This is a genomic window from Acidithiobacillus ferrivorans, from assembly GCF_016250455.1.
GTDB lineage: Bacteria > Pseudomonadota > Gammaproteobacteria > Acidithiobacillales > Acidithiobacillaceae > Acidithiobacillus > Acidithiobacillus ferrivorans.
Genome location: NZ_CP059488.1, coordinates 3,089,703 through 3,145,395, shown reverse-complemented (window position 1 = coordinate 3,145,395; position 55,693 = coordinate 3,089,703). Strand labels below are relative to the sequence as shown.

Annotated in this window: 59 protein-coding genes and 4 pseudogenes (2 of these 63 only partly in view); 44 read left to right on the top strand and 19 right to left on the bottom strand. The window is 59.5% G+C overall.

What is annotated here, in order from left to right; genetic code table 11:
* The 10 genes from H2515_RS15805 to H2515_RS15760 all read left to right on the top strand — a co-directional run.
* Nucleotides 1-317 carry the 3' portion of a PH domain-containing protein gene (locus tag H2515_RS15805; RefSeq protein WP_198660601.1) on the top strand. It extends 139 nt beyond the left edge of the window, so 317 of the gene's 456 nt are visible here — the last part of the coding sequence; its start codon lies off the left edge, out of view; its stop codon occupies nucleotides 315-317.
* 9 nt (nucleotides 318-326) lie between these two features.
* Nucleotides 327-1,169: a bifunctional hydroxymethylpyrimidine kinase/phosphomethylpyrimidine kinase gene (gene thiD / locus H2515_RS15800; RefSeq protein ID WP_232821462.1), complete on the top strand. Its 843-nt coding sequence runs from the start codon at nucleotides 327-329 to the stop codon at nucleotides 1,167-1,169.
* Entirely contained in the window at nucleotides 1,170-1,823 is a 654-nt protein-coding gene (gene thiE, locus H2515_RS15795) for a thiamine phosphate synthase (protein ID WP_035192030.1), read from the top strand. It abuts the gene before it with no gap.
* 2 nt (nucleotides 1,824-1,825) lie between these two features.
* Nucleotides 1,826-3,118, top strand: a complete 1,293-nt coding sequence (gene hemL / locus H2515_RS15790) for a glutamate-1-semialdehyde 2,1-aminomutase (RefSeq protein ID WP_198661502.1) — start codon at nucleotides 1,826-1,828, stop codon at nucleotides 3,116-3,118.
* A complete protein-coding gene (locus H2515_RS15785; protein ID WP_065413276.1) occupies nucleotides 3,115-3,510 on the top strand; it encodes an HIT family protein in 396 nt (131 codons plus the stop codon). Before hemL ends, H2515_RS15785 begins: the two co-directional genes overlap by 4 nt.
* Before the next feature lie 79 nt (nucleotides 3,511-3,589).
* Nucleotides 3,590-3,841: a ComEA family DNA-binding protein gene (locus H2515_RS15780; RefSeq protein WP_232821461.1), complete on the top strand. Its 252-nt coding sequence runs from the start codon at nucleotides 3,590-3,592 to the stop codon at nucleotides 3,839-3,841.
* 73 nt (nucleotides 3,842-3,914) lie between these two features.
* On the top strand, nucleotides 3,915-4,835 hold the full coding sequence (hemC, locus tag H2515_RS15775; RefSeq protein WP_198660600.1) for a hydroxymethylbilane synthase: 921 nt from the start codon (nucleotides 3,915-3,917) through the stop codon (nucleotides 4,833-4,835).
* Nucleotides 4,832-5,620 (top strand): uroporphyrinogen-III synthase, encoded by a 789-nt coding sequence (locus H2515_RS15770; protein WP_035192026.1) that lies wholly within the window; start codon nucleotides 4,832-4,834, stop codon nucleotides 5,618-5,620. Before hemC ends, H2515_RS15770 begins: the two co-directional genes overlap by 4 nt.
* Nucleotides 5,617-6,609 (top strand): porphobilinogen synthase, encoded by a 993-nt coding sequence (gene hemB, locus H2515_RS15765; protein ID WP_198660599.1) that lies wholly within the window; start codon nucleotides 5,617-5,619, stop codon nucleotides 6,607-6,609. Before H2515_RS15770 ends, hemB begins: the two co-directional genes overlap by 4 nt.
* Nucleotides 6,606-7,307: a TonB family protein gene (locus H2515_RS15760; protein WP_198660598.1), complete on the top strand. Its 702-nt coding sequence runs from the start codon at nucleotides 6,606-6,608 to the stop codon at nucleotides 7,305-7,307. The genes hemB and H2515_RS15760 overlap by 4 nt, the downstream gene beginning before the upstream one ends.
* 13 nt (nucleotides 7,308-7,320) lie before the next feature.
* On the opposite strand, the gene H2515_RS15755 is transcribed toward H2515_RS15760, so the two are convergent.
* Nucleotides 7,321-8,697 (bottom strand): MFS transporter, encoded by a 1,377-nt coding sequence (locus tag H2515_RS15755; protein ID WP_198660597.1) that lies wholly within the window; start codon nucleotides 8,695-8,697, stop codon nucleotides 7,321-7,323.
* A 210-nt stretch (nucleotides 8,698-8,907) separates the two neighbouring features.
* Here H2515_RS15755 and rfbA point away from each other — a divergent pair, with 210 nt between their 5' ends.
* The 6 genes from rfbA (at nucleotide 8,908) to H2515_RS15725 (ending at nucleotide 13,356) form a co-directional block, all read left to right on the top strand.
* Nucleotides 8,908-9,792, top strand: coding sequence for a glucose-1-phosphate thymidylyltransferase RfbA (rfbA, locus tag H2515_RS15750; RefSeq protein ID WP_198660596.1), 885 nt, complete (start codon nucleotides 8,908-8,910; stop codon nucleotides 9,790-9,792).
* Nucleotides 9,789-10,337 (top strand): dTDP-4-dehydrorhamnose 3,5-epimerase, encoded by a 549-nt coding sequence (rfbC, locus tag H2515_RS15745; RefSeq protein ID WP_035192021.1) that lies wholly within the window; start codon nucleotides 9,789-9,791, stop codon nucleotides 10,335-10,337. The genes rfbA and rfbC overlap by 4 nt, the downstream gene beginning before the upstream one ends.
* A 5-nt stretch (nucleotides 10,338-10,342) precedes the next feature.
* Nucleotides 10,343-11,230, top strand: coding sequence for a dTDP-4-dehydrorhamnose reductase (gene rfbD / locus H2515_RS15740; protein WP_232821460.1), 888 nt, complete (start codon nucleotides 10,343-10,345; stop codon nucleotides 11,228-11,230).
* Nucleotides 11,231-11,240: 10 nt separating this feature from the next.
* Nucleotides 11,241-12,389 (top strand): dTDP-glucose 4,6-dehydratase, encoded by a 1,149-nt coding sequence (rfbB, locus tag H2515_RS15735; protein WP_198660594.1) that lies wholly within the window; start codon nucleotides 11,241-11,243, stop codon nucleotides 12,387-12,389.
* Between the two features lie 155 nt (nucleotides 12,390-12,544).
* Complete coding sequence (locus H2515_RS15730) at nucleotides 12,545-12,829, top strand: type II toxin-antitoxin system TacA family antitoxin (RefSeq protein WP_198660593.1); 285 nt, start codon at nucleotides 12,545-12,547, stop codon at nucleotides 12,827-12,829.
* A complete protein-coding gene (locus tag H2515_RS15725) occupies nucleotides 12,826-13,356 on the top strand; it encodes a GNAT family N-acetyltransferase (protein WP_232821459.1) in 531 nt (176 codons plus the stop codon). Before H2515_RS15730 ends, H2515_RS15725 begins: the two co-directional genes overlap by 4 nt.
* A gap of 75 nt (nucleotides 13,357-13,431) precedes the next feature.
* Here the strand turns inward: H2515_RS15725 and H2515_RS15720 are convergent, their stop codons facing one another.
* The gene (locus tag H2515_RS15720; protein WP_065413260.1) at nucleotides 13,432-13,683 is read right to left on the bottom strand and encodes a type II toxin-antitoxin system Phd/YefM family antitoxin; all 252 of its coding nucleotides are present in this window, start codon (nucleotides 13,681-13,683) and stop codon (nucleotides 13,432-13,434) included.
* A gap of 177 nt (nucleotides 13,684-13,860) precedes the next feature.
* Between H2515_RS15720 and H2515_RS15715 the strand changes: the two genes are divergently transcribed.
* Nucleotides 13,861-14,670, top strand: coding sequence for an ABC transporter permease (locus H2515_RS15715; protein WP_198660591.1), 810 nt, complete (start codon nucleotides 13,861-13,863; stop codon nucleotides 14,668-14,670).
* Entirely contained in the window at nucleotides 14,670-15,422 is a 753-nt protein-coding gene (locus tag H2515_RS15710) for an ABC transporter ATP-binding protein (protein WP_198660590.1), read from the top strand. Before H2515_RS15715 ends, H2515_RS15710 begins: the two co-directional genes overlap by 1 nt.
* On the opposite strand, the gene H2515_RS16605 is transcribed toward H2515_RS15710, so the two are convergent.
* Nucleotides 15,341-15,814 (bottom strand): O-linked N-acetylglucosamine transferase family protein, encoded by a 474-nt coding sequence (locus H2515_RS16605; protein WP_408626826.1) that lies wholly within the window; start codon nucleotides 15,812-15,814, stop codon nucleotides 15,341-15,343. The genes H2515_RS15710 and H2515_RS16605 overlap by 82 nt on opposite strands.
* A gap of 315 nt (nucleotides 15,815-16,129) precedes the next feature.
* Here H2515_RS16605 and H2515_RS15700 point away from each other — a divergent pair, with 315 nt between their 5' ends.
* Together H2515_RS15700 and H2515_RS15695 are read left to right on the top strand one after the other, a co-directional pair.
* Nucleotides 16,130-16,429 carry a helix-turn-helix domain-containing protein gene (locus H2515_RS15700; protein ID WP_198660588.1) on the top strand — a complete coding sequence of 100 codons (300 nt, stop codon included), beginning with the start codon at nucleotides 16,130-16,132 and terminating at the stop codon, nucleotides 16,427-16,429.
* Between the two features lie 251 nt (nucleotides 16,430-16,680).
* Complete coding sequence (locus H2515_RS15695) at nucleotides 16,681-19,812, top strand: glycosyltransferase (RefSeq protein ID WP_198660587.1); 3,132 nt, start codon at nucleotides 16,681-16,683, stop codon at nucleotides 19,810-19,812.
* On the opposite strand, the pseudogene H2515_RS16260 reads toward H2515_RS15695, so the two are convergent.
* The 8 genes and pseudogenes from H2515_RS16260 to H2515_RS15670 all read right to left on the bottom strand — a co-directional run.
* Nucleotides 19,809-20,038: pseudogene (locus H2515_RS16260) on the bottom strand (transposase domain-containing protein); the annotation flags it as partial. The gene H2515_RS15695 and the pseudogene H2515_RS16260 overlap by 4 nt on opposite strands.
* A gap of 499 nt (nucleotides 20,039-20,537) precedes the next feature.
* Nucleotides 20,538-20,765: pseudogene (locus H2515_RS15690) on the bottom strand (IS1634 family transposase); the annotation flags it as partial.
* Nucleotides 20,766-20,830: 65 nt separating this feature from the next.
* Entirely contained in the window at nucleotides 20,831-21,316 is a 486-nt protein-coding gene (locus tag H2515_RS16255) for an IS1634 family transposase (RefSeq protein WP_456298309.1), read from the bottom strand.
* Nucleotides 21,220-22,535: pseudogene (locus H2515_RS16250) on the bottom strand (IS1634 family transposase). The gene H2515_RS16255 and the pseudogene H2515_RS16250 overlap by 97 nt, the downstream one beginning before the upstream one ends.
* A 117-nt stretch (nucleotides 22,536-22,652) precedes the next feature.
* Entirely contained in the window at nucleotides 22,653-22,958 is a 306-nt protein-coding gene (locus H2515_RS16245) for a transposase (RefSeq protein WP_456298310.1), read from the bottom strand.
* Nucleotides 22,862-24,174, bottom strand: a pseudogene (locus tag H2515_RS16240) (IS1634 family transposase). Before H2515_RS16240 ends, H2515_RS16245 begins: the two are co-directional and overlap by 97 nt.
* A gap of 178 nt (nucleotides 24,175-24,352) precedes the next feature.
* Nucleotides 24,353-24,586 (bottom strand): tyrosine-type recombinase/integrase, encoded by a 234-nt coding sequence (locus H2515_RS16600; RefSeq protein ID WP_198660586.1) that lies wholly within the window; start codon nucleotides 24,584-24,586, stop codon nucleotides 24,353-24,355.
* Nucleotides 24,587-25,121: 535 nt separating this feature from the next.
* Nucleotides 25,122-26,810 carry a hypothetical protein gene (locus tag H2515_RS15670; RefSeq protein ID WP_198660585.1) on the bottom strand — a complete coding sequence of 563 codons (1,689 nt, stop codon included), beginning with the start codon at nucleotides 26,808-26,810 and terminating at the stop codon, nucleotides 25,122-25,124.
* Nucleotides 26,811-27,299: 489 nt separating this feature from the next.
* Here H2515_RS15670 and H2515_RS15665 point away from each other — a divergent pair, with 489 nt between their 5' ends.
* Genes H2515_RS15665 through H2515_RS15655 form a run of 3 tightly spaced genes read left to right on the top strand, consistent with a single transcriptional unit; the run spans nucleotide 27,300 to nucleotide 30,117 of the window.
* Entirely contained in the window at nucleotides 27,300-27,569 is a 270-nt protein-coding gene (locus H2515_RS15665; protein WP_014030510.1) for a type II toxin-antitoxin system TacA family antitoxin, read from the top strand.
* Complete coding sequence (locus H2515_RS15660; RefSeq protein WP_198660584.1) at nucleotides 27,562-28,050, top strand: GNAT family N-acetyltransferase; 489 nt, start codon at nucleotides 27,562-27,564, stop codon at nucleotides 28,048-28,050. Before H2515_RS15665 ends, H2515_RS15660 begins: the two co-directional genes overlap by 8 nt.
* 3 nt (nucleotides 28,051-28,053) lie before the next feature.
* Nucleotides 28,054-30,117, top strand: coding sequence for a glycosyltransferase (locus H2515_RS15655; protein WP_232821458.1), 2,064 nt, complete (start codon nucleotides 28,054-28,056; stop codon nucleotides 30,115-30,117).
* Nucleotides 30,118-30,335: 218 nt separating this feature from the next.
* On the opposite strand, the gene H2515_RS15650 is transcribed toward H2515_RS15655, so the two are convergent.
* From H2515_RS15650 to H2515_RS15640, 3 genes are all read right to left on the bottom strand, one after another.
* On the bottom strand, nucleotides 30,336-30,590 hold the full coding sequence (locus H2515_RS15650) for a DUF2442 domain-containing protein (protein WP_232821457.1): 255 nt from the start codon (nucleotides 30,588-30,590) through the stop codon (nucleotides 30,336-30,338).
* A gap of 32 nt (nucleotides 30,591-30,622) precedes the next feature.
* Nucleotides 30,623-30,883 (bottom strand): DUF4160 domain-containing protein, encoded by a 261-nt coding sequence (locus H2515_RS15645; RefSeq protein ID WP_014030506.1) that lies wholly within the window; start codon nucleotides 30,881-30,883, stop codon nucleotides 30,623-30,625.
* A 138-nt stretch (nucleotides 30,884-31,021) separates the two neighbouring features.
* Nucleotides 31,022-31,813 carry an IclR family transcriptional regulator gene (locus tag H2515_RS15640; protein ID WP_198660583.1) on the bottom strand — a complete coding sequence of 264 codons (792 nt, stop codon included), beginning with the start codon at nucleotides 31,811-31,813 and terminating at the stop codon, nucleotides 31,022-31,024.
* Nucleotides 31,814-31,910: 97 nt separating this feature from the next.
* On the opposite strand from H2515_RS15640, the gene H2515_RS15635 reads away from it, so the two are divergent.
* The 5 genes from H2515_RS15635 to glcF are packed head-to-tail and all read left to right on the top strand — an operon-like array spanning nucleotide 31,911 to nucleotide 39,256.
* The gene (locus H2515_RS15635; protein ID WP_198660582.1) at nucleotides 31,911-34,130 is read left to right on the top strand and encodes a phosphoketolase family protein; all 2,220 of its coding nucleotides are present in this window, start codon (nucleotides 31,911-31,913) and stop codon (nucleotides 34,128-34,130) included.
* 11 nt (nucleotides 34,131-34,141) lie between these two features.
* On the top strand, nucleotides 34,142-35,473 hold the full coding sequence (locus H2515_RS15630) for a four-carbon acid sugar kinase family protein (protein ID WP_198660581.1): 1,332 nt from the start codon (nucleotides 34,142-34,144) through the stop codon (nucleotides 35,471-35,473).
* A gap of 8 nt (nucleotides 35,474-35,481) precedes the next feature.
* Nucleotides 35,482-36,948, top strand: coding sequence for an FAD-linked oxidase C-terminal domain-containing protein (locus H2515_RS15625; protein ID WP_198660580.1), 1,467 nt, complete (start codon nucleotides 35,482-35,484; stop codon nucleotides 36,946-36,948).
* A gap of 1 nt (nucleotide 36,949) precedes the next feature.
* Nucleotides 36,950-38,014: a glycolate oxidase subunit GlcE gene (gene glcE, locus H2515_RS15620; RefSeq protein ID WP_232821456.1), complete on the top strand. Its 1,065-nt coding sequence runs from the start codon at nucleotides 36,950-36,952 to the stop codon at nucleotides 38,012-38,014.
* A 9-nt stretch (nucleotides 38,015-38,023) separates the two neighbouring features.
* Nucleotides 38,024-39,256, top strand: coding sequence for a glycolate oxidase subunit GlcF (gene glcF, locus H2515_RS15615; protein WP_065414021.1), 1,233 nt, complete (start codon nucleotides 38,024-38,026; stop codon nucleotides 39,254-39,256).
* Nucleotides 39,257-39,261: 5 nt separating this feature from the next.
* Here the strand turns inward: glcF and H2515_RS16235 are convergent, their stop codons facing one another.
* Entirely contained in the window at nucleotides 39,262-39,558 is a 297-nt protein-coding gene (locus H2515_RS16235) for a methyltransferase family protein (RefSeq protein ID WP_232821638.1), read from the bottom strand.
* Here H2515_RS16235 and H2515_RS16230 point away from each other — a divergent pair.
* Nucleotides 39,536-39,847 (top strand): hypothetical protein, encoded by a 312-nt coding sequence (locus H2515_RS16230; RefSeq protein WP_232821646.1) that lies wholly within the window; start codon nucleotides 39,536-39,538, stop codon nucleotides 39,845-39,847. The two genes, H2515_RS16235 and H2515_RS16230, sit on opposite strands and share 23 nt — an antisense overlap.
* 145 nt (nucleotides 39,848-39,992) lie before the next feature.
* Here H2515_RS16230 and H2515_RS15605 read toward each other — a convergent pair whose 3' ends face one another.
* From H2515_RS15605 to H2515_RS15590, 4 genes are read right to left on the bottom strand one after another with little or no spacing between them, the layout of a single operon-like run.
* Nucleotides 39,993-40,907, bottom strand: a complete 915-nt coding sequence (locus tag H2515_RS15605; protein ID WP_198660578.1) for a CorA family divalent cation transporter — start codon at nucleotides 40,905-40,907, stop codon at nucleotides 39,993-39,995.
* 10 nt (nucleotides 40,908-40,917) lie between these two features.
* Complete coding sequence (locus H2515_RS15600; RefSeq protein WP_065414027.1) at nucleotides 40,918-41,817, bottom strand: CorA family divalent cation transporter; 900 nt, start codon at nucleotides 41,815-41,817, stop codon at nucleotides 40,918-40,920.
* A 9-nt stretch (nucleotides 41,818-41,826) separates the two neighbouring features.
* Entirely contained in the window at nucleotides 41,827-42,768 is a 942-nt protein-coding gene (locus H2515_RS15595; protein ID WP_198660577.1) for a magnesium transporter CorA family protein, read from the bottom strand.
* A gap of 30 nt (nucleotides 42,769-42,798) precedes the next feature.
* The gene (locus H2515_RS15590; RefSeq protein WP_198660576.1) at nucleotides 42,799-43,728 is read right to left on the bottom strand and encodes a magnesium transporter CorA family protein; all 930 of its coding nucleotides are present in this window, start codon (nucleotides 43,726-43,728) and stop codon (nucleotides 42,799-42,801) included.
* A gap of 83 nt (nucleotides 43,729-43,811) precedes the next feature.
* On the opposite strand from H2515_RS15590, the gene moaB reads away from it, so the two are divergent.
* The 15 genes from moaB to atpD form a co-directional block, all read left to right on the top strand.
* Entirely contained in the window at nucleotides 43,812-44,417 is a 606-nt protein-coding gene (gene moaB / locus H2515_RS15585) for a molybdenum cofactor biosynthesis protein B (RefSeq protein ID WP_232821455.1), read from the top strand.
* A gap of 10 nt (nucleotides 44,418-44,427) precedes the next feature.
* Nucleotides 44,428-44,967, top strand: coding sequence for a class I SAM-dependent methyltransferase (locus H2515_RS15580; RefSeq protein ID WP_198660575.1), 540 nt, complete (start codon nucleotides 44,428-44,430; stop codon nucleotides 44,965-44,967).
* Nucleotides 44,961-45,416, top strand: coding sequence for a copper resistance protein NlpE (locus tag H2515_RS15575; protein WP_232821454.1), 456 nt, complete (start codon nucleotides 44,961-44,963; stop codon nucleotides 45,414-45,416). The genes H2515_RS15580 and H2515_RS15575 overlap by 7 nt, the downstream gene beginning before the upstream one ends.
* Nucleotides 45,417-45,423: 7 nt before the next feature.
* Complete coding sequence (gene mnmG / locus H2515_RS15570; protein ID WP_198660574.1) at nucleotides 45,424-47,298, top strand: tRNA uridine-5-carboxymethylaminomethyl(34) synthesis enzyme MnmG; 1,875 nt, start codon at nucleotides 45,424-45,426, stop codon at nucleotides 47,296-47,298.
* Between the two features lie 20 nt (nucleotides 47,299-47,318).
* Nucleotides 47,319-47,966: a 16S rRNA (guanine(527)-N(7))-methyltransferase RsmG gene (gene rsmG / locus H2515_RS15565; protein ID WP_232821453.1), complete on the top strand. Its 648-nt coding sequence runs from the start codon at nucleotides 47,319-47,321 to the stop codon at nucleotides 47,964-47,966.
* Between the two features lie 47 nt (nucleotides 47,967-48,013).
* A complete protein-coding gene (locus H2515_RS15560; RefSeq protein ID WP_081919308.1) occupies nucleotides 48,014-48,796 on the top strand; it encodes a ParA family protein in 783 nt (260 codons plus the stop codon).
* Nucleotides 48,793-49,641 (top strand): ParB/RepB/Spo0J family partition protein, encoded by an 849-nt coding sequence (locus tag H2515_RS15555; protein WP_198661500.1) that lies wholly within the window; start codon nucleotides 48,793-48,795, stop codon nucleotides 49,639-49,641. The genes H2515_RS15560 and H2515_RS15555 overlap by 4 nt, the downstream gene beginning before the upstream one ends.
* Before the next feature lie 120 nt (nucleotides 49,642-49,761).
* Nucleotides 49,762-50,103, top strand: coding sequence for an ATP synthase subunit I (locus H2515_RS15550; protein WP_232821452.1), 342 nt, complete (start codon nucleotides 49,762-49,764; stop codon nucleotides 50,101-50,103).
* 2 nt (nucleotides 50,104-50,105) lie between these two features.
* Nucleotides 50,106-50,855 (top strand): F0F1 ATP synthase subunit A, encoded by a 750-nt coding sequence (atpB, locus tag H2515_RS15545; RefSeq protein ID WP_035191986.1) that lies wholly within the window; start codon nucleotides 50,106-50,108, stop codon nucleotides 50,853-50,855.
* Between the two features lie 42 nt (nucleotides 50,856-50,897).
* Nucleotides 50,898-51,152: a F0F1 ATP synthase subunit C gene (gene atpE / locus H2515_RS15540; protein WP_009561114.1), complete on the top strand. Its 255-nt coding sequence runs from the start codon at nucleotides 50,898-50,900 to the stop codon at nucleotides 51,150-51,152.
* Nucleotides 51,153-51,194: 42 nt separating this feature from the next.
* On the top strand, nucleotides 51,195-51,674 hold the full coding sequence (atpF, locus tag H2515_RS15535; protein WP_035191984.1) for a F0F1 ATP synthase subunit B: 480 nt from the start codon (nucleotides 51,195-51,197) through the stop codon (nucleotides 51,672-51,674).
* Nucleotides 51,675-51,684: 10 nt separating this feature from the next.
* On the top strand, nucleotides 51,685-52,224 hold the full coding sequence (locus tag H2515_RS15530) for a F0F1 ATP synthase subunit delta (RefSeq protein WP_198660572.1): 540 nt from the start codon (nucleotides 51,685-51,687) through the stop codon (nucleotides 52,222-52,224).
* A 16-nt stretch (nucleotides 52,225-52,240) separates the two neighbouring features.
* On the top strand, nucleotides 52,241-53,785 hold the full coding sequence (gene atpA, locus H2515_RS15525; RefSeq protein ID WP_014030483.1) for a F0F1 ATP synthase subunit alpha: 1,545 nt from the start codon (nucleotides 52,241-52,243) through the stop codon (nucleotides 53,783-53,785).
* A 9-nt stretch (nucleotides 53,786-53,794) separates the two neighbouring features.
* A complete protein-coding gene (gene atpG / locus H2515_RS15520) occupies nucleotides 53,795-54,661 on the top strand; it encodes a F0F1 ATP synthase subunit gamma (protein WP_014030482.1) in 867 nt (288 codons plus the stop codon).
* Between the two features lie 41 nt (nucleotides 54,662-54,702).
* Nucleotides 54,703-55,693, top strand: partial view of a F0F1 ATP synthase subunit beta gene (gene atpD / locus H2515_RS15515; RefSeq protein ID WP_014030481.1) — the 5' portion only. Its footprint extends 419 nt past the window's final position; only the first 991 of its 1,410 coding nucleotides appear in the window; it begins with the start codon at nucleotides 54,703-54,705; the stop codon falls past the right edge of the window.

Here is a 55,693-nt window from a genome sequence, read left to right as displayed (position 1 = left end):
TGGTGATGGTTGGGGCGGTAATGATTGTCTTGTCATTCATTGATGCGGCAAATATTGCGACATTGATGTTAACCACAAAGTGTCTCGTTAATAATGGTAATCTGGTAATAAAATACGGTTTGTCACGGCGACTGAATATTTCCATACCGCCGCCGGCCATTCGAGACATAAAAATTAAGCAGACGTGGTTTGGCTCGATATTTAAGTACGGCTCAATAATTATTGTTGGTGATGACCTGGGGGTTATGCTGCAGTATATAAAAAACCCGTTGGCGGCAATGGAAGCGATTAGAAAATCCATCGGTATATGGCCATGAAAGGCTAAAATGAGCGAGGATTCATTCCGGATGGAATCCCGTTACCCGGAGGCAGGGGGGTCGCCGCCCGTCGTCCTCAGTATTGCCGGCTCTGATCCCAGTGCGGGGGCAGGCGTGCAAGCCGACCTGCTGACCCTGGCCAGCCTGGGCGTGCATGGCTGCACGGCAGTGACGGCGCTGACCGTTCAGGATTCGGTGAATGTGCGTGCCTATACGTCGGTGAATCCGGAGAATACCGTAGCGCAGGCCCGTGCGGTGCTCGACGACATGTCTGTACAGGTCATCAAGATCGGGATGCTGGGAAGCGCGGCCATGGTGGCCGCGGTGAGTGCGCTGCTGGCGAGTTATCCGCAGATTCCCGTGGTGCTTGATCCGGTACTGGTGGCCGGAGGCGGTGCGGCCCTGGCCGGGGCGGGATTACGCGAAGCCTTGGCCACCCAATTATTGCCACAGGTGACGGTGATGACGCCGAATGGGCCTGAGGCGCTGGCCTTGTCCGGCGCTAACGATTTGCCCACGGCAGGTGCCTGGCTCAATCGCCATGGGGCAGAGTGGGTACTGATCAGCGGGGGGCACGGCGAGGGGCCGGAGCTCGAGAATATGCTGTTTCACGGTGCGGTATTGCAGCGGACCTTCCGGCAGTCCCGGCTGCCCCACCGGTATCACGGTTCGGGGTGTACCTTGGCCGCCGCGCTGGCGGCGGGTCTGGCGCACGGTCTGAGCGTGGAAGCCGCGGTGGCGGCGGCGCTGGATTTCACGCATGCTTGCTTGGTGCATGCGTACCCGTTGGGTAAGGGACAGTATTTTCCGGATCGATTCTTTGGCGCGCGCGGGCATCGGGCGGGGCTTTAGATGGCCCGGCAGAACCCCATTATTTCGGGGCTGTATGCGATCACCGAAGCGCGCCTGATGCCGGAGCCCGTTTTTCTGGCGCAGGCCGAAGCGGCGCTACGCGGGGGCGCGCGTATTCTGCAATATCGGGACAAGGGCGACGTTGTGGCCGAGGCACCGAGACGACGGCGGCAGGCGGGGGCTTTGCGGGAACTTTGCGCGCAGTACAATGCCCTTTTCGTCGTCAATGATGATCCTCTCCTGGCGCAGGCCGTCGGGGCGCCAGCCCTCCATGTGGGGGCGGAAGATGCGCCGCTGGCAGCGTTGCGCGTGCAGTTGGGACGCGCCATACTCATCGGGGTTTCCTGTTATGGATCGGTGCGGCAGGCGCAAGAGGCGGCGGCGCAGGGGGCGGACTATGTGGCCTTCGGGTCCTTTTTTGCCTCTCCCAGCAAACCGCAAGCGCCGGTGATCAGCATGGCTGTGCTGACGGCGGCGCGTGCGGTTATGGATCTGCCCATAGTGGCCATCGGCGGCATCACGGAGGCCAGTGGGGGTGCCCTGCTCGCGGCGGGTGCGGATGCCCTGGCGGTGATTTCCGGTATTTTTGGTGCGAACGACGTGGAAGGGGCGGCAAGGCGTTTTACCGCTCTGTTTGGTGACCGTAAGGAGTGATGATGACGCAGACTTCACACGCACTGTTCAGTGCGGCGCAGCAATGCATTCCGGGAGGGGTTAATTCGCCGGTCCGGGCCTTTCGCGGCGTGGGTGGCGACCCGATTTTCATCGACCATGCCGAAGGCCCTTTCTTCTGGGATGTGGAAGGCAAGCGCTACATCGATTACGTGGGTTCCTGGGGGCCGATGATCCACGGCCACAGCCACCCGGAAGTGCTGGCGGCGGTACATGCGCAGGTGAACAAGGGGCTTGGCTTCGGTGCACCTACCGCCATCGAGGTGGAAATGGCGGAGCTGGTTTGCTCCCTTGTGCCGAGCATCGAGTCGGTGCGCATGACTTCCAGTGGCACCGAGGCGGTGATGACCGCCATTCGTTTGGCGCGTGGTTACACCGGGCGCGATAAGATCATCAAATTCGAGGGCAATTATCACGGTCACAGCGACAGCCTGCTGGTAAAGGCCGGTTCGGGGGCGCTGACCCTCGGCCAGCCCTCGAGCGCGGGGATTCCGCGCGAGGTAAGTCAGGATACCCTGGTGCTGCCATATAACGATCTCTCCGCGGTGGAAGAAATGATGTCGCAGTTCGGCTTTGATGTCGCGACCATTATCGTCGAACCGATTGCCGGCAACATGGGTTGCGTGCCGCCGGAGCCCGGCTTTCTGGAAGGCTTGCGCGCCGTATGTGATCAATATGAGTGCGTGTTGATTTTTGACGAAGTGATGACCGGATTCCGGGTGGCCGTGGGCGGCGCGCAGGCACTCTACGGGGTGCGGCCCGATCTGACCACGCTGGGCAAGATCATCGGCGGTGGTCTGCCGGTGGGTGCCGTCGGCGGTCCGCGGGAAATGATGGAATATCTGGCACCCACCGGGCCGGTGTATCAGGCGGGGACGCTGTCCGGTAATCCGGTAGCCATGGCCGCCGGTCTGACGACCTTGCGGTTGCTGACGGTGCCGGGTTTCCATGCGCGCCTGGCGGCGCAGACGGCCATGCTCTGCAAGGGCCTGGCGGAACGCGCCAAGGACGCGGGTATTCCCATGCAGATCAATCAGGTGCCCGCCATGTTCGGCTGGTTCTTTGCGGAGCAGCCGGTGCGCGGTTTTGATGCGGTGATGGCCGCCGACAGTAAACGCTACGCGCGCTTTTTCCATGGCCTCTTGGCGCGCGGGGTGTATCTCGCCCCCAGTGCCTATGAGGCCGGTTTCCTTTCGGCGGCCCACGGTGATGCCGAGATCGCCACCACCCTGGATGCCGCAGAAGCCGTTTTAGCGACGCTGAAGGAGGACGCATGAGCACCCTGTTCACCCGCATCATCAACGGTGAAATTCCGGCGCAGAAAGTGCTGGAAGATGACCGTTATCTGGCTTTTCTCGATATTCGCCCGGTGCGGCCTGGGCACACCCTGGTCATTCCCAAGATCGAACATGATTATATTTTCACGCTGGATGACGAAACCCTGGCCGGTCTTCTGCCTTTTGCCCGGCGCGTCGTACCGGCGCTGGAGCAGGTGACCGGTTGCAAGCGGGTCGGGGTCATGGTGGCGGGGCTGGAAGTACCGCATGCCCATGTGCACCTGATTCCCATGAATGCCATCCACGACCTGAATTTCGCCCATGCCAAAGAGACGCCGACGGAGGCCTTGGTGGCGATGGGGGATCAGGTGCGCGCGGCGTTGCGGGGTTAAGTCGTTGCGGTGGAAAGCCCCCCGGAAAATGCGGTGGTGGCTTTTGCTAGGAGTCGCTTGCGCGCTTTCGGGGCCAAATTTGGCGTTCGCAACGGCTAAAGATGGTCCGGCGCTCGTCGACATCAATCACGCCGATAGTGCCCAGTTGCGCGGTCTGCGCGGCATCGGCGAGAAACGGGCCGCAGCGATTGTCGCTTTCCGGGCGGCGCACGGCCCTTTCCCCGGCCCGGCCTCCCTGGCTGCGGTGGTGGGTCCCAAGCTGGCGCAGTCGCTGCGCGAAAGGGTGGTGGTGAGCGCCATTTCACAAAGCGTGTTGCCGCCGCACCCTTGACAGAAAAAACCGCGCTGTTAAGGTGAATATCCTAACTCCTTCTCCTGATCATCATTAGAGCCGCCGACCAGATATGCCGCATCACCTTCGCATTGGTACCCGCGCCAGCCCGCTGGCCGTCTGGCAGGCAGAGCATGTCCGTGCCGCCCTGTTGCGGCAGCACCCGGAAATAACCGTCGAGATCATCGCCATGACCACCAGTGGGGATACGCTTCTGGATGCACCCCTGCATGCGCTGGGCGGTAAAGGCCTCTTCGTCAAGGAAATCGAGGATGCCCTGCAGCAGCAGCGGGTGGATATTGCCGTACACTCCATGAAGGATGTGCCTGCGCAACAGCCTGATGGTCTGGAGATCGTCGCCATCATGGCCCGGGAAGACGTCCGGGATGCCTTCGTCAGCAATGCCTTTCTCCACCCCGATGCCCTGCCGAAGGACGCACGGGTGGGCAGTTCCAGCCTGCGGCGGCGGGCGCAATTGCTGGAGCGTTACCCCCATCTGCGGGTCGATGATTTGCGCGGCAATGTCGCCACGCGCCTGCGCAAGCTGGATGAGGGGCATTATGCGGCGATCATCCTCGCCGCTGCGGGCCTTAAACGCCTGGGTTTGTCGGATCGCATTACCCACCTGCTGGATATCGACTGCTCTCTGCCGGCAGTGGGACAAGGGGCCATAGGCATTGAGGCGCGCAGCGACGACCGGCGGACCCGGGAACTGCTGGCACCCCTGGCCGATGCCGACACCCACAACTGCGTGCTGGCAGAGCGCAGCATGAATCGGGTGCTGGGGGGGGACTGTCGGCTGCCGGTGGCGGCACTGGCGCAATGGCAGGGGCCGCAGATGGTTTTGCGCGGGCTGGTCGCCACCCCGGACGGCCGCCGGGTACTCCACGCCGAAGCGCGGGGCAGTGACCCTGTTGCGCTCGGCATGACCGTCGCCGCGGCGCTGGTCGCGCAAGGGGCGGCACAGATTATCGCGGATGTCCGAAACACATGAACGGCATTTCACTGCAAGGCAAAGGCATCGTGGTCACCCGGCCGCGCGCGCAGGCTGGCGAGATGCTGACCCTGTTGCAAGCGCAAGGCGCACGCCCCATTTTGTTCCCCGCCGTACAGATCGAGGCGCCGGAGAACTGGCAGTCTCTGGATGATGCTTTGCATCAGTTGGTGGCGTATGACTGGGTGATTTTTTCCAGCCGCAACGCCGTCGCTTTTGCCCTCAGCCGCTTGCAGAGTCGTAACCTGTCCTGGCCGACAGGGCCGCGTATCGCGGCGGTGGGCCGGGAAACCGCCAAGGCGCTGCGTGAGTTTGGTCTGCAGGTCGACCTGGTCCCCCGGCGGTTCAGCTCCGAGGGTTTGCTGGAAAGCCCGGAGCTGGTGGCCGTGCAGGGACAGCGCATAGCGCTGTTTGCCGGTGATCAGGGCCGTGAGTTACTGGAGAAGACGCTGGGCGAGCGCGGCGCGGTCATCGACAAGGTATTATGCTACCGGCGCGGTATTCCCGGCGCCAATCCGACGCCGTTATTGCATGCCTGGGCGCGCGGCGAACTGGATGCCGTCACCGTGACCAGCCCGGAGATCTTCAATAATTTCTACCAGATGGTGGGGGGGCTGGGACAACGCTGGCTGAAGAACACACCCATTATCGCCATTAGCCCCCTCACCGCCGCCGCCGTCACCACGGTTGGTCTGGCGGCGCCCTGGATTGCCCCGGAAGCCAGCGCGGCTGGCATGTTGGCCGCGCTGATGGCATGGGCGCAAGGTCTGGAGCCCGTTGCATGAACCTGCTCAATCTGTCATCCCGCCACGAACCCCGCCGCCTGCGACGTCATCCGGCCATGCGCCGGATGTTGCGTGAGCATCATCTGCGTGCGGCGGATTTCATCCTGCCGGTCTTTCTGGTGGAAGGCGATGGCGTTCGTACGGAAATCTCCTCCATGCCCGGCGTTTTCCGCCACAGCATCGACTCGGCGCTGCAACTCTGTGCGGAAGCGGTGGCGCGAGGCGTTTCCGGAGTGCTGCTCTTCGGTGTCCTTGAAGAGCACTGCAAGGATGCCGTCGGCACCCTCTCCTGGGACGCGGCGGGGCTGGTGCAACGGGCGATCCGCGCCATTCGCGACAACTATCCGCAACTGCTGATCATTGCCGACGCCTGCTTTTGCGAATATACCGCCCACGGCCATTGCGGTGTCCTGGATGCGGGCGGTGATCGGGACGATTATGCCACCCTGGAAAACCTGCAACGGCAGGCCATCTCTTATGCCGAGGCGGGCGTGGATATCGTCGCCCCTTCCGGCATGGTGGACGGCATGGTGATGGCTATTCGCGAAGCGCTGGATGCTGCGCAGCACCCGCAGGTCAGCATTCTTTCCTACGCGGTCAAATACGCCAGCGCTTTTTATGGTCCTTTCCGCGATGCGGCGGACAGCGCGCCGCAGTTCGGGGACCGCAAAGGCTATCAGATGGACCCAGCCAATCGGCGTGAGGCGTTTCGCGAGATGACGCTGGATATTCAGGAGGGCTGCGATATGGTGATGGTGAAGCCCGCCATGGCGTATCTGGATATCATCCGTGACCTCCGCGAGCGCTGCGACCTGCCGGTGCTGGCTTATCAGGTGTCCGGCGAATACAGCATGCTGCAGGCCGCTGCCCGGGCCGGTTGGCTGGATCTGCAGAGCAGTGTCCTGGAATCGTTGCTGGGCATCAAAAGAGCCGGGGGCGACGCTATCATTACCTATTACGCCCTCGCTGCCGCTGACTGGTTGGAATGAAGCCGTCGCGCCGCGCATTTGCCGCGCTGCCGTCGCCCTCCATGGGATTATTCGCGCCGGTATTGGACGTTCTCTTCCGGGTACGCTGGTTTGGGTCCGCCGCACTGGTCGGTATCATGCGCGTCCTGCGTTTGCGGTCGGAAGACCTCGATACCCTGTTCCCTTGGGTCTTGTTCTCCATGGTCATCAATGTGCTGGTCTGGCTCGTGTTGCTGGGCGGGTTGGCGGGAACCCTGCCGGAAAAGCCCCCGGTCAGCTCGCTGGTGGAAATTTCGTTAACGCCGAATCCGCTCCGTCCCCAGATTACCTCGCCCGCGGTACCCGCGCCACGCAGCCCGGACGGCATTCTTCCGCTCCGTCGGGAGAGCGCGCCGTCAACGGCGTCACCGGCGGCGCGGGCGATCGCCTTGAATGCCTATCTGAAGGACTGGGAAGGCCGAATCATGGCACTGGCCCAGAAACATCTTTTTGCGGGAGGGCATCCCGTCCTGCCTCGGGGGCGCGTCGTGGTCGCCGTCACTATCGCCCCCGACGGGCAACTGATGCAGATTGAGATGCGGCAGGGATCAAAGAACGTCGCGCTGGTAAGCGCCGTCGATACGATCATTCGGGAGGCGGCGCCCTTTCCGGCTTTACCCGCCATCTGGCAATCCCCGCCTACTTCGTTGCGCATAGTGCGGACCTGGAGCTTTGAGTAGAAAATACATACAATCAGGGTGTTGCCACCGGATCATGCACGCGTTCCAGGTCTTCCAGGCTTTTCTGTCGCGATTCCACCCCATAGATCAGGGTGGCGAGCATCCCCAGCAGGGCCACCCCGGCCATGACCACCAGGACTAAGGGTATTCCCCAGCTTTTTTCAAGAACAGGAAACAATACCGCCGAAATGAAGGCACCCAGGCGGGAAATACCCGTCGCCAACCCGGCCGCGCTGGCGCGCAATTCCGTCGGAAAAATTTCTACGGCGAGCGCAAAAACCGTTACCGACGGACCGATGCCTACGCCCAGAGAATAGACTGCGGCACCCGCGTAAATCCCGGCAATCCAGCCATTCCAGGAGCACAGCGCAAACAATCCCAGCCCGAGGGACATCAGGCCAAAGCCAGCGCTTTGCAAGGGAATCCGGCCCCAGCGGTCGAGGCGGGAGAGAATATAAACAATACCCAGAGCGGAGATCACCAGAAAGCCGGCATTGATGGCGGCGGCGGCCCCGTCACTGCTGGCCAACCCGTTGCTGCGCAAGACCAGGGGAAAATACAGACCAATGCCCAGACCCACCACATCCAGACAGAACCAGGGGAAAATGCTGAGCACCAGCCGGCGCAGCCAGACCTTATGCAGCAGCACCCGCCACGACTGGCGATGCCCCTGAAAAGCCGTCAACTGCGTGCTGAGTTCGGCGGACGTGTACTCCGGGTAGAGCCGGGTCAGGGCCGCACGGGCCGCGCTGGGATGCCCGTTACGCGCCAACCAGCGCGGCGATTCCGGGAGGCCGCGCCGCAACCACAGGAGAGCGAGCGCGGGGACGGCCGCGCTACCCAGCATCCAGCGCCAGGATGCGGCGCCGGTAAACAGCAGGGCCCAGCCGACACCGGTAGAAAGCAGAGCGCCAACATACCAGGCCAGATTTACCCGGGCGAAACGATTTCCCCGGTTGGCGGGCTGGCTGTATTCCGCAACGATGGTGGCCACCAGCGGATAGTCGAGGCCGATCGCCAGGCCGGTCAGAAAGCGACCCAGGAAAAGTATCGAGATATCGGGGCTGAAAGCGCTGACCAAAGCGCCGATGACATAGAGGAATATGTTGGGGAAAAGCAGTTTGCGGCGACCGAAGCGGTCGGTGAAGACGCCGCCCGCCAAGCCCCCCAGCAAAGACCCGAGTAACGCCATGGCCATGAGCAGACCGGTTTCGGTCGCGTGCAAATGCCAGGCGCTGTGCAACGGGAGCAGAACCACGGCCATAATGCTGAGATCGTAACCGTCCAGCAGCATCCCCAGCATGGCGGCACCCAGCGCGTGGCCGCGCTGCCTGTCCGTTCCGGGCCGGTTGCGGACGTTTGCAGTGGACAGGCCACCCTGTTTGTTCATGATGATCCCTTGCTATGTTGACCGGACAGAGGGGCTAGCTTATGACGTTGAGGTGCCATCGCTCAAGCCGGGACAACCCCCATTCTGCCGGGCTGGCATCACCAAGGTTGCCCAGACGCCCCCGGCCACATACAATTGCTGCGACAGCAACAAGGTGATAGGCAACGTATCCCCGCCCATTGATAATTTCTCTCAACTTGAGGCCGCGCAATGCATCGTAAAGGGATCATCCTCGCCGGCGGATCTGGCACCCGGCTCTATCCGCTGACCCAGACCGTCAGCAAGCAGCTCATGCCAGTCTATGACAAGCCCCTTATTTACTACCCTCTGGCGACCCTTATGCTGGCAGGTATCCGGGAGATGCTGGTCATCTCCACCCCCGACGATTTACCGCGTTTTCGCCAGTTGCTCGGAGATGGGAGTCAATGGGGCCTGTCTTTCCAGTATGCGGAGCAGGCACGCCCGGAAGGGCTGGCGCAAGCCCTGCTGATCGCCGAGGAGTTCCTGGCGGGGTGCCCCTCGGCGCTGGTGCTCGGTGACAATATTTTCTACGGCCACGAGATCAGTACAACGCTGCAGGCTGCCAACACGCGCGATACCGGTGCCACCGTCTTTGCCTACCATGTCGCCAACCCGCGTGCCTATGGTGTCGTCGAGTTCGGTGCCGACGGCCAAGCCATCGGCCTTGAAGAAAAACCGGAAACGCCGCGCTCCTCCTATGCGGTGACCGGCTTGTACTTCTACGACGGCGACGGCAGCAGGATGGCTCGGGAAATCCGCCCCTCGGCACGGGGCGAGCTGGAGATTACCGACCTCAACCGCCTCTACCTGCAGGAAAGGCGCCTGCAAGTAGAGGTGCTTGGTCGCGGCACGGCCTGGCTCGACACCGGCACGCACGCGGATCTGCTCAACGCCGGCCAGTTCATCCGCACCCTGGAAGAACGCCAGGGGCTCAAAGTCGCCTGCCCCGAAGAAATCGCTTACCGCATGGGCTACATCGATGGCGAAGCCCTCAGTCGTCTCGCCGTCCCTTTGCAAAAGAGCGGCTACGGTGATTATCTGTTGCGCGTTCTCAGCGAAGGACGCCAGCCATGAAGATGGAAGCCCTCGCCATTCCGGAGGTTTTCCTCATCACCCCCAGGGTTTTCGGTGACGCCCGGGGGTTTTTCATGGAAAGCTGGAACCGGCGCGCCTTCGCTGATGCCGGACTGGATCTCGACTTCGTGCAGGACAACCACAGTCGCTCCCAGCAGGGAGTGCTGCGCGGGCTGCATTACCAGATTCGTCAGCCCCAGGGCAAGCTGGTGCGTGTCGTGAGCGGCGCGGTTTTTGACGTGGCCGTAGATCTGCGCCGATCTTCCCCATACTTCGGACAATGGGTTGGCGCCACGCTCTCTGCCGAAAATCAGCAGATGCTCTGGGTGCCCCCCGGTTTTGCCCACGGTTTTTATGTGCTCAGCGAGTCGGCCGACTTTCTCTACAAAACCACGGAGTTTTACGTTCCAGAAGCAGAACGTTGCGTGCTCTGGAATGATCCGGATATCGCCGTTGACTGGCCGTTGCTGGCCGGTAATCCACCCCTGCTGGCCGGTAAAGATGCCGCAGGACTCGCTTTATCCGCGTGCGAGACCTTTCCATGACGCCCATGGCCGGAGAAGCTGACCGATATCGCGTGCTGCTGCTGGGCGCGCAAGGCCAGGTAGGCTGGGAGTTGCAACGCAGTCAGCCACCCTCAGTCATGCTGCATGCCCTGGGACGCCAGGATCTGGATATTTGCGATGCCCGCAAGGTGCGGGCGGCGGTGGAAAGTTTCCGGCCCGACTGCCTCATCAATGCCGCCGCTTACACCGCCGTGGACCGTGCCGAATCTGAAGCCGATATGGCCTATGCCATCAATCGTGATGGTGCCGCCCACTGTGCCCTGGCCGCCCAAGCCTGCGGAGCCCGCCTGATGCATCTCTCCACCGACTTTATCTTTGATGGCGCGCAATCCACCCCCTACCAACCCGGCGCAGCGGCATCTCCGCTCGGCGTTTATGGCGCCAGCAAGGCCGCCGGTGAGCAGCAAGTACGGGAAATCCTCGGTGATGCCGCCCTCATCCTGCGCACCGCCTGGGTCTATAGCGCCCACGGTAGCAACTTCGTCAAAACCGTGCTGCGTCTCCTGGCCGAGCGCGACGTGCTACGCGTCGTGGGCGACCAGATCGGTACCCCGACCTGGGCCGCGGGTATCGCCGCTGCGCTCTGGCGCGCGCTGGATCATCCGGATTTTACGGGCATTCAGCACTGGACCGACGCGGGCGTAGCCTCCTGGTATGATTTCTCCGTGGCGATTCAGGAAGAAGCCGTGGCTGCGGGACACCTGCAGCGCAGCATCCCCATAGAAATGATCCCAACGAGCGGGTATCCCACCCCCGCCCGTCGTCCGGCCTATACCGTGCTCGACAAGTCCACCAGCTATGCCACGCTGGGCCCCGCGCCCCACTGGCGGGCGGCACTGCGACAGATGCTGGCCGAACCCCAATTCCAATAAGGAGCACCCGATGTCCGTCACCGTTGATCCTATTATAGACAAGCGCCTGCTGGTCACCGGTGCTGCCGGCTTCATCGGTGCCAACTTCTGCCATCACTGGTTGCGCAAGCATCCGCACACTACCCTGGTCGCGCTGGATGCCCTCACCTATGCGGGCAATCGCCATAACCTGGCCGGACTGGAGCAGCACAGCGGCTTCCGCTTTGTCTCGGGGGACATCAATGACGCCCCGCTGGTCGAGCGGCTGATGACCGACCATCACCTCAACGTCATTGTCCACTTCGCCGCCGAAAGCCATGTGGATCGCTCCATCCACGACCCTGACGCCTTCATCCAGACCAACATCATCGGCACCCATAACCTGCTGCGGGTGGCCAAAAACCTCTGGCTGGATGGTCCGCAAGGCCGTATTCCCCATCGTTTTCATCATATCTCCACGGATGAAGTCTACGGCACCCTCGGTCCTCAGGATCCGCCTTTCCGCGAAGCGACGCCCTATGCACCCAACTCCCCCTACGCCGCCAGCAAGGCGGGAGCGGACCATCTGGTGCGCGCCTATCAACATACCTATGGACTCAGTACCAGCACCAGCAACTGCTCCAACAACTACGGACCGTATCACTTTCCCGAAAAGCTGATTCCCCTCTTCATCGTCAACATCCTGCATAACAAGCCCCTGCCACTCTACGGCGATGGTCGCCAGATTCGCGACTGGCTTTATGTGGAAGACCATTGCCGGGGCATCGCCGCGATTCTGGAGCAGGGTCGGGAAGGAGAGAGCTACAACATCGGCGGCTGCAACGAATGGGCCAATATCGACATCGTCCTGCTTATCGGTCAGATCATGGACGAACTCTTCGCGAGCGATCCCCGGTGGTTGCAGGCCTACCCGCATTCAGCGGCGGCGCAGGGCCGCAAAAGTGCCGACCTGATCCAGCATGTGCGCGACCGGCCCGGTCATGACCGCCGCTACGCCATCGACGCCACTAAAATCACCCGCGAATTGGGGTTTCAACCGGCCGTGGATTTCCCCACCGGCATCCGCCAGACCATCCGCTGGTACCTGGAGCACCCGGAATGGTGGCGCGCCGTCATGGACGGAAGTTACTGCCAATGGCTGGAACGACAGTACGAGGGTGACGGGCATTATCGCGCATAGCTATTTTTTAAAGGAGTGATGAGCCAGGCGCCGAGAACGGATTGGCCATCCTGCATATCCAGTGCCTGCGTAGCCAGGATGCAGTCGCTTTCCACGGCTTGTTGACAATCCGTACGCGCGCCGTACAATTAAACGAGACACGGAGGGTTGCCGCTATGACTTTGTCTGCACCGGAAAAAGATGAGCGAATCGACATTCGCTTGCCAGCCAGTCTCAAACAGCAGTTGGGGCGCGCCGCGTCGTATGCCGGTATGCCACTCTCGGCTTTTCTGCTCTCGGCCGCTTCGGAGCGTGCCAGTCAGGTTATTCACCAGCGAGAGGAAATCACGCTGACCCAAGAAGACTGGGTGGCGTTTCTCCAAGGGCTGGACGAAGAAGACAAGGAGCGCCCACGTCTGAAGGAAGCCGCTCAACGTTATGCAAAACGTTTGAGCGAGTGATACCCTTTGTGCCCGGCATGGGTGATGCCTGGCGTATCGAACCGCTGCACCGAAGTCATGATAAAAGCCACTTCGATTGCGGGAATCCGGTACTCAACGCGTGGCTGATGAAGTATGCCGGACAAAGCCAGAAGGCGGGGATAGCCCGAACCTTCGTGGCCCTCTCGGGAAAAGTCGGCGACCATTCCGTGCAGGGTTTCCATTCGTTATCCGCTGGTGGAATCGACAAATCCCATTTGCCCGCACACGCCGGCAAGCGCTTCCCTAAATTCCCCATCCCCATCATTCGACTGGCTCGGCTTGCCGTAGCCAAGGAATCACAGGGGCACGGCCTAGGGGAGCTCATTCTGATGGATGCCCTTCATCGATCACTGCAGGTTTCCAGGCAAGTGGGTTTTGTCGCCGTGCTGGTGGATGCCAAGGATGAGGCAGCCCGCAACTTTTATCTGCATTATGAGTTTGAAAAATTACCCGACCAGCCGATGACGCTTTGGCTGCCGATCACGGGGGTGGAAAAACTATTTTGAGGGCGCGCGCATGGCCATTATCCCCCATAGCCATTTTTTAAAGGATTAAGGATGTTTGTGTCGAGGGAGATGCGCTTAACGCGCATGCGCGGCTTCCCGGTCGAATGACCCGCCTCCCAGCGAATATCCCTGCCGCATTCTGGCTCGGGACCGTTCCAGCGCGAATTTTTCGGCATCCGACATCAGGCCGCCGACCTCAATGGGTGCGATGCGCGCCACGGGTCGCCCCCTTTTGGTCACAATGATCTCAGAACCATGGGACGCCATTTCGATGTATTTAGAGAGATGCTGGTTGGCTTCTCGAAGCGAAACATGCTGTATGGCCATGGGTATTACCTCATATGAACGGGTGCTTAGGCTGAAATGTAGGACATCTGTCGTTCATGGTCAATGGCCGCGCATCAGGATATCGTGTCCTTGAGAACGATCTTCGCGAGAGAGAATGGTCTTGCTGCCGGTAATAGGCATTGACCCATCCCGCCGCAGCACGCAGAATCTCCGCTCATGCAGACCAACATCATCGCCCCGCCCTGTGCCCCCGTCACCGGCTTTGCCCGTTACTGGCAATACCGCGATTTGGTGCGCAATCTGGTCGCCAAAGACCTCAAGGTGCGCTATCAGGGTGCCGCGCTGGGCTTTTTGTGGTCGTTGGGTAACCCCCTGGCGCTTATCCTGCTCTATGATTTTGTGTTCACGCACATTTTTCGCAGCGATCTGCCCCACTACATCCTTTACCTCGTCATCGGCGTCCTGCATTACAACCTCTTCTCGCAGGCTGTGAGCCAGAGTTGCGAGAGCCTCACCAGCGCTTCAGGTCTGATTCAGAAGATTTACTTCCCGCGCATTTTGGTGCCGACCGCCAGCCTGTTGTTTACGCTGGCGCTGTGGCTCATCGCCATCCTGATCCTGGTGGTGCTCTATCCATTTCTGGGTGGCGTCTATCACTGGGGGCTGCTGTTCTACCCGCTGGCGCTCGGGCTATATATCGCCTTCATCTGGGGCATCGTGCTGACCTTCTCTGTGCTGCAGGTCGAACTCCGCGACCTCAAGCACATGGTCGAGATCGCCCTGATGTTCGGCTTCTGGCTCACCCCCATCGGCTATGACATCCACGTTCTCAAGCCCACCACCCGCGAAATCATTGCCCTCAACCCCCTCACCCAGTTTATGGACCTCTTCCACGCCCTGCTCTACGCCGGCACCCTGCCCGCGCTGAGTCACGTCCTTATCGCCACCGCCTGGACCATCGGCACGCTCACCGTCGGCACGATCCTTTTCCGCCGCAAGGCCCGTCATCTGGTCGAAGACCTCTGATGCCCCCCGCCGTCCTCGTCGAGCACGTTCGCAAGGAATTTATCCTCCGCCACAACCGCGCCATGGGCATGAAGACGCGCTTCCTCGCCCTTTTTCACCAGAGCAAGCGCGAGCGCCGCGAGCATTTCCTCGCCCTGGACGATATCAGCCTGCGCGTCGAGCCGGGCGAAGCCCTGGGCCTGCTCGGGCACAACGGCTCCGGCAAAAGTACCCTGCTGCAGATCATCGCCGGCATCCTGGAGCCCAGTCAGGGCCGGGTCATCACCCGTGGCCGGGTCGCACCGCTTATTCAGCTTGGCGTCGGCTTCCATCCCGAACTCAGCGGCTATGAAAACATCTTTCTCAACGCCAGCCTCTACGGTTTTCGCAACTGCGACACCCAGAAGCGCGTCAAGGACATCATCGAATTCTCGGAGCTGGCCCACTTCATCGACACCCCCCTCAAGAATTACTCCTCCGGCATGCAGATGCGTCTGGGCTTCGCCGTGGCGGTGCACTTGCAGCCCGACATCCTCCTTGCCGACGAAATCCTCGCCGTGGGCGACCAGCCCTTCCAGGAAAAATGCCACGCCAGGATCGCCGAACTCCGCGCCCAGGGCATGACCCTCATCCTCGTCTCCCACAGCTCGGAGCAGGTCAGCAAATTTTGCGACCAGTATGTGCGTCTGGATCAGGGACGGATGGTGGAGGAGGGGCGGATTGATAAAAATACACCTACCCCATCGATCACGGCTATACCCGCGACGGCGTGAAGGGGCCGCTGTTTCCTGAGCAAAAAAGGTCGTCGATCAGAGCGGCCTGCCGTCATGGCCGGAGTGACTCGCGCGGCCTTAATCCACCCCTTCCGGATGGGAGGGCTCTCACCCTGCTTCAAAACGACCCCAAGTCTGCTTAAATGCCTCCCTTCAAGCTTCCTTACACCGAGGTGGCCAGGGGGGGACCCCCAGCCGCGCCTGGGTGCGCGCTTCAGGATACACATCCATATGTCATAGATCTCCGGCGCGATCTTATAGTTCTTGTTGAAGCAGTAATAAACGATGGTGTCCTCCGCAATGCGGAAATCCGCCCGCTGGTAGCTCTGCCCCTCGGGCAGACAACGGTGGCCGTTGAGCTGATAAATAGACAGGGTTTCCCGCCAGACCATATATCGCAAAATGTTCAACTGTGGTTATATCTTGGGATGCTGTCACTGACCAGCAAGGCAAGCAGCGAATAGAAATATCTGAACCCATGCGCGTTTTTGGTCCATTAAATTCTCACGGGAAAGATTTGGTAGGTGTACCACTTAACTTATATGCGCTGATAGCGTATATTCAGCCGAATGGGCATCGGCGAGTCCTCAGCCTTCACTAAAATCGTCGCCTATCCATGCTGTTTGCCTACTCCAAAAGCGTTTAGATGGACCTGATGCGCGAACAGATGCGGCAACTTGGGAAAGCGATGGAGCAGGAGTTACAGAATGGATGAACAGAGCTTTAACGAATTATTGGATAGTGTCACTGGGATGTGCCGTCACATGCGTGGCAAGGAAACGTCTGGGCGCGCAACGATTATTGAAGACCCAGATGTGAAAGCCATTCGAGAGACAACGAGGCTTTCACAGTCGCGTTTTGCGCTGATGATCGGGGTAAAGGTAAAAACGCTTCAAAACTGGGAACAGAAGCGGGTACGTCCCACAGGTCCAGCCAGGGCGCTTATGCAGATTGTTGCTGCTGACCCTCAAGTGGCTATCCGTGCGCTGCAAGGACATGTTGCCTAATTTGAAAATGATGAGTAATGTCTTGAATCGGCACCCAGTGGGCAGAGATGGAACCCAGAAAATCAGGCTATTTTGCCAAACCCGGTCAGCGGCCACCAGACATAATGATGCACAAGGTCTCAAATAGAGCAATAACTAAATTTAAGATAACAAAAAATGGCCGTAAAAACATAAAGCACTATACATTCTATACACGGCATACAAGCATCTGCTCACTGCCACAAAATCATATATAGTTTAACGGGTAAAAGATGAAACTAGTCAGCGTTATCGTTAGAAGCACAAACCGCATTTACTTAAAAGATGCAATAGAAAGCATATCAAACCAGACTTACAAAAACATAGAAATAATAATTGTTGACGCTTCTGGCACTGGAGAAATAGGCAATAGAGAACTTGAATCAAACAGAAAGATAGAGGTTGTCTGCACTGGAGAATCTCTTATTCGCCCAAAAGCCGCTAATGCAGGTCTTCTTGCAGCAAAAGGGGATGAGTTAGTATTTCTTGATGATGATGATATATTTTATGAATCGCACATCGAAAAGCTGATCGGTGCACGGTCTGAATACCCAGAAAAATTGGCAGCATACTCTGACGTTGAGGTTATAGGAAAGGATCTTAAAAAAATAATTGTTTATGGTTGCGAATGGTCTAAAAATAGGCTTTTATTGGCTAATTATATACCAATAAATTCTGTATTATTTTCAAGGAAAATATTAGATTTTGGCTGTGCTTTTGATGAAAATCTTTATATACTTGAAGACTGGGATTGGTGGCTGCAAGTAGCAAATTATACGTCGTTTAACCATATTCCAGGTGTTAGCGCATGTTATAGATATGAGCTTGGAGAATCTAACCATTCACGACTATATAAAGAATGGAGGTTTATTTTATATAAAAAATGGATTGGTATCCTTGGTGTAGACAGATTTATTGAAGAATCTTTCGAGTGGGCTCAACAAGCAGATTCAATGCGGCAGGAAAAATCTTTGCTTCTAGATGAAGCTAAGCAGCGTGATATTTATATAGATACATTGCGTCACTGTATCGGCTCTCTGGAAACGGAACGTGATTCCAACCGGCAGGAAAAATCTTTGCTTCTAGATGAAGCTAAGCAGCGTGATATTTATATAGATACATTACATCATCGGATCGGCTCTCTGGCAACAGAACGTGATTCAATGCTGCAATCTTGGTCATGGCGCGTAACGCAGCCACTACGAAACGCCAGCCGTGCTGCCCGCTTGGCTCGGAAGTTATCTCGCCGGATAAATCGCCAGTCTTTGTGGCGTGCTCTACAGCTGGCACGTCAAGGAAATTGGCGAGGGCTCCATCATCGGATGAGGCGACTACTGGTTACTGAAACGGTAGAACAAATAGCTGTGGTGTCATCGGACCAAAATATAACATCTGATTGGTCTACCTTATCTACTTGTATTATTGACAATACTCCGTCGTTTGAATGCCATCTGCCCGTAACAATAATTGTCCCTGTTTATAACGGCTGGGAGCATTTACCTGCATTCTTTAATTCGCTTCTTCAGAACACCACTGAACCATACGTATTGCTAGTTATTAATGACGCTAGCCCAGATGAACGGGTTGTTCCGTTCCTACTAAAACAGCAAGAGCGTTTCCCTCAGATGTCATTGTTGACCAACACCAGTAATCTGGGTTTTGTCCGAAGTGTGAATCGTGGTATGCAGGAAGCCAATGATGATGTAGTGCTGTTAAATACCGATACCATTGTTCCTTCATACTGGCTGGAAAGATTGTTAGAGCCACTTTATGATGAGAAAGTCGCCAGTGTTACCCCATTTACCAATGCAGGAACCATCTGTAGTTTCCCTCGTACATTGGAAGACAACGCGCCGATTTACGGATTGTCTGTCGATTCCATCGACATGGCCTTCAAACGTCTCGTTTATCAATCAATCGATATTCCAACAGCAGTAGGCTTTTGCATGGCTATCTCTCGCAGAGCACTCAACCACGTGGGTTATTTCGATGCGGAAGCCTTTGGGCGGGGTTATGGAGAAGAGAACGATTGGTGCATGCGCGCTGCGAACTCAGGCTACCGCCATGTGCTCTGTCCTAACTTGTATGTGTACCATGCGCATGGAGGATCATTTTTACCCGCAGAAAAACAAGATCTCTTAGCATCAAATCTGCGAATCCTAGATCAACGTTACCCAGATTACGGGAATTTTGTCCAAGCGCATATTCAGAAAAATCCAGCACAATTTTACCGTGAGGCAGCACGCCTTTTATTGATGCTTAGACCAGAAAACAGGCCAGCCTTGGTGATTGACCACAATCGTGGCGGAGGGGCTAATCACTTTCGTTCGCGCTTTGTTCAAAAATGCCTGGATGATAGCCGCGCCGTATGTGTCTATGCGGAAGATTACCTATTAGGAATACGGCAAATAACTTGCCATGCCGACGGGGACAGTCTATCTCTGAATGTCCCAGATCTTGATGCCTTTTCAGAGTTTATGAGAAAATTTTCCTTTGACGAGGTGTATTACAACAGTTTAGTCTTTGCGTCTGACCCACTGGCGACCGTAGATCGCTTGCGACACTTGCCAGAACAGACACGGTTTATAGTCAATATGCATGACTTTTATCCTCTTTGCCCCTCTTACACTCTGTTAGATGACCAGGACAATTTCTGCGGAGTTCCTGACGAGGATCGTTGTAAAGTCTGCATACGGCGGCATTCTGCCATTTTCCCAAATGCCCCTAGAGATATTGTTGTATGGCGTAACCATTGGCGAGAATTACTCGAACGTGCGAACTCTATCAGATGTTTTTCTGTGGATTCTGCACAGCACATGAAACGTGCCTATCCAGAATGTAGCGAAAAGATTTTTGTATTTCAGCATGATACCAGCTATTTCAAACCAGTGCCGCTATCCCCTGCATTTGATGGCCCTCTACACATTGGTATAATCGGTGGTATCAACAAGCAGAAAGGAGCAAAAATTCTACAGAATTTTGCCTCTTATGTGGAAAAGCACCAATTGCCATGCCAGATCACCTTGGTTGGCGAGATCGATCCTGATTATAAATTACCAGACCTAGTGACAGTTACTGGACGCTATACATCGGATGATCTGCCGCAGATCATCATAGAAACAGGGATACAAATAGTGTGGTTCCCCTCCATTTGGCCAGAAACATTTTCTTATGTGACAGCTGAGTGTATGGCTATGGATTTGCCAATTACAGCGTTTGATATAGGCGCACCTGCTGAACGCCTAAAAACCTACCATAAGTCTTTTATCCATAACAGCAAACTCCCAGAAGACTTGTATCTTGATTTCACGACGTTCAGAGAGCGCTTACTGGATTATCCAATTATCTCAAAAACGAACGTCTAAGCAATCAACCCTTGCGGGTTAGTGCCAATCAGGCTAATGCGGTTTTTGCAGTTCCACGGCAAGACTTCGTAGAGCCGTTTATTAGGCCGTGTGGGTAATTTTCGGGAATGTCACAGAGATACATACGCGAAAGGCTTGATGCCGTTGAGCCTGCAGGTTTTGATGATACTGTGAATGGTGCAGCAAGCTCGCCACCGGCATCATTTCACGCAAACAGATAATTTTTCTCCCAATTGTAAGCGTCTAAGCAACCGGCCCAAATCTCCTAAGCTGTCACTGATCCTGATCCGCATTATTGAGTGAGGACGTCGCGTTGCGAGTCGATATGCTGATGATCGATGGAGACATGACCGATTTTGGCGGGGGTACTGCTTTATTTGTTGGTCATAGTTCATACCATGCTTATCGGGTTGTCACACCCACCCACTACCGGTAGTCTGTTGAGCAACTCGTTTCATGCTGCGTGAAATCAGCGACAAGACTTGGCTACGGTCGATTAGTACCCGTTACATGCACGATTTTGTCGATTCGGCGGACTTGTCGCACTATGACTAATCCGGCTTCTAACCGATGTCTTTCGAGTTTGAGCCGAAGTAGGCGGCGCTGACCATGCACCTGTCGGCACCGCTGCTAGTGGCCTTGAAGTGTAAGGCCCATGCCCCCCGAGTTCGACAGTTAATCTCGCAACTCATTGATATTGCTTATAACGATTTCAAAACGCTCCACTACAACAGCGTCAATTGCTGAGACGCGGCTGGTTTTTTTACCCGGAGGGCATGCAGAACCTCGCTTTGACATTCCTGGATGGAAGACACCCCGGATACGGGTGGGGCGCCATTGAGACGAACTCGGTGATGCTGAATGCGGTGGAGTTGCTCCAAGGCTCGTTCCGGCGTCAGCCCGGTGTGACTCGCACGTAAACGACTGCGCATGACCCGATGCAGAATCAGCGCCCCCGAGTTCGACAGTTAATCTCGCAACTCCTTGATATTGAAAATAGCGATTTCAAAACGCTCCACTACAACAGCGTCAATTGCTGAGACGCGGCTGGTTTTTTTACCCGGAGGGCATGCAGAACCTCGCTTTGACATTCCTGGATGGAAGACACCCCGGATACGGGTGGGGCGCCATTGAGACGAACTCGGTGATGCTGAATGCGGTGGAGTTGCTCCAAGGCTCGTTCCGGCGTCAGCCCGGTGTGACTCGCACGTAAACGACTGCGCATGACCCGATGCAGAATCAGCGCCATGAAGCAGATCGCTGCGTGCGCCCGTATCCTGTCGGGCAGGCGGTGGTAGACCGGGCCGATTTCCAGCTCGGATTTGAGCACTTTGAAGCCCCGCTCGATATCGGCGAGAGACTTATAGCGGGCCACGACCTCCGCCGGTGACAGGTCCTGCACATTGCTCACGAGCAGGAGCTTGCCATCCATCTTTTCCGCCAGGGTGCGTGCGCTTTTGTCGATGTCGTAGCTAAACTGCTGTGCGGCCATATCGACTTGGATGATGCGCGATAAATGCGCCTCGCAGACGGCATGGTAGAAGCGTGCCTTGGCACCGCTGTCGGAGAGTTTGCGTCCCCGATGCTTTTGCCGTCGTCCTGATCATCCAGTTTGCCGGCCCACTGGTCGCCCTGAGTAATCAGCGCTTCGATCCGCGCATTCCGCTTGGCGGTCTGGTCCGCCGCCGTCATGGGATCATGGGCGATAACCAGCCGCAGGTCGTTCCAGGTGCGCTCACCGATGACTTCTTCAGTGGCAGTGTTGCACGACTCCCGCTGGAAACTATCCAGCAGATCGGTAAATTCATGGTACCGCCGCCCCGGTACGGCCAGGATAAACTCCAGCGACTGCCCGTTGGCCAGCCGGATCGCCTGCAACGCCTCCAGATTGTCCAGACTCAACAACCCGCGATCCGCGATGAGCACCAGGCGCCGCACTGTCGGAAAGCGCTCCAGCACTTTGCCCAGGGTCGGCAGCAGCGTTTTGGTCTCAGCGGTGTTGCCATCGAAGACCTCATGGTAGATCGGCAAACCTTCTGCAGTCTGCACGACCCCAGCATGAACTGGCGAGCGATCAGACCTTCCTTGGCCATCCCGAATTGACGGACGTCCTGGGGAACCGTGACCAGGCCTTCACTGCGGATCGTGGTGAGGTCATAGAAGACCACGGACAGGTCCTGATCGATCAGGGGGCGCAACAGTCCGGCTACCACAGCATCTACGGCACTCTGTTGCTCCATCAGGGCATCCATGCTGCGCAGGAGTTGCTGGTGGGTAATCGTTGTCACGGTGACATCCGGCAAGGCGACGGTTTCCACCCAGCGCAGTACGCCCAGTTTCGATTCGGGATCGCAGAGCCGGTTGAGGACCATCACCCGGATCAGCGCTTCCACATCGGTCGTATGGCGGGTCTTGCGGAACACCTGACGTAGGGCGCTGAACCCCAGCTCCTTCCAGAGTTCGGTCAAGGCCCAGACATCGCCAAAAGCACGCGCTGTTTCAAAAGCGATGGATGGTGGAGAAGAAATCGTTGGCGCCGGGGTGGGCACCTGGCCGCTGACCTTCATCAGGCCCTGAATCACGGCATTCAACTGACTGTCGACCTGATCCAGCCGCCCAAGTGTGGCGACGGTACGCTTTTTGACCTTTCCGGCATCATCCCGGTAGGACTCGACAAGCTGGACATAGCGGCGGCTGCCGGAGGTGGTGATCTTCACATGCATGCCGCCACTTTATCAGCGTTCATAGGCATGTCAACAAAAGAGCCTAAGTGATAAAACGTGCCACCACAGAAGTTTTAGAAAATAGGCGCTGAAACCCCTATGAATGCTGGGGCGATGTTACGAAATTGACGATTTTTGCCGATGAACTGTCGAACTCGGGAGCGCCATGAAGCAGATCGCTGCGTGCGCCCGTATCCTGTCGGGCAGGCGGTGGTAGACCGGGCCGATTTCCAGCTCGGATTTGAGCACTTTGAAGCCCCGCTCGATATCGGCGAGAGACTTATAGCGGGCCACGACCTCCGCCGGTGACAGGTCCTGCACATTGCTCACGAGCAGGAGCTTGCCATCCATCTTTTCCGCCAGGGTGCGTGCGCTTTTGTCGATGTCGTAGCTAAACTGCTGTGCGGCCATATCGACTTGGATGATGCGCGATAAATGCGCCTCGCAGACGGCATGGTAGAAGCGTGCCTTGGCACCGCTGTCGGAGAGTTTGCGTCCCCGATGCTTTTGCCGTCGTCCTGATCATCCAGTTTGCCGGCCCACTGGTCGCCCTGAGTAATCAGCGCTTCGATCCGCGCATTCCGCTTGGCGGTCTGGTCCGCCGCCGTCATGGGATCATGGGCGATAACCAGCCGCAGGTCGTTCCAGGTGCGCTCACCGATGACTTCTTCAGTGGCAGTGTTGCACGACTCCCGCTGGAAACTATCCAGCAGATCGGTAAATTCATGGTACCGCCGCCCCGGTACGGCCAGGATAAACTCCAGCGACTGCCCGTTGGCCAGCCGGATCGCCTGCAACGCCTCCAGATTGTCCAGACTCAACAACCCGCGATCCGCGATGAGCACCAGGCGCCGCACTGTCGGAAAGCGCTCCAGCACTTTGCCCAGGGTCGGCAGCAGCGTTTTGGTCTCAGCGGTGTTGCCATCGAAGACCTCATGGTAGATCGGCAAACCTTCTGCAGTCTGCACGACCCCAGCATGAACTGGCGAGCGATCAGACCTTCCTTGGCCATCCCGAATTGACGGACGTCCTGGGGAACCGTGACCAGGCCTTCACTGCGGATCGTGGTGAGGTCATAGAAGACCACGGACAGGTCCTGATCGATCAGGGGGCGCAACAGTCCGGCTACCACAGCATCTACGGCACTCTGTTGCTCCATCAGGGCATCCATGCTGCGCAGGAGTTGCTGGTGGGTAATCGCTGTCACGGTGACATCCGGCAAGGCGACGGTTTCCACCCAGCGCAGTACGCCCAGTTTCGATTCGGGATCGCAGAGCCGGTTGAGGACCATCACCCGGATCAGCGCTTCCACATCGGTCGTATGGCGGGTCTTGCGGAACACCTGACGTAGGGCGCTGAACCCCAGCTCCTTCCAGAGTTCGGTCAAGGCCCAGACATCGCCAAAAGCACGCGCTGCTTCAAAAGCGATGGATGGTGGAGAAATCATTGGCGTCGGGGTGGGTACCTGGCCGCTGACCTTCATCAGGCCCTGAATCACGGCATTCAACTGACTGTCGACCTGATCCAGCCGCCCAAGTGTGGCGACGGTACGCTTTTTGACCTTTCCGGCATCATCCCGGTAGGACTCGACAAGCTGGACATAGCGGCGGCTGCCGGAGGTGGTGATCTTCACATGCATGCCGCCACTTTATCAGCGTTCATAGGCATGTCAACAAAAGAGCCTAAGTGATAAAACGTGCCACCACAGAAGTTTTAGAAAATAGGCGCTGAAACCCCTATGAATGCTGGGGCAGCATTACGAAATCGGCGATTTTTGCCGATGAACTGTCGAACTCGGGCGGCCACGTTCGTGCGTGTCATGGGCATTCCGCTACAGGTGGGCACGAGGGGGTGCTCGGGGCGCAAGTCAGTATATACTTCACCCAGCCACGGATTTCAGCTGCTGTTTCCTTCCACAGGGGTACGGTGCGTTGCTTGCGGCCCTTGCCATGCAGGCGCAGCGAGGAAGTGGCCCCGAGCGTGACATCGGCCACTCGGATGCCAATCATTTCGGAAACCCAGGCGCCCGTGTTGTAGAGCAATACGAACATGATCCGATCACGGCGACCACACTCAAGTGGCCGTATCCGGTGCCGCGAGCAAGGCTTGAACCTCCTCACGGGGCCGCAGTTGCACACAACTGGCACGTTTGATCTACTGATGCTCACGAAGGGCGAGGAATATACCGATCAGGTGCAAGACTACTACAGAGGAGCGCTACCGTGAACGGGTGCTACGGCAACTAGCCCAACGCGCTAAAAAAATGGATAGGAGGCTGATTCCCGGTGAAACTGTCGCTTAGGAACTGTATGTATTCAATATCCTAAAAATTGTTTCTTTGAGCGGCCCGACGTAACTGCTAACTAGACGGCGTATCCCATGCAGTGATTGTTCATCCCGTAAAAACTTGGTGTAAGCCGAATACCAAGATATCTAATGCAGTATAGAATTATAGGACTGCATAGTATAAATGGCACAATGTTATTGCTTTAAATTTAGTGAAAAGTGGCGCCAACCCGACTTTTTTTCCAAGGGGTTCGTGATTTATTACCGTGCGGATTATACATTAAGTTTTTCTGTAATCTACTAGGTTGCGAGACCATGCTTTAGTAGCCAAGTGTACGCGTTTTGCGCCCATCCAGAACTGATGCCGAGAGTGGTTCCGACCTTGGTAATAGCCTTCCTATTGTTCGCAATGTTCATTAATAACCATTTGTGTTTGAAGTCATCCTGCGCCATTATCAATTGCCGTGATAAATTGTGACGATATACCCAAATTGCCAACGCGCCGTGCTTGAATTTCATGTTCGGATTACCGAAACTCTTAATAGTGCATCTTCCCCATTTAGAATCAGCCTGATCAAACACCACAAACTGTGGTTCCTGACTGCTTGGTAGTGCCGCAGCACCGAACCAAAAGTGATCGTCCCCGCTGGATAGGCGCGGGATAAGGTATCCCATATTGCAGCTCAACGGCCTTGCCGTAATCCCTTCGTTGGAGGCAATACCAAGGAGTGGCGCGCCAGCCTCAAAATATTGTCCATATCCATTGTAGAGATTATGTGTGACAAACCACTTGGCTAGGGAATGAGTACCGGCCCAGTTGGAGGTGTAGCGCCAACCGGCATGATCTATAGAGGTAAATCCGAATATGATATATCCGATCAAGGTGATTAACAGCAGTAATTTTGTGAGATTGCTGCCTGCAAACCAGCGAACGGCACCAAATGTAACCAGTGCCACGATGGCCAAATAAAAGACATTGACCAAGAAGCGTGACGCCCAGATACCATTGGCAAAGTTTGTCAGCACAAAAGCCGTTGCAATGATGCCTATGGATAACCCAGAAAATGCCAGCAACACCTTTACGGCTGGGCTGATCTGTTGCCTCGCTTGAAATGAAAGGGTTACTGCACCACACAAGCCAACGAGGTAAACGCCCCAAAGCATCCATGCCAGCTCGCCGCTTGGGAATGGGTAAAGCTGCAAGAGTATCCCCGTGCTTTTGGCTAGCAGCACCAGATGATGCGAGATGGCCGATAGGGAGGCGAAACCTATGCCACGTCCAGGAACTATGTGCAAAAGTTCGAGCCCGAAGTAAGCGATGCGGCCAGAGATGTAGGTAATAATTACAGCTTTGATTAACGCGCGACGCGTTGCCTTGTCCGTTTGGAACCACTTGGGAGACTTCCACGCGAGCAGTAAGACAGGTGCTGTGAATGCGGCATCGAACCAGGGATCAGAGATCGTGCCCACGCCCACGCATATCAACAACAGCGGAAGCGCCCATCCTGGGCGGTCAGTAAAATATCGGATCAGGCCAATGGCACCGAGTAATCCAAATGCCCATACGCTGTTGTGGGTAACCGGATAGGCCAGGATGGCGGGCTGCCCTATGGCCAGAGGACTGGCCAATAAAGCGAGCAGCCATGCCAGTCCCGCCCAGCGCCAAGATTTGGTGGCCACTTTAACGAGCAGGCCCGTTAACAGGGCATTCACAACAAAAATAAGCCATCCTTGGAAGATAATGGATGCCCCGGAAACCCCGGCCAAGGCATAGAAGATCAGCGCAAAAGGCAGCAGGCTCAGGATCTGGTTGTCTTGGGTGAAGCGCCAAGTGAACGGGAAACGCCAGCCGTGGTGGACGATGCCTTGATAGATCAGCGCCATCTCCGCCATGTCGGGATTCAACGGAAGCGTCTGAAACGCCGTTCCCAAGCTACTGATGAGTGCCGCAACAGAAAGTACCGCAAACAACCCCCAGCGTGTTCCCATGCCTTCCTCTATTTGATCAGATTTTTTGTTTTCAGGTGGCCTGAACACTAATCATATTGGTTGTCGTAACTACATGTGCTGTGGGGTTTATTAGTCGAAGGTGGATAGAGATGCAAGGTTCCAATGCTCTCATTATGCTGGGCTGCGGCTCAAATAAGTTGCATATCATTGAATGAAACTCCCCAATTGCAGGGATATTTGAATGATCACTCTCGATCTCTGCTTTACGCGGACTGATCGATATGGGCGAGAAGATCCCTCCGTCTGGTAGAGATGTACCTGTTGCCGGGCTCGGCGTCTACTGAGAGGAACGGTTTGGATCAGGCTGCGGTTGTACATCATCCTGCTCAACTAGAAACGAGGGATACAATAAGGCCCCCGCTCGAACAATGCGGGCCGCAGTGCGTCGCGCGGATGACCCTTGCTTGCTCATTATTTATACGGCATATTACCGTATACGGAGATTTGCCGTATTCCAGGAGGTGAAGTATGTCTGCTGTTGCCCGATTCGATTTAAAAATGGATGCAGAGGAAAAGGAAGTTGTCTCCCGCGCTGCGGCCTTAGTGGGCACCACGATGGCCGCATTCGTACGCACGGCAGCGAAAGAAAAGGCCCGTGCACTGCTAGATCGGGAGTCCCGCATCACGATGTCAGATCAGGATTTTCAGGCATTCACGATGGCGCTTGATGGAGCATTCACGCCCAATGCCGCGTTGCAAAACGCGATTGATCTCGCGCGCAAGGTTCGGCGTGCTTGAAGAGCAATGCCTCGATCCACAGCGCCATAACCGCCCAGCCTTCACCTCTGGCGTTGGCGAGTTGGACGAATACCTTCATCGCTTCGCCGTTCAACAAAGCAAAAAGGGCATTGCCGTGGTGCGCGTGCTGGTCGACACGGACCTGCCAAAAGCCATCCTGGGCTATTACAGTTTAAGCGCCGCTCAAATCGATGCGGCTCAAATGGATGCGCGTACACAGCAAAAATTGCCGCGTTATCCGGTGCCTTGCTTTCGTTTGGGACGTTTGGCTGTACATTCGACGCATCATGGTCTTGGACTGGGGCGAATCCTCATGGGATGTGTCGTTGCACGCTGTTTAGAGGCCCGCAAGCAGGTGACCGCGTATGCGCTTGTGGTCGATGCGCAGGGGGAGGAAGCCAAGGCGTTCTATGCGCATTATGGATTTACACCCTGCCAGGGTAACCCGATGATCCTGTACCTACCGCTTGGCGCGAACTGATACATGACTGAGAGGAACGGCTTGGATCAGGCTGCGGTGTACATCATTCTGCTCAACTGGAACAGCGCCGCCGACACCCTCCGCTGCCTGCGCGCATTGACCCTATTGCGTGGGGAGCTGGCGCGGGTGATGGTGGTGGACAACGACTCAGAACCTGCGGATCTGCAACGGTTGCGCTCGGGCATCGCCCGCTGGGGTCTTGCGGTGGAGCTGGTGGAAACGGGGGAGAATCTGGGCTTTGGCGGCGGCTGCAATATTGGGATCCGCCTGGCCCTGGAGCGCGGCGCCGAGTTTGTGTGGCTGCTCAATAATGATGCGGTGCCCCATCCCGATGCCCTGCAGGCGATGTTGCGGGTGATGGCGCGGGATGGGGAGGTCGCGGCGGTGGGCTCGGTGATTTATGACCTGGAGCGACCGAAGCGGGTGCAGACCTGGGGTGGGGGGCGGGTTTGGCGCTGGGCGGGGGTGGCACGGCATCATCGTCGGCCGGTGGCGGCACGGCGTCTCGATTATCTGACGGCGGCCAGCATACTCCTGCACCGCGAGGCGCTGGAGCGCACGGGTCTCTTTGATGACGATACCTTTTTTATGTATTGGGAGGATACGGATCTGTGCTTTCGCCTGCGCGCGCAGGGCTGGAAGCTGGCGGTGGCCGGGGATGCGGTGATCTGGCATCAGCGCTCGTCCAGCCTCGGGCATGCCAACCCCCTCAAGGATTATTATGTCACCGCCTCTTCCCGCCAGTTTTTGCGGCGCTACGCCCCCAGGCCGCGCCTGGCGATGATTCTGGGGGCGTTGGGGCGCATTGCGCGGCGCCTGCTCTGGGGTAAGTGGCGCAATGTGCGGGCGATCGTTTCCGCGCTGTGGGACCGGCCCTACGACCTTTCGATGTCGCCATTCATGGCCGTGGGAGCGCCGGGTTTGGGGCCGCTACGGGTGGCGGTGGATGCCAATACGCTGTCGGGGCGACTGGCCGGGATCGGGCATTATAGCGTGGCGCTTTGTCAGCAACTGGTGGCCGATGGGGGGGCGACTCTGGCCTACTTTACCGCCCGGTCTTGGGCGCAGGAGCCACCGCGGCCAGCGGGTCTGCGCATTCCCCAGTTGCTGCAGTGGCGCAAGCATATTCCCCTGGGTCGGGAGCTACAGTGTGTTTTGCAGGAACGGCAACTCGCGCGTCTGGAAAGGCGTTGGCGACCGGATCTCATCCTGGGGCCCAACTTTGTCCTGGCGCCCGGCAAGGCGCCGTCTGTCCTGGTGGTGCATGATCTCTCCCATATCCGCTATCCGGAGGTCCACCCGCCGGCCCGCGTGGCCTTTTTGAACAGACATTTGCGACCGGCCCTGGCGCATGCGCGGGCGGTGCTCACGGATTCCTGTTTTACGGAAGCAGAATTGTTGCATTACTTCCCGGAGGCGGCGGGCCGGACGCATGTGGTTTATCCCGGTATCAGTGAGCGTTTTGCCATGGCTCCGGCGGCGGAGGTGGAGGTGGCCCTGGACGGCGTTTTGCTGGGGGATGATCGGCGATTTTTCCTTTTTCTCTCTACCCTGGAGCCGCGCAAGAATCTGGCGGGCTTGCTGGCGGCCTACACGGCCTTGCCGGCGGCCATCCGTGGGGCGCACCCGCTGGTGCTGGTGGGGCAGATGGGCTGGCAGGAGAGTAATTTCGCCGCGGTCCTGGCGGAAATGCTGGAGCGTGGCGAGGTGCGGATGCTGGGCTACCTGCGCGACGAGCTGCTGCCGGCGCTCTATCGCCGCGCCCTGGCGCTGGTTTACCCATCCCTTTACGAGGGCTTTGGTCTGCCGCCCATCGAGGCCATGGCCTCGGGCTGCCCGGTGCTGGTGGCCGACGTGACCGCCATGCCGGAGGCCTGCGGTGATGCGGCGCTGTACTGCGACCCGCTGGATGTGCGGTCCATCACTGCGGCAATGCGGCGGCTGGCGGAGGATGAGGTCTTGCGCGCCCGGCTGGCGGCGGCAGGGCCGGCGCGGGCGGCGCTCTATACCTGGGAGGCGGCGGCGGCGCAGGTGCTGGCGGTGATGCGGGAGGTGGTTGGGCGTTAACTCACTCTTAAAATGCAGACCAGGCCCAAGGTTATAGTGGTCCCCATATTTGAGATGGAAGTTTAAGCTGGTTGTCTGGCTGAAAAAGGCTCTTCGTCAAATTGAATGGGTCGTTCAAAAGTAGGTTGTCGAGGACCGCTCAGCCAGGGGCGGATGGCCTGATTTTGCTGGGTTCGTTCCCCACACTCACGGCGCTCACATGCGACAAAAAGATAACGTCAGCCACCCAATACCCACTTTCCATGCGCTTTAATGGCGTCATACATAGCGTCTGGTGCCAGGTCTATTTCCTCTGGCCACGTCACCACCCCAAGTTCCAAGCCCACGGCGCTGAACACCTTGAGCTCTGAGAGGCATCCAAAAACGCCCGCACCTGGGCTATGAATCAGGGCATCCATCCAGACCTCGCCCTCTGTACCGTCCACAAAGCGGACATATAGTCGGTATCCGTCGAGCGCGCGCACGGAAGCCACGCGCCATGGTGCTTTCGGGTCGATGGGCGGTACTAAGGTAGCGGATGAATTTTTTTGAGTGACTGGTTGTGTGTGCATAGCTCCCAATTCTCCATGAGTTCAGTCCGATGCTCCTGTGCCCATTCCAACACCAACGCCAGCGCTCGTCTGGGCATATCGCCCTGGATAACCTCCAGCGTACGGATGTTTATGAGCACCTCATATTCCCCGTACAGGGCATGAAAGTGTGGCGGTGCATGATCCTGCCAGAACATCTGAATCAAGACACCGTAAAACATGCTAATGGTAGGCATGCAAAAAATCCATCATGGCCACCGTCGATTACACATCATCGCGGCTTTTTGACCATCAAGCTACCCCCAGGATGTCACAGTGACACCAGCGCGAACGCGAAGAATGGAGCTGATTTATCTTGATAGCTGCGTAGCGCCTTAACTTAACGCCCCCACATCCACCGTTACCGTCTGTCCCTGCAAGCGCGTATCTATCCGCCGTGCGGCCTCCTGCAACAGCGGTACCCAGCTTTCCTGACGGCGCTCAATGGGTGCGGAGATGCTCAGTCCGGCATTCCAGGGCAGTGGCCCACGGAGCAGTACCCCAAGGCAGCCGACGCCGATTTCCGCCTCTTCATTATCCAGCGCATAGCCGCGCTCCAGAGCCGTGCGGGCGTCCTTCCAGAGTGTCGGGATGTCATGCAGGGTGTGTATGGTGAGCGCCGGTAAGTGGGTGCGGATGGCATAGCGCTCGACCGCCGCCTCACCATTCAGCGCCAGCATCAGCTTGCCGACGGCTGTGGTGTGCAGGGGCGCGCGACTGCCGATCACTTGCTCTACCCGCATCATCCGCGACGGGGTGGCGCGCTCCACATAGACGACTTCGTCGTCCTGCTGAATGGTGAGGTTCACCGTCTCCTGCACCTGATCGCGCAGCCAGGCCATGATGGGCCGGGCGATGGCGCGCAGGTCGCTGCGACCGGGGGCGAGCTGCGCCCAGTCTTGCAGGTGGGGGCCAAAGCGGTAATGGCCGACGGCGTCCCGGGTGATCAATGTGTTGTCCTGTGCCGAAGCGAGAATGCGGAAGGCGGTGGAGGGCGCCAGTCCGGTTACGGCGGCGAGTATCTTGAGGGTGGCATTGCCGCCCTCCGCCGCGAGGGCGTCCAGCAGGGCGCGCAGGCGGTCGATGACCTGGATGGAGGAGCTTCTGTCGCTGGCAGAGTCTGACATGGAATATTCCGCATGGTGGAAACGATACCCTATTGCGGAATCATACGGTCTTGCTTACAGTGGGTGCAATCTTTTTTTGTCACAGGATCATCACGCCATGACCGCCCCAAGCACCTTGCCCGCTAACGCTCCCGCCTTTTGCGCGGGTATGTTCCACTTTGGTGAATCGTGGCCAGATTTTGCGGAGTACGGCCGCAGTGCCGCCATCGCCGCTGGCCACAAAGCGATCCCGCATCCGGCGGCCAAAGCAGCCGTCTACCAGACCCTGCTCATGGCCGACGCCCTGCGCTACTGCACCTTGCAGGTCTGCGCCGCCAAATCCTCCGGCCATCCCGGCGGCTTTGCCTCCAGCGTTGAGGCTTATGCGGCGCTGGTGATGCTCGGTCATACCAACATCGTCACCGAAGTGGGCCACCACGCCCCCGGTTTCTACAGCGCCATGTTCCTCGACAGCTCGCTGGAGGATATGGGCATCCGCGACATGAATGACATGATGGCGCGCTTCCGCGAGCAGCATGGTCTGCTTGGCCACCTCTCCGGTGCCATCCCCGGCCTGCTGGCGCCGGCGGGCCCATTGGGGCAGGGACAGCACTTTGCGATGGCGGGCGCGTTGCTGCATCCCGGCACCCTCTTCCCGGTGACCATCGGCGATGGCGGTTTCGGCGAGCCGTACGTGCTGAGCGCCATGAAGCACTTCCACTTTGCCTACCCGCAGGTCACCAATTACCTGCCGGTGCTGGTCTGGAACGGCTTCAGTCAGGAGCATCACTCCATGGTCTCCCTGATGACGAATGACGAGATGATCGCCTACTGGCGCGCCCATGACTTCGACGAAGTCATCCTCGTGGATGCCAGGGACTTCGACGATGCCGGTCAGGAAGGGGCCTATGTCGACTCCGCGCGCTTCTCCTTCGGCCAGCGTCTGGCCTTCATGGAGGCGGTGCTGACCGGTGTGGCCAGGGCGGCGGACAACGCCCTGAGTGGCCGTCACACCGCCTTCATCCTCAAGCAGTTGAAGGGTGCGGGCATGCATGTTTCGGGTGCCAAGTCCCATAATCTCTATCCCAAGGACACCCCGGAATCGCCGGAGATCAAGACGGCGCTGGAGCAACGTGCCCTCAGTCCGGAAGCCTGGGCGCTGGTGCGGGAGAACTTCGCGCGGGCCGGTGGTGGTCCTGCCGCGAAAACGGCGGTGACCGAGCAGGTGCTGGACATTGCCCCGCTGGGTGACTTCCCCATGCAGGATTTCAATGTCGGCGAGCAGGCCGTGCCCGCCACCGCCATGGGCGCGCTGGTGGCCTGGCTGGGGCAGCAGGACCCGCGCTTCGTGGTGACCAATGCCGACGGCAATGAAGCCTCGGCCATGAAGAACATCAACGATGCCCTGAAAATCCGCCACCCCACCGTGGATCCGCTGTACAACCAGCAGCCCGGCGGGCAGGTCTATGAGCCCTTGAACGAAGACGCCTGTGCGGGTCTGGCGGCGGGTCTGGCGCTCTTCGGTAGCCGTTCCCTGTGGCTGTCTTATGAGTCCTTCGCCATTAACGGCTGGCCCATCATGCAGACGGTGGCCCAGGCCATGGCCGAGCTGCGCCGCAAGACCCCGTCCACCGTTTGCATGTTCACCGCCGGTGCGCTGGAGCAGGGCCGCAACGGTTGGACCCATCAGCGTCCGGAGATCGAGAATTACTTTGCCGCGCAGATGCGCAACGGCAACGTATTCCTGCTCTATCCCACCGATGCCAATACCATCCAGGCGGCCTACGAGTACGCGGTGAACAGCGTCAACAAGTCGATGGTGATTGTGGCTTCCAAGAGCCCCCTGCCGGTGCGCCTGACCATGGCACAGGCCCGCGCGGCGGTGCGTAAGGGGGCGGCGCTCTTGCATGATACGGGTGCCGGGCAGCGCGGCACCGTGACCCTGGCGGTGACCGGCGATATGGTCCTGCTGCCGGTTTTTGCGGCCAGGGATGTGCTGGAGACAGAGGGTTACCGGGTGCGGATCGTTTCCGTGATTAACCCCCGTCAGTTGTATCGTCCGGTGGATGTGGCCGCGCATACCGTTTCCGAAGCCGATAGCGGCTTCATGCGCGACGCGGATTTCCACGCCCTCTTTGCCGGGGACTGGCTGCTGGGCATCAGCGGCGGCACCTCCGGGGCGCTGGAGCCGGTGCTGCTGCGCAGCCGGGCGACACAGCGCGATGTGCTGGCCTGGTTGCGGGGTGAGACCACTGCGACGCCGGGTGAGTTGATGGCCTTCAACGGGATTACCGCCGAGACCATCGTCGGTAAAATCCACGGCTTTAACGCCGCTTAGGGACGACGCGGATGACCGACAGCAAGATCATCGTCATTGACGACGACCCCACAGGTTCGCAAACGGTGCATTCGTGCCTGCTGCTGACCCGTTGGGATGTGGAAACGCTGGGCATCGCCCTGCGCGATCCGGCCCCGCTCTTTTTTGTCCTCAGCAACACCCGGGGCATGGCGGCCGCGCAGGCGGCGGCGGTGACCCGCGACATCTGCCAGAATCTGCGGGTGGCGCTGGACCGCTTGGCGGCGACGGGGCAGGCGCTACAGCCTATTCTCGTGAGCCGTTCCGACTCCACCTTGCGCGGCCATTATCCGGTGGAAACCGACGTCATGGCCGCGGAACTGGGGCCTTTTGACGCCCACTTCCTGGTCCCCGCTTTTTTTGAGGGCGGGCGCATCACCCGCGACAGCGTGCATTACGTACGCCAGAACGGGGTTGAAACGCCCGCCCACGAGACGGAGTTTGCCCAGGATTCGGTGTTCGCCTTCCAGCACAGCTATTTGCCGGATTATGTGGAGGAGAAGACCCAGGGGCGGATTCCGGCGGCGGCAGTGGAGCGCCTGACGCTGGCGGAGTTGCACGCCGGCTGCCTGCCGCGTCTGCTGGCGCTCAAGGACAATGCTTGTGTGGTGGTGGATGCCGTGGAACCTGCCGATCTCGCCGTTTTTGCCCGGGATTTGCGAGTGGCAGCGGCACAGGGCAAGCGCTTCCTGTTCCGCAGCGCCGCCAGCCTGTTGACGGCACTGGCGGACTTGCCGCCGCAGCCGGTCGCGGCCACTGCTATGGCGCGACTGGTGCGCGGCGGCAAGCCGGGTGCCATCGTGGTCGGCTCCCATGTGCGCAAAAGCACCGAGCAACTGGAGCACCTATTGCAGGAGCCCGGTCTGGAGGCGATCGAGGTGAATGTGGATGCCTGCGCAGGCGACGCGCGGTCCAGGCAATTGCCAGCCATTTTGCAGCGGGCGGCAGCGGCGCACGCCAAAGGCTTGGACGTGGTCATCTACACCAGCCGCGGTGAGCGCCGTTTTGCCGATCAGGCTGCCCGCTTGGCCTTTGGGGAGGCGGTGTCAGCCTTCCTCATGGCCGTGGTGCGGGGCTTGCCGGAGGATCTCGGTTTTCTCATCAGCAAGGGCGGTATTACCTCCAATGATGTGCTCAGCAGCGGTCTTGCCCTGCGCATGGCGCGGGTCATGGGGCAGATTCTGCCGGGCTGCTCGGTAGTGGTCTGCCCTGCTGATCATCCCCGCACGCCCAATCTGCCGGTGGTGATTTTCCCCGGCAATGTGGGGGATGTGGAGGGCCTCGCGCTCGTCCGTCGGCGTTTGCGCGGCACGACAATTGAGTAACGCGTTCCATGTCTGCCCCTCCTGACAGCGCCGCTTTTCTCGCCGAACTGCGGGCGGCGCTGTCGGCGGAGGCGGTGTTGAGCAGTGCGGAAGAGCTACGGCCCTATGAGTGTGACGGCCTCTCGGTGCTGCGCGAGTTGCCGCTCTGTGTGGTCTTGCCCACGGACCGGGAGGGCGTGCAGGCGGTCCTGCGAATTTGCCAGCGCTACGGCGTGGCGGTAGTGCCGCGTGGCGCGGGTACCGGTCTATCGGGGGGCGCGCGTCCGATCCGCGGCGCCGTCCTCCTCAGTCTGGCGCGCCTGCGTGATATCCTCGCCATCGACCTGGAAAACCGTACCGCCCGCGTCCAGCCAGGCGTGCGGAATCTGGCTATCAGTGATGCGGCCCGCCCCTTGGGCCTGTATTACGCCCCCGACCCTTCTTCGCAGATCGCCTGCAGCATCGGCGGCAATGTGGCGGAAAATTCCGGGGGTGTGCATTGCCTGAAATACGGTCTCACCGTCCACAATATTCTGGCGCTGGAAGTGTTGACGGCGGCGGGCGAAGCCCTGCAGATTGGCAGTCAGGCCCCCGACAGCCCCGGCTATGATCTGCTGGCGCTGATGACCGGTTCCGAGGGCCTGCTCGGGGTGGTGACCGAATGCACGGTGCGCCTGCTGCCGGTGCCGGAGCATACGCTGGTGCTGCTTGCCGCCTTCGCCAGTGTCGTGGCGGCGGCGGAGTCGGTCAGCGCCATCATTGCCGCCGGGATCATCCCTGCCGGATTAGAGATGATGGATCAGCTCGCCATCGAAGCCGCCGAGGATTTCGTCCACGCCGGCTATCCCCGCGATGCGGCCGCGATTCTCCTCTGCGAGCTGGACGGTTCGGCCGTAGAGCTGAAAGAGCGCCGCCAGGAAGTGGAGGTGATTCTCCAACGGCACGGCGCCAGTGCCATCCGCATGGCCGAGGATGCGGCGACCCGCCTGCTGCTCTGGAAAGGCCGCAAAGCCGCCTTCCCGGCGGTGGGGCGTTTGGCCCCGGACTACTACTGCATGGATGGCACGATACCCCGTCAGCGTCTCGCCGAGGTGCTGGAGCAGATCGCCGCCTGGTCGGTCGAATATGGTCTGCGGGTGGCCAATGTCTTCCACGCGGGCGACGGTAACCTGCATCCCCTGATTCTCTACGATGCCAATGCCGAAGGGCAGTTGCACGCCGCCGAAACCTTTGGACAGCGCATCCTCGAACTCTGTGTGGCCGTCGGTGGCAGTGTCACCGGCGAGCACGGTGTCGGCGTCGAGAAGCTGGATAGCATGTGCGTCCAGTTCAATGCCGCCGAGCTGGCGCAACTACATCGCATCAAATACGCCTTCGACCCCGAAGGTCGCCTCAACCCCGGAAAGGCCGTGCCCAGCCTGCATCGTTGCGCCGAGCTGGGGGCCATGCATGTGCATCATGGCCAGTTGCCCTTCCCCGAACTGGAGCGTTTTTGACATGGACCAGAGCCAAGCCTTACAGGCGACCGTGCAGGAGGCCCATGCCAGATCCCGACCCCTCACCATTCGCGGCGGCGGGACCAAGGCCTTCTATGGCCGGCAAACGCCGGAATGCGACCTGCTCGAGCTCAGCGGTCATCAGGGCATCGTCGACTACGCGCCCAATGAACTCTTTATCACCTTGCGCGCGGGTACACCCTTGCAGGTACTCGAAGCGCAACTGGCGGAAGCCGGACAGATGCTGCCCTTTGAACCCCCGTATTTCGGACCCGCCGCGACCATCGGCGGCACGCTGGCCTGCGGCTTCTCCGGTCCGCGCCGCCCTTACGCCGGATCGGCCCGCGATGCGGTGCTGGGCATGCGTATCCTCAACGGCCAAGGCGAGATTCTGCGCTTTGGCGGGCAGGTCATGAAAAATGTGGCCGGTTATGATGTGTCGCGGCTGATGGTGGGGGCGCTGGGCACCCTCGGCGTCCTGCTGGAGGTCACCCTCAAGGTCTTGCCCCGCCCTACTCACAGCCTGACCCTGCGCCAGTCGGCAGCCCCCGCCGCCGCCATCCCGCGCATGAATCACTGGGCTGGACAGCCCTTGCCGCTCTCCGCCACCGCTTATGATGGCGAACATTTGTATGTCCGTCTTTCGGGCACAGGGAGCGCCGTGCAGGCTGCACAAGCCCGGCTCGGTGGTGAGCGCCTGGCTGATGCCGAGGCGGCATCCTTCTGGGACGACTGGCGCGAGCAGCGCCACGTCTTTTTTCAGGGGGATGCGCCCTTGTGGCGCCTGGCCGTCGCCCCCGCCACACCGCCTTTGCCCCTCCCCGGCCAGACCCTAATCGAATGGGGCGGTGGCCAGCGCTGGTTGCGTGGCCGCCGCGATGCCACCGCCGTGCAGCGGTTGGCAGCACAGCACGGCGGTCACGGGACGCTGTTTCGCGGCGGCGCGCGCGGCGGCGAAGTGTTTCATCCCCTCGCGCCACCACTGCTGGCGGTACAACAACGGCTCAAAGCCGCCTTCGACCCCCATACCCTACTCAACCCCGGCCGCATGTTCGCCGCACTCTGAGGCTCGCCCATGCAAACCCAGATCGCCCCCCGCTTTCAGGACGACCCCGCTGTGGCCGAGGCCGACGCCATTCTGCGCACGTGTGTCCACTGCGGCTTCTGCACCGCCACCTGTCCCACCTACCAGCTTCTCGGTGACGAACTGGATGGTCCACGCGGCCGCATCTACCTCATCAAGGAGTTCTTCGCCGGGGCCCCGGCCACCGGGCATACCCTGACCCATCTGGATCGCTGCCTCACCTGCCGCGCCTGCGAAACGACCTGTCCGTCCGGTGTGCGCTACGCGCGACTGGCGGAAATCGGTCGCGAGTATATTGAGGCCGAAGTGGGCCGTCCGCTAGTGGAGCGGCTGAAGCGCCGACTGCTGCGTGCTATCGTCCCGCACCCGGGGCGCTTCCGGCTACTGGTACAACTCGGCGCTGCTTGCAAACCCCTGCTGCCGGAAGCCTGGGCGCGTAAGGTCCCGGCGCTGCCCAAACCCTTGCCGGCCAGATCCACTGCCTTGCAAGCGGCCCAGCAACGGCGGGTCATCGCCCTCGCTGGCTGCGTACAAAGCGTGATGACCCCGGCCACAGGGGTGGCGCTGGAACAACTACTCGGCACCCTCGGTATTGCCGCAGAGGTCCCGGCCAGCGCCGGCTGCTGTGGTGCGCTCAGTCTGCATCTCAACGCCCACGCCGAAGCCCAAGACTACATGCGCCGCAACATCGACGCCTGGTGGCCGCTGATTGAAGCCGGAGCCGAAGCCATTCTGGTCAGCGCCAGCGGCTGCGGCAGCATGGTCAAGGAATACGGGGAGGCGTTACAAGGCGATCCGGTGTATGCCGAAAAAGCCGCCCGCGTCGCCGCCCTGGCCCGCGACCCCAGCGAATGGCTCCTGGACCACGCCGAGGAAATCCCTTTTGTGGCTGCCGATCGCGGCACCGTCGCCTTCCACGCCCCCTGTTCCCTGCAACACGCCCAGCGCCTGCAAGGGGGGGTCGAAACGCTCCTGCAACGGGCGGGTTACCGCCTGACCGGCGTCCGCGACAGCCACCTCTGCTGCGGCTCGGCGGGCACCTACTCCATTTTGCAGCCCGTGCTGTCCCGGCAGTTACGCAATCAGAAGCTGGCGGCTTTGCAGGCCGAACAGCCGGATTGTATCGCTACGGCTAATATTGGTTGTCAGATGCATTTGCAGAGCGGGTGTGCGACACCGGTGCGGCATTGGTTGGAGCTTTGTGCCGAGGCTCTGCAAAGATGAACCCGCTAAATGACCCCTGGAATGAGCCGGTAGGTGCGATAGCGGTATTCTTGATAAGCGGGTCCGAAGGCATTCGTCAGGATGTGTTCTTCTTTGGCGATTCGCCAGAGGTAGACCACAATGACGGGAAGGATGATCATGACCGCGGTGGTCAAGCAACCAAACGACAGCGCCAACCCGGAAAAACACAGCAGCGCTCCCGTATAGGACGGATGGCGCACCATGCGGTACGGTCCATGCCGAATCAGTCGATGTCCGGGCTGGATAGCCAGGTCTACGGTGAAATATCTCTTTAACGTCATGATTGCATATGATCTCAACAGTAATCCCGCTATCAGCAATGAACAAGCTATCCGCGGCAGATATAGCGCTATATGCGGCTCCTGGCGGATTTCTGCCGCCACCATACAAGCCCAGCTTCCGACGCTGGCAAAGATCACGGTGTTGAATATGGTTGAGGATCCAGCGTCTTGCTTGTTCGCATGTATGGGTGACCGAAAAAAATATTCCAGATACAACTCCAGCAATATCCATGCGGATAGCGCCACCAATAGTAAAACCGCTGATACTGTCATTCACCACCTTCTTTGATTCTTTGCCCAGTTGGTATAACCCTAACCATGTCCCACCATACGCCATATTGCTGCCGCAATGAACAGCTACGGTGCATCCACAGACATTATCGTGGCTGATCGGCGGGAATCATGGCGCGGCAGAGGAAGAAAGGGGATCTTCGTTAATCCAGCCGTAGCCACCCCTTGCGATAAAATACCCACGCCGTCAGTACTTCCACCAGCACCAGCCCGCCGGTCACCGCCGCAAAGCCATAACGCCAGTGTGGAAAAGGCCCTAGCGGCACATTCATGGCTGCGGCACCCGGAATAAAGAGCGGAATCGTCGCGAGAATAATCAGCGCCGCCATGAATTTGAAGAGGTGGTTCACATTGTTGTGCACTACGTAAGCATAAGACTCCAGCAGCTCATTGATGGTCGCCTGATCACTGTCCACCTGATCCCGCACCTGGGACAGCTCGATGCGGGTGTCTTCATGGATTTCCATCAGGCCAGCGTCCTCGGCGGGCAGGAAATGGCCGATTTCACTGACCACGTACTCCAGTTGCAGCAGGCCCAGATCCAGCGCCAGCAGGCGGTCATTGATGTCCAGACCGCGATACACCACGTCATGCCGTTGCGCCTGGCGCAGATCCCGTTCCACCACGGCCATCTCCCGGGCCACTGACCGCGCTGTGGGCAGATAATTGCGCGTGACTTCGGCGATGATGCGCAGTACCAGTTCCCAGCGTTTGCGTGGTTTTCGCGGATCAATCAGTCGGCTCAGGAAGGGAATCTCCCGCTCGGCCAGGGTGACAAAATAGCCGGGTACGAAATACAAACTCAGGGGTACCAGCGTGAATTGTCCTGCTGCACCCTCTTTCGGTAGTGGTACCTGGAATTGCAGAGAAATCAATCGCTCTTCCTTGATCAGCGGGCGCGATGCCTCGCCTTCCAGGCGTTTGCGCAGAAAGCTCTCGGGGATGTCCAGGGTCATCGCCGCCTGCGTCAGCTCGTTGGCCGAGGGGGCGACCAACGCCATCCAGCTCCGCCGGTTGGCGTTCCCGGACAGCAGACAATCGCGGGTGATGCGCATCATGGAGCTGCCCTCACATGGAAAAGAAGCCGTGTTTGCGCGCCCAGTGCGCGAACAGCCAGGTCACGCCAAAGACATAGGCGAGTAATCCGAACCAGAGATAATGCCAATGCTCAAGGGGCAGGGGCGTCATCATGTGCCAGGGCATGATGAAAGCGATGGGCATCATGAGCAGGGCCAGCCATACCGTCATCACCTTCATCACCGTATGAGCATTGTTCTGGACAATGCCATTATAGGCATTGGTCACCGCCAGATAGCGCTCATGAATCAGGTTGACGCCCTCTTCTATCCGGCGCTGTTCGCGCAGTGCCACGTCCAGCAACGGATAGACCGGTGATTCACCGGGTGTGGCACGCAGCGCATCGCGGAGAATGAGGCCGGTTTCCCGCAGGGCGATAACCAGTTCGCCGAGGTCCCGATTCAGGACCACAATCTGGCGCAGTTCGACGTTACCCATGGAGGTTTTGAGGGCCATGCGCAGCACTTGCAAACGTTCCACCAGCACCCGCGCCACCCGCTCGTGACTATAGATGACATTCAGCAGCACGCGCTGCAGCACTTCGCCCATGGCGCTTTGCCGTAACTCGCCCAGCCAGTCCTGCTGCAACGGCTGGAGCAACATTTCCTCGCCCAGAATCGCCAGACTCCGTGGCGTATGATGCAGGGTCAGGTGCGTCATCCGTGCCACCGTGCCGAACTGCGCATCTTCTTCCAGCAGTGCTACGGGCAGGCGCAGGGTTATCTCATCATGGTGACAATAAAGGCGTTGTTCTGCGCAGTGCCGCAGCGCGGCTTCCAATTGCGGACACCGCTGCACCTGCTCCGGCGTCAGCAGAAAAAGCCCGTCAGCCGTATAGCGTTCGGCGGCGATCCATGCCCCTGCGGTTTTATCGTAAAACTGGCAAGCCATGGCGCGCACTCAGATCCAGTCTCTCTTGCGGAAAATCACGAACAGCATCCCGGATATCGCAAATCCGCCCCCCATGAGCACCGGCCACGCATAAGTCCAATTCTGCAGGGGCAGGGGTACATTCATCCCGTAGATGCTCGCCACCGTTGCCGGTGCCGCCACGACCACGGTCCAGGCCGTGATGATCTTCAGGGTGTTGCTGATATTGTTTTGCAGCACGCCGACATAGGCATCCATCATATTGGTAATGGTGGAGGCGTAAATTTCGGTCATGTCCCGCGCCTGCTGAAGATCGATGAGGGCGTCGGCGATGTCTTCCAGATCGCCCTCGTCCTGTTTGAGCAGCGGCAGGCGCATGGTTTGCTGCGCGACGGAGATATTCCCTTTGAGTGCCGAAGAAAAGAGAATGAGACTCTTGTTGAGCGCGAGAAGTCGAAAGAATTCATTGTTATTCTGAGAGTTGCGAAGTATTTTCTCGGTTGCGGCAATTTCGGTATTGATAATGCGCAGGGCGCGCAGATAGTCCCGGGCGATGGCCTGAAAAATCTCCGCCAGCAGCCCGCGCACATGTAGGGCCTTACCGCGCTGGCGCTGCCCGCGCAATTCGTCCCAGAGGGCGAGGGGCTGGGCACTGGCCGTTACCATCTGCTGGGGCAGGAGCCAGAGCCCCACGGGCAGGGTACGGAAGCGCAGTTCGGCGGCGGCCTGCATGGGGGCGGGCACCTTGAGAATGATCAGGGCGATATCGCCATCCCGCTCCAGACGCGGGCGCTCATCCTCGTCGGAAACGTCCTGAAACAGATAATCCGGCACCTGCAAATGCTGGGCGACAAAATCCAGCTCTGCGCTCGTCGGCGCCACCACCTGAATCCAGGTGGCGCTCGGGGGCCACTCGAAGTCCGCGGTGACTTTCAGTTCAGCATCCGTCTCTTCGTTAAACCAATGCAGCATTCCGACCCCTCCGTGCGCCCGTCAGCCCGTTCATATCCAGCCTTTCCGCCTGAAAATCAGTGCCAGCCCGGTAGAAATGCTCGCCCCCAGACCCAGCACGACCCAAAAAATCCAGGCTGTCTTTTGAAATGGCAGGGTCGTATTTACTCCGTAAAGGGTCGCCAGCAGACTCGGCACATAAAAGATCATGGCCAGCACCGTCACCACCTTCAGACCATGATTGATGTTGTTCTGCACCATGCCCGCGTAGGCGTCCATCATCGACGTACTGGTTCCGGCATAGACCCGCGCCCGCTCATGGGCTACCTGCAATTCCAGCAGGGCCGTGTCGATCTGCTGGGTGGCGGGCAGATCGTCGCGGATTTCCGGTAAACGGGAAATCTTGAAGGCCGTGGCGATATTGCCCACCAGCGCCACCTCAAAGCGGGTCAGACTTTTGCTGATCTCCAGCAGGGTAAAAAAGTCGCCATTGCTCTGGGTCCAGTCCAGTTGCTGCTCGTTGTCGTGGATGGCGGCATTGAGTTGATGTAGTGCGTCTTCGTAGCTCTGCGCCAGAATCTTGAGGATGGCGGCGAGAATTTCGACGCTTTCCGGTGGGCTGGAAAGATGCTCCATCTGCGCGAAAAAAGGCGATAATGGTGCGAAATCCCGGGCCAGCACCGTGGTAATTCGGTTCCCTTGCAGGATGATGCCCAGGGGCCGTTGTTCCCAGCTGTCGACATCCGCGTCATTACCCTTCACCGGGAATTGCAACGTAATGAAGACGCGCGCGCCATCGCGGCGTAGCCAGGAGCGCTCATCGGGGTCGAGGATGTCCTGGGCAAAGTCCCAGTCGTCCGCCAGCTGTCCCGCCCGTTGCCAGTCCGCGGGCAGCGGCGCCGTGAGATGCCGCCAGCCGCCCGCCGCCGGTTCGGGCGCCGACGTCAGGGCATGCGAATCTGCTGGCAGGGACACATCCATGATGCTCTCCAGATCAGAAGCGGGCTATTTCGGCACCGGTGCCCGGAGTCAGCGTTTATGAAGGGCGCCGCACGCCGTGCCCCTTGGACCGCAGGACGGAGCCTTTTATACTGGACTTTCCGTCATCCTGTAAAGGGAATACCGCCGTGAGCAGTGCGCAGCAGTCACCCGAAAGCAAAGCCTTTTTACCCCTCGCCATTGCCATCCTCACCGTCTCCGACAGCCGTACGCCAGCAACCGACAAGTCCGGTGACAAAATTGCCGAACTCGCCAGTCAGGCCGGACACCGGATTGCCGCCCGCCAGATCAGCGCCGACGACGCCGAATGCCTGCGCACGCAACTGCGTGACTGGATCGCCGACCCCACCATCGACGTGATCATCGCCACCGGCGGCACCGGCGTCACCGGCCGCGACGTCACCCCCGAAGCCCTCGCCCCCCTCATCAGCAAGCCCATCCCCGGCTTCGGCGAACTCTTCCGCATGCTCTCCTATCAGGAGATCGGCACCAGCACCATCCAGTCCCGTGCCGAAGCCGCCATCTGTGGCGGCACCATCGTCTTCCTTCTTCCCGGCTCCACCGGCGCCGTCCGTCTCGGCATGGAGGCCATCATCATCCCGCAACTGGATATCCGGCACCGCCCCTGCAACCTGAGCGAACTGCTGCCGCGCATCCGCCACGAGCACTGAGGGTATGGTCATGACAGACGACGAAAAGTGGGCGCGCTGGGACGCCTGTTATGCGCAAGTGGGGGCGGTTGAGCCAGAGCCGCTGCCTTTTTTGGCGGCGCATGCGGATTGGCTGCCCGCCGGTGGCCGGGCGCTGGATCTGGCCTGTGGACGGGGCGGGAATGCGTTGTTTCTGGCGCGCCGCGGCCTGGAGACGGAGGCCTGGGATTATGCGGAAAGCGCCGTGGCCGGGCTGCGCGAGCGGGCCGTTGGCTTGCCCCTGCAGGTGCAATGCCGGGATGTGATTGCCCAGCCACCGGCACCCGAGTCATTTGCAGTGATCGTGGTTGCACATTTTTTGCACCGGCCGCTGTTTCCGGCGCTGGCGGCGGCGCTGCGGCCCGGCGGCTTGCTGTTTTATGCGACGTGGGCCGGGGCGTATGCCGGGCGCGGGCCGCAGAATATGGCGTATCGGCTGGGCTTGGGGGAGTTGGCAGGGGCTTTTCCGGGGCTGATTTTACTGGAGTTGCAGGAGGATATGGATCGGGCGGCAGGGGTCTGGCGGTGCTAAGGCCGCACGCCCTGTTTCTCTCCGCCGCCATTCTCCTGGGCGGTTGCGCCACCCAACCGGCCGCAACAACCCGGGCGCCAGCCCCGAAGCCGGGTACCGCCCACACCCGTCATGCGACATTGGACTGGGTTGGCACCTATGCGGGTGTGCTGCCCTGCGCAGACTGCCCCGGCGTGCGTGAGGTCATCACGTTAAACAAAGATCACGCCTATGAGATCACCACCCAATACGTGGATCGTGGTGATCAGCTTTTTCGGCGCGGGAATGTGTTCTCCTGGGTTGATGGCAACACCATCCGGCTGGAGGGCTTGGGCGCTGGGCCGACGCTCTACCGTGTCGGCGCAAACCAGCTCACCCAACTGGGTAGGGATGGCAAAGTGATCACGGGCCCCCTCGCGGCGCGTTTTATCCTGAAAAAAATTGCCAAGACCCGGCGGAAACGCGGATAATCCCGCCATGCAAAATCAATTTGATGTCATCGTCGTTGGCGGTGGTCACGCCGGGACGGAAGCGGCTGCTGCGGCCGCCCGTCTCGGCGTGCGCACCCTCCTGCTCACCCAGAACCTCGACACCATCGGCCAGATGTCCTGCAATCCGGCCATCGGTGGTATCGGTAAGGGGCATCTGGTCAAAGAAGTCGACGCCCTCGGCGGTATCATGGCTCTCGCCATCGATCAGGCGGGCATCCAGTTCCGCACGCTCAACGCCAGCAAAGGCCCGGCGGTGCGCGCTACCCGCGCCCAGGCCGACCGCAGCCTTTACAAACGCGCGGTGCGGCGCCTGCTCGAAGACATCCCCGCCCTGCAACTGTTCCAGGGCATGGTCGGCGATCTGCTCATGGAGGGCGATCAGCTCGCGGGCGTCATCCTCGAAACGGGGCTGGTGCTGCGCGCACCCCAGGTCGTTCTCACCACCGGGACTTTCCTTGGGGGTCGGGTGCACATGGGTGACCAGAGCTACGCCGCCGGTCGCGCCGGCGATCCGCCTGCCAACGCCCTCGCCCAGCGTCTGCGCGCGATGGCCTTTCCGGTGGCGCGCCTGAAGACCGGCACGCCGCCGCGCATCGACGGTCGCAGCATCGACTATAGCGTACTGGAGGCGCAGCCCGGCGACACCCCGCCGCCCGCCTTCTCCTTCATGACCCAGCGCATCGCGGTGCCCCAGCGCGTCTGCCATCTTACCCATACCAACATTCGCACCCACGAGATCATCGCCGCGAATCTGCACCAGTCGGCCATGTATGGTGGCCACATTCAGTCGGTGGGCCCGCGTTACTGCCCGTCCATCGAAGATAAGGTCGTGCGCTTCGCCGCCAAGAGCGCCCACCAGATCTTTCTGGAGCCGGAAGGCCTCGATACCCACGAAGTCTATCCCAATGGCATCTCCACCAGTCTGCCCTTTACCGTGCAGGTGGAACTGGTGCGCAGTATGCGCGGCCTGGAGAACGCCGTCCTCCTGCGCCCCGGTTATGCCATCGAGTACGACTACCTCGACCCTCGCGACCTCCATCTCAGTCTCGAAAGCCAGCGCCTGCCCGGCCTCTTCTGTGCGGGCCAGATCAACGGCACCACCGGCTACGAAGAGGCCGCGGCACAGGGTCTGCTCGCCGGACTCAACGCCGCCCGCCGCGCCCGTGACCTCGCGGCGTGGACGCCCGGCCGCCATGAGGCCTATCTGGGGGTGATGGTGGATGACCTCGTCACCCGCGGTCTCGACGAGCCCTACCGCATGTTCACCAGTCGCGCCGAGTATCGCCTGCAACTGCGCGAAGACAATGCCGACTTGCGCCTGACCCCCCATGGCCGAGCGTTGGGGCTGGTAAATGACGCGCGCTGGACGGCCTTCAGTAGCAAGCAGGACATCGTGCAGGCGGAGCGCCGCCGCCTTGAAGGCCTGCGCATCCACCCCGGCAGCGCCAGCGCCGCGCGTATTGCGGCGAAGACGGAGCAGTCCCTCTCCCGCGACGTTACCGCCCTCGAACTCCTCCGCCGCCCTGACTGGGATTACGTCAGCCTGCTCAACACCCTCGAGTTGCCCCTTTGTACGGATGCCCAGGCCCGGGAGCAACTGGAGATCGAATGTAAATACGCCGGCTACGTCGCCCGCCAGCACGATGAGATCACCCGCGCCGCGCGCTGGGAGGGTACGGATATCCCAGCCGACATGGACTATGCGGCGGTGCGTGGTCTCTCTACCGAAGTGCTGCAGCGCCTCGCCCGGCAGCGGCCCCAGACCATTGGTCTGGCCAGCCGCATCCCTGGTGTGACCCCGGCGGCCATCTCCCTGCTCCTGATCCACGTGAAACGTCGCGGTCTGCAGCAGGTCGGCTGATTCCGATGGGCAAGCCGGAGATGTCTCTGCAGATACTGCGCGCCCGTCTGGATGCCGGGCTGGTGGCCCTCGGCCTCGAAAGTGTTGATGCGGAGCAGCGTACTCTGCTGATCCGCTACCTCGCCCTCCTGCAGCGCTGGAATGCCACCCACAATCTGACGGCGGTGCGCGATCCCCTGGCGATGGTGCCCCGCCATCTGCTGGACAGTCTGGCGGTGCTACCCTACCTGCCGACGGGCGCGGTGGCGGATATCGGCAGCGGCGCCGGATTGCCCGGTATCCCCCTGGCCATTTGCCGCCCGGCGCAACCATTTACCCTGGTTGAACCGGCGGCCAAGCGGATAGCCTTCCTCCGCCATGCCATCGCGGATCTCGGCTTGGCCAACGTGCAAGTTGCCCCACAGGGCAGCGAAGATTACCACCCCGATCCTTGCCCGCAAGTCATTATCAGCCGCGCCACCGCGCCCCTCGCCCGTCTCGACGCCATGACCCGGCACTTGCAGGGTCCGCACACGCGGGTGCTCGCGCAGAAAGGTCCGGGTGTCGAGGCGGAGTTGGCCGCTTGGCCGCGTGCCGCAACCCTCCGCATCGCGCGTCAGGAACTCGCTGTCCCCGACCTGCCGCCCCGTCTGCTGTTTTCCTGGTGGGTATCCGCAAGCACGCCCTAGCCCCCTGCGCCGCTACGGGGTACTCTAAAGGACAATTACTGTCGAAGATGGAAGTCCATCCAGTCATCATGCGCACTGTCGCTATTGCCAATCAAAAGGGAGGGGTGGGTAAGACTACCACCGCCGTCAATCTGGCCGCCGGACTGGCCCAGGTGGGCAAGCGCGTCCTCCTGATTGACCTCGACCCCCAGGCCAACGCCACTACCGGCCTTGGCTTCGGCAGCAGCGCGACGTCGACCATTTACCACGTCCTCCTCGGCGAATTGCCGCTGAGCGCGGTGCTACTGAACGCCTCTCCGGCGGGTCTCTCTCTCGCGCCCTCCAGCCCCGATCTTGCCGGGGCGGAGGTTGAGCTGTATGGCCGCCCCGACCGTGAGCAGCATCTTAAAAACGCGTTGGCCCCAGTGAATAATTTTGAATACGTGCTGATCGACTGCCCGCCCGCGCTCAATATGCTGACCATTAACGCACTGGTCGCCGCGGATAGCGTGTTGATCCCCATGCAGTGCGAATATTATGCCCTCGAAGGCCTGACCCAGTTGCTCGGCACTGTGCGCCGGGTGCGTGCGCAGCTCAATCCACACCTCGAAGTGCATGGCCTGCTGCGAACCATGTTCGACACGCGCAACCGCCTCTCCTCCGAAGTAGGGCTGGAGCTGGAGCGTCATTTCCCGGATAAACTCTATCGTACGGTGGTTCCCCGCAATATCCGCCTGGCCGAAGCCCCCAGTTTTGGCCGCGCTGCATTGGAATATGATCCGGCCTGTGCCGGGTCGCGGGCCTATCAGGGTGTCGCCGCTGAGTTTTTACGCCGCGAGTGGGTGGAGTGAAGCGGGTCGGTCTCGGGCGCGGACTGGACGCCCTCTTCGCCAGTGAAGGGAACGCGGGCGGCGCTATGCGCGAGGTTCCCATTGATCTGCTGCAACGCGGCCGTTATCAGCCACGCGGTTTGATCAGCGAGGAGTCTCTGGAAGAACTGGCCGCCTCCATCCGCAGTCAGGGGGTGGTGCAGCCCATTGTTATTCGGGCCATCGGCGGCGGTCGCTACGAAATCATTGCCGGTGAGCGCCGCTGGCGTGCCGCGCAGTTGGCCAGCCTCAGCCATATCCCCGCGGTGATCCGGGAGTGCAGTGACGAACAAGCCCTCGCCATCGGCATTATCGAAAATATCCAGCGCCAGGCTCTTAATCCTCTGGAAGAAGCCCAGGCCCTGCAACGCCTGCTCGACGAGTTTGGCCTCAGTCACGAAGCGCTGGCGGAATCACTGGGTCGTTCCCGGGCCGCCATCAGCAATCAGTTGCGCCTGCTGCGCCTCTGTCCAGACCTCCATCCCCATGTCGAAAATGGCGCCCTCAGCGCGGGGCACGCCCGTGCCCTGTTGACCTTGCCGGACGGGCGCCAGGTGCAGCTTGCGGAAAAAGTCGTCCGTGAGGCCCTGAGTGTGCGGGCCACCGAGCGACTGGTCCAGGCCGAGGGCCGGGCCAAAGCAGCCAATGCAGAGCCGGACCCCAATATTGCGGCGCTTTCTGCCCGGATCGCCGCGCAGCTGGGGTTGTTCGTCGACCTGCGTGCCCAGAGGCGGGGCGGCGAATTGCGGATTCGCTGGGAGGATCCGGAACAGGAGGCGGCACTTTTTCAACGCCTGGGTGTGTCGCTGGATGATGACGAAAGCTGAGTTTCGACGCTTGACGGGCTGCATCAGCGTGTTTAGACTCAGCGCGTATTCAAGACTTGCCTGTTGAAAGAGCACAAAAAACAAACGGCGATGCTCAACTTCTCGTCGTACGTGGGGCAAGTGACCGCAACTGTATTGACGGTGGCCCTGCTGCTGGCCGCCATAGCGGCTTGGCGCTGGGGGCGGGAAGCAGCCTACGCAGTGCTCTTTGCCGCATTCTTGAGCGTAATCAACATGCTCATTTTGGGTGGACGCCTTGTTGCGCTCCCCGCCTCCACGCAACGCGCTGCACAGCGCCTGGGCGGAGCGGTGTTGCAGCGCTGGATCATCACCATCCTCGGACTGATTTTTGCGATATTCTGGTTGCGCCTGCCGGTTGTCGGGCTGGTCGCCGGATTCTTGCTGACCCATTTCGTATTTTTGGCATTTCTGGTGCGGGAACGTTCCAGGCAAAGGAGTTAAGCGTGGCATCAGGCGATATCGCCCATCACCTCGTAAACTGGTCCATCGGCAAAGGCTTCTGGACCTTTAATCTCGACACCATCGTCATGGGTTGGGTCATGGCCGCGATTCTGGTCATCACCGCCATGGTGGTGGGCTCACGTTTGCAGACCAGCACCCCGAGCGGGATGCAGAACTGGCTGGAGGGCGCGGTCGATTTCATTGATGACCTGGTGCAAGGCAGTTTCCCCGTTAAAGATCCTTTGATCGCGCCGGTCGCGATAACGGTTTTTCTCTGGATTCTGTTGATGAACAGCCTGGATGTCATCCCCGCCTACCTACCCGGCATGGTCGCGCACTGGTTTGGGATTGCGGAGTTCCGCATCACCCCGACCGTCAATCTGAATACGACGCTGGGTGTGGCTATCGCGATCTTCCTGCTGATGGTGGCGACCAATCTGCGCGTCAAGGGCTTTTCCTACTTCAAGACCTATCTGACCCATCCCTTCGGAATCTGGCTGGCGCCGATGAACATCATCATGTCGCTGATTGAAGAGATCACCAAGCCGCTGAGCCTTGGCCTGCGACTTTTTGGCAACATGTTCGCCGGTGAGCTGGTCTTCCTGCTGCTGGGCATGCTGCCGTGGTGGGGCGAGCTGGTGATGGGTACCGTCTGGTCCCTGTTCGAAAGTTTAATCATTGTCCTGCAGGCGTTTATTTTTACCGTGCTGACCGTGGTTTACCTCGGCATGGCGAATATGCAGGATCATTAACAAGTTTATTATTCCACTTTGCGACACTTGTAAGGAGTTATCATGGACGCACATACCATTATTGTTGCTGCTACTGCCATTGCCGTAGGTATCATTTTTGGCGCCGCTGGTCTGGGTTCCGCGATTGGCTGGGGTCTGATCACCTCCAAGACCATTGAAGGCATCACCCGCCAGCCGGAAATGCGCCCGCAGTTGCTGGTGAATACCTTCATCTTTGCCGGTTTGATGGAGTCTTTCCCCTTCATTATTCTGGCCTTCGGCTTCTGGTTCCTCTTCGCCAACCCGTTCCTGGGCTGATGCTGGACCGGCTGAGCCGGTCCACTTGCAAGTGAGGTAGTCATGAATCCGGTAGGTATTAATGGAACACTGATCATTCAGTTGATCACCTTCGTCATCCTGGTGGCGTTGTTGTACAAGTATATGTATGGTCCTCTGCGCAGGGTCATGGACGACCGTCGCGCGAAAATTGCCGATGGTCTGGCAGCCGCGGAACGCGGTAAAGAAGAAATGGCCCTGGCGCAAAAGCGGGCGACAGAGCTGCTCCGTGAAGCCAAGGAAAAGGCGGCAGAAATTATCGCCAACGCCGAGCGTCGCGGTGTGGAACTGCGCGAAGAGGCCCAGAGTAAGGCGCGGGAGGAGGCCGACCGCATCATCGCCGGTGCGCGCGCTGAAATCGACGTCGAAACCAACCGGGCGCGTGAAGTGCTGCGCGGTCAGGTGGTGGATCTGGTGGTCGATGGCACCCAGCGCATCCTGCATCGGGAAATCGACGATAAGACCCATCGCGACATCATCGACCGTATGGTCGGCCAATTGTGAGGAGACTCCCATGGCCGATCTGATCACGGTGGCACGCCCCTACGCCGAGGCGCTGTATGATTTGGCGAAAGAGAGCGGTCAGGAACAGGCTTGGGCGGATGCCCTGCAGGTTCTTGCCGCAATGATTACGGATGCGCAGGCGCGGGCTTTTCTGAGTGATCCCGAGCGCGCTGAGGCCGAAAAAGTGGCGCTGCTCAGTGCCGCGCCAGTGAAGGTGGAGAGCAAGGCTTGGGAGGCATTTCTGGCCCTGTTGATCCACCATGATCGGTGGCCCGCGACGGCCGAGATCGGCACGCTTTTTGGTGCCGCCCTGCGGCATGCAGAGGGCATTGTCGACGTTCTGGTCACCAGCGCCGTCGCTCTGGACGCCAATCAGAAGATGACCGTGCAATCGGCGCTGGAGCGTCGTTTTGCCGGTCGCCAAGTCGCGTTCCGGGAATCGGTGGACGCGGCTTTGATTGGTGGCCTAGTTATTCATACGGGTGATCTCACCATAGATGCTTCCGTGCGTGGACAAGTGCAGCAACTTGCCCGAACCCTTCGCAGCTAAGTCTTGAGGAAATAGTATGCAACAACTGAATCCATCGGAAATCAGTGAACTGATCCGCGCACGGATCGCCGGCTTTGAAGGCCGCGTCGAAACGCGCTCGCAGGGCACTATCATCAGCTTGAGTGACGGTATTCTTCGTATTCACGGTCTGGAAGACGTGATGTACGGTGAAATGCTGGAACTCCCCGGCGGCCGCTTCGCGCTGGCCATGAACCTGGAACAGGATAACGTCGGCGCGGTAGTGCTCGGCGAGTTCTCCGGCCTCGAAGAGGGCGGCGTCGTCAAGTGTACCGGCAGGGTCATGCAGGTTCCCATCGGCAAGGCGCTGCTGGGTCGCGTGGTGAACGCCCTAGGCCAGCCTATCGACGGTAAAGGCCCCGTCGAAACTGAGGAATACGACGTTCTCGAAAAAATCGCGCCCGGCGTGGTCGAGCGGCAAAGCGTTGATGAGCCCATGCAGACGGGTATCAAGGCGATTGACGCCATGGTGCCAATCGGCCGTGGTCAGCGCGAGTTGATCATCGGCGACCGTCAGACCGGCAAGACCGCAGTCGCCGTCGATGCCATCATCAATCAGAAAGGCAAGGATGTGCAGTGCATCTATGTCGCCGTCGGTCAGAAGGCTTCGACCGTCGCTGGCGTGGTGCGCAAGCTCGAAGAACACGGCGCGATGGAATACACCACGGTGATCGCCGCCAACGCTTCGGAGTCCGCCGCCATGCAGTATCTGGCGCCTTACGCTGGCTGCACCATGGGCGAATACTTCCGTGACCGCGGTATGAATGCCCTGATCGTGTATGACGATCTTACCAAGCAAGCCTGGGCCTATCGCCAGATCTCCTTGTTGCTCCGCCGTCCGCCTGGCCGTGAAGCCTATCCGGGTGATGTGTTCTACCTGCACTCCCGTTTGCTGGAGCGTGCGGCGCGCGTCAACACCGATTTCGTCGAGAAATTCACCAACGGTGCAGTGAAGGGCAAAACCGGTTCTTTGACCGCCCTGCCCATCATCGAAACCCAGGCGGGTGATGTCTCGGCCTTCGTGCCCACCAACGTGATTTCCATCACCGATGGCCAGATCTATCTGGAAACCGACCTCTTTAACTCCGGTATCCGTCCGGCTATCAATGCCGGCTTGTCGGTATCGCGGGTGGGTGGTGCGGCGCAGACCAAGGTCATCAAAAAGCTGGGCGGCGGCATTCGTCTGGATCTCGCGCAGTATCGTGAACTGGCGGCCTTCGCGCAGTTTGCTTCGGATCTGGATGAAATTACCCGCAAGCAGATCGAGCGCGGCAAGCGGGTCACCGAGTTGCTGAAGCAGGACCAGTTCTCGCCGATGTCGGTGGCCGAACAGTCCGTGGTGCTCTTCGCCGCCAGCAGTGGTGCGCTGGATGACGTCGAAGTGGCCCATGTGCGGCCTTTCGAGAAGGCACTTCTGGCTTACCTGCACAGCAATAATGGGGACTTGATGACCGGACTTGAAGAGAAAAAAGAGCTGACGGACGACTTCAAGAAGCAACTCGACGCGGCGGTCAAGCAGTTCAAGTCCGGCTCGACGTACTAGGAGAGTAGCATGGCCAATGCCAAGGAAATCCGCGGGCAGATCAAGAGCGTTAAAAACACGCGCAAGATCACCCGTGCCATGGAGATGGTGGCTGCGAGCAAGATGCGGCGCGCGCAGGAGCGGATGCGCGCCGCCCGTCCCTATGCGGAGAAAATTCGTGAGGTATTGGGACATCTGGCGCAGGCGCATCCCGAGTACGAACATCCGTTGATGCAGGTGCGCCCCATCAAAAAGGCGGGCTTTATCGTGGTGACCACGGATCGTGGTCTCTGTGGCGCGCTGAATGTGAACGTGCTGCGCAATGTCGTTCACAAGATGCACGATCTCCACGAGCAGGGCATCAGCTCTGATCTCGCGGTCATGGGTAATAAGGGGCTGGGCTTCTTGCGGCGCCACGGCGCCCATCTGGTCGCAGAGCTCAACGGCTTGGGCGACAAACCGCATCTGGCCGATATGATCGGTCCCATCCGGGCGATGGCGGATGCTTACGCCAAGGGTGAGGTCGACGTGGTGTACCTGGTCTCCTCCCGCTTCGTGAATACGATGCTGCAGCGGGCCACGCTCGAACAGTTGCTGCCGGTGGAAAGGCCTGAAGTCCGCGCCGAGCCACGCGCGGAGATGTGGGATTACATCTACGAGCCCGAAGCCCGTCCGGTATTGGATCGCTTGTTGCAGCGCTATGTGGAATCTGTGGTGTATCAGGCGGTCATCGAGCATCTGGCCTGTGAGCAGAGCGCGCGTATGGTTGCCATGAAAAACGCCTCGGATAACGCCAAGCGCATGGTGGGCGACCTGCAGTTGGCCTACAACAAGGCGCGCCAGGCAGCCATTACTCAGGAAATCGCAGAGATCAGCGCCGGTGCGGCGGCGGTCTGACGATTGTGTATAGCATTTTTGGAATTTTTGAGGGTTAAATCATGAGCGAAGCGGTTGCTAAAGAAAACGCCGTCGGCCATATCGTCCAGGTGATCGGGCCGGTGATCGACGTGGCCTTTCCTCGCGGGCAGGTCCCGGAGATTATGGAAGCTATCGTGGTCAGCGATAAAAACCTGACCATCGAAGTGCAGGCCCAGTTGGGTGACGGCGTGGCGCGCGGTATTGCCATGGGTCCCAGCGAAGGTCTGAAGCGTGGGCTGGCCGTGAGACGTACCGGTGCGCCGATCAGCGTGCCGGTGGGCCATGCCACCCTGGGCCGTATCATGGACGTTCTCGGTGATCCCGTGGACGGCAAGGGTCCGATACAGACGGCGGAGCGCAAGGCCATACATCGTCCGGCGCCGGCATTTGACGAGCTGGCGGCGAGCACCGAGGTGCTGGAAACCGGCATCAAGGTCATCGATCTGGTCTGTCCTTTCGCCAAGGGCGGTAAGGTCGGCCTCTTCGGTGGTGCCGGTGTCGGCAAGACGGTGCTCATGATGGAGCTGATCCGCAATATCGCCATCGAGCACACCGGTTATTCGGTGTTCGCCGGTGTCGGTGAGCGGACGCGTGAAGGCAATGACTTTTATCATGAAATGACCGATTCCGGCGTGTTGGATAAGGTCGCGCTGGTTTACGGGCAGATGAATGAGCCGCCCGGCAACCGCCTGCGCGCTGGCCTGACCGGCCTGACCATGGCGGAGCATTTCCGCGATGAGGGCCGCGATATTCTGATGTTTATCGATAATATCTTCCGTTACACCCTGGCCGGTACCGAAGTGTCGGCGCTGCTCGGGCGTATGCCTTCTGCCGTGGGATATCAGCCGACGCTGGCCGAAGAAATGGGCAAGTTGCAGGAGCGTATTACCTCCACCAAGGTGGGTTCCATTACCTCTGTGCAGGCCGTTTACGTGCCCGCGGATGATCTCACCGATCCGTCCCCGGCGACGACCTTTGCCCATCTGGACGCCACAGTGGTGCTGTCGCGGC

Coding starts and splice junctions, on each gene's coding strand:
- thiD (WP_232821462.1), top strand. CDS start 327: ATGAGCGAGGATTCATTCCGGATGGAATCCCGTTACCCGGAGGCAGGG.
- thiE (WP_035192030.1), top strand. CDS start 1,170: ATGGCCCGGCAGAACCCCATTATTTCGGGGCTGTATGCGATCACCGAA.
- hemL (WP_198661502.1), top strand. CDS start 1,826: ATGACGCAGACTTCACACGCACTGTTCAGTGCGGCGCAGCAATGCATT.
- H2515_RS15785 (WP_065413276.1), top strand. CDS start 3,115: ATGAGCACCCTGTTCACCCGCATCATCAACGGTGAAATTCCGGCGCAG.
- hemC (WP_198660600.1), top strand. CDS start 3,915: ATGCCGCATCACCTTCGCATTGGTACCCGCGCCAGCCCGCTGGCCGTC.
- H2515_RS15770 (WP_035192026.1), top strand. CDS start 4,832: ATGAACGGCATTTCACTGCAAGGCAAAGGCATCGTGGTCACCCGGCCG.
- hemB (WP_198660599.1), top strand. CDS start 5,617: ATGAACCTGCTCAATCTGTCATCCCGCCACGAACCCCGCCGCCTGCGA.
- H2515_RS15760 (WP_198660598.1), top strand. CDS start 6,606: ATGAAGCCGTCGCGCCGCGCATTTGCCGCGCTGCCGTCGCCCTCCATG.
- H2515_RS15755 (WP_198660597.1), bottom strand. CDS start 8,697: ATGAACAAACAGGGTGGCCTGTCCACTGCAAACGTCCGCAACCGGCCC.
- rfbA (WP_198660596.1), top strand. CDS start 8,908: ATGCATCGTAAAGGGATCATCCTCGCCGGCGGATCTGGCACCCGGCTC.
- rfbC (WP_035192021.1), top strand. CDS start 9,789: ATGAAGATGGAAGCCCTCGCCATTCCGGAGGTTTTCCTCATCACCCCC.
- rfbD (WP_232821460.1), top strand. CDS start 10,343: ATGGCCGGAGAAGCTGACCGATATCGCGTGCTGCTGCTGGGCGCGCAA.
- rfbB (WP_198660594.1), top strand. CDS start 11,241: ATGTCCGTCACCGTTGATCCTATTATAGACAAGCGCCTGCTGGTCACC.
- H2515_RS15730 (WP_198660593.1), top strand. CDS start 12,545: ATGACTTTGTCTGCACCGGAAAAAGATGAGCGAATCGACATTCGCTTG.
- H2515_RS15720 (WP_065413260.1), bottom strand. CDS start 13,683: ATGGCCATACAGCATGTTTCGCTTCGAGAAGCCAACCAGCATCTCTCT.
- H2515_RS15715 (WP_198660591.1), top strand. CDS start 13,861: ATGCAGACCAACATCATCGCCCCGCCCTGTGCCCCCGTCACCGGCTTT.
- H2515_RS15710 (WP_198660590.1), top strand. CDS start 14,670: ATGCCCCCCGCCGTCCTCGTCGAGCACGTTCGCAAGGAATTTATCCTC.
- H2515_RS16605 (WP_408626826.1), bottom strand. CDS start 15,814: ATGGTCTGGCGGGAAACCCTGTCTATTTATCAGCTCAACGGCCACCGT.
- H2515_RS15700 (WP_198660588.1), top strand. CDS start 16,130: ATGGATGAACAGAGCTTTAACGAATTATTGGATAGTGTCACTGGGATG.
- H2515_RS15695 (WP_198660587.1), top strand. CDS start 16,681: ATGAAACTAGTCAGCGTTATCGTTAGAAGCACAAACCGCATTTACTTA.
- H2515_RS16600 (WP_198660586.1), bottom strand. CDS start 24,586: ATGTTCGTATTGCTCTACAACACGGGCGCCTGGGTTTCCGAAATGATT.
- H2515_RS15670 (WP_198660585.1), bottom strand. CDS start 26,810: ATGGGAACACGCTGGGGGTTGTTTGCGGTACTTTCTGTTGCGGCACTC.
- H2515_RS15665 (WP_014030510.1), top strand. CDS start 27,300: ATGTCTGCTGTTGCCCGATTCGATTTAAAAATGGATGCAGAGGAAAAG.
- H2515_RS15655 (WP_232821458.1), top strand. CDS start 28,054: ATGACTGAGAGGAACGGCTTGGATCAGGCTGCGGTGTACATCATTCTG.
- H2515_RS15645 (WP_014030506.1), bottom strand. CDS start 30,883: ATGCCTACCATTAGCATGTTTTACGGTGTCTTGATTCAGATGTTCTGG.
- H2515_RS15640 (WP_198660583.1), bottom strand. CDS start 31,813: ATGTCAGACTCTGCCAGCGACAGAAGCTCCTCCATCCAGGTCATCGAC.
- H2515_RS15635 (WP_198660582.1), top strand. CDS start 31,911: ATGACCGCCCCAAGCACCTTGCCCGCTAACGCTCCCGCCTTTTGCGCG.
- H2515_RS15630 (WP_198660581.1), top strand. CDS start 34,142: ATGACCGACAGCAAGATCATCGTCATTGACGACGACCCCACAGGTTCG.
- H2515_RS15625 (WP_198660580.1), top strand. CDS start 35,482: ATGTCTGCCCCTCCTGACAGCGCCGCTTTTCTCGCCGAACTGCGGGCG.
- glcE (WP_232821456.1), top strand. CDS start 36,950: ATGGACCAGAGCCAAGCCTTACAGGCGACCGTGCAGGAGGCCCATGCC.
- glcF (WP_065414021.1), top strand. CDS start 38,024: ATGCAAACCCAGATCGCCCCCCGCTTTCAGGACGACCCCGCTGTGGCC.
- H2515_RS16235 (WP_232821638.1), bottom strand. CDS start 39,558: ATGACGTTAAAGAGATATTTCACCGTAGACCTGGCTATCCAGCCCGGA.
- H2515_RS15605 (WP_198660578.1), bottom strand. CDS start 40,907: ATGATGCGCATCACCCGCGATTGTCTGCTGTCCGGGAACGCCAACCGG.
- H2515_RS15600 (WP_065414027.1), bottom strand. CDS start 41,817: ATGGCTTGCCAGTTTTACGATAAAACCGCAGGGGCATGGATCGCCGCC.
- H2515_RS15595 (WP_198660577.1), bottom strand. CDS start 42,768: ATGCTGCATTGGTTTAACGAAGAGACGGATGCTGAACTGAAAGTCACC.
- H2515_RS15590 (WP_198660576.1), bottom strand. CDS start 43,728: ATGGATGTGTCCCTGCCAGCAGATTCGCATGCCCTGACGTCGGCGCCC.
- H2515_RS15580 (WP_198660575.1), top strand. CDS start 44,428: ATGACAGACGACGAAAAGTGGGCGCGCTGGGACGCCTGTTATGCGCAA.
- mnmG (WP_198660574.1), top strand. CDS start 45,424: ATGCAAAATCAATTTGATGTCATCGTCGTTGGCGGTGGTCACGCCGGG.
- rsmG (WP_232821453.1), top strand. CDS start 47,319: ATGTCTCTGCAGATACTGCGCGCCCGTCTGGATGCCGGGCTGGTGGCC.
- H2515_RS15560 (WP_081919308.1), top strand. CDS start 48,014: ATGGAAGTCCATCCAGTCATCATGCGCACTGTCGCTATTGCCAATCAA.
- atpE (WP_009561114.1), top strand. CDS start 50,898: ATGGACGCACATACCATTATTGTTGCTGCTACTGCCATTGCCGTAGGT.
- atpF (WP_035191984.1), top strand. CDS start 51,195: ATGAATCCGGTAGGTATTAATGGAACACTGATCATTCAGTTGATCACC.
- H2515_RS15530 (WP_198660572.1), top strand. CDS start 51,685: ATGGCCGATCTGATCACGGTGGCACGCCCCTACGCCGAGGCGCTGTAT.
- atpA (WP_014030483.1), top strand. CDS start 52,241: ATGCAACAACTGAATCCATCGGAAATCAGTGAACTGATCCGCGCACGG.
- atpG (WP_014030482.1), top strand. CDS start 53,795: ATGGCCAATGCCAAGGAAATCCGCGGGCAGATCAAGAGCGTTAAAAAC.